Annotated in this window: 47 protein-coding genes, 1 tRNA gene, 4 pseudogenes and 1 riboswitch (1 of these 53 cut by a window edge); of the genes and pseudogenes, 30 read left to right on the top strand and 22 right to left on the bottom strand. The window is 52.4% G+C overall.

Annotated elements, in window-relative coordinates:
* Positions 1-44: 44 nt before the first annotated feature.
* Positions 45-836, bottom strand: a complete 792-nt coding sequence (gene murI / locus DQM29_RS16285; protein WP_111741648.1) for a glutamate racemase — start codon at positions 834-836, stop codon at positions 45-47.
* Positions 837-859: 23 nt separating this feature from the next.
* A complete protein-coding gene (gene btuB / locus DQM29_RS16290; protein ID WP_111742133.1) occupies positions 860-2,707 on the bottom strand; it encodes a TonB-dependent vitamin B12 receptor BtuB in 1,848 nt (615 codons plus the stop codon).
* Between the two features lie 70 nt (positions 2,708-2,777).
* Positions 2,778-2,988: riboswitch (cobalamin riboswitch) on the bottom strand.
* Between the two features lie 123 nt (positions 2,989-3,111).
* Here btuB and trmA point away from each other — a divergent pair.
* Complete coding sequence (gene trmA, locus DQM29_RS16295) at positions 3,112-4,215, top strand: tRNA (uridine(54)-C5)-methyltransferase TrmA (RefSeq protein WP_111741649.1); 1,104 nt, start codon at positions 3,112-3,114, stop codon at positions 4,213-4,215.
* 72 nt (positions 4,216-4,287) lie between these two features.
* Here trmA and DQM29_RS16300 read toward each other — a convergent pair whose 3' ends face one another.
* From DQM29_RS16300 to oxyR, 3 genes are all read right to left on the bottom strand, one after another.
* Positions 4,288-4,656, bottom strand: coding sequence for a YijD family membrane protein (locus tag DQM29_RS16300; RefSeq protein WP_111741650.1), 369 nt, complete (start codon positions 4,654-4,656; stop codon positions 4,288-4,290).
* Positions 4,657-4,676: 20 nt separating this feature from the next.
* Complete coding sequence (gene fabR / locus DQM29_RS16305) at positions 4,677-5,312, bottom strand: HTH-type transcriptional repressor FabR (protein ID WP_111742134.1); 636 nt, start codon at positions 5,310-5,312, stop codon at positions 4,677-4,679.
* 102 nt (positions 5,313-5,414) lie between these two features.
* A complete protein-coding gene (gene oxyR / locus DQM29_RS16310; protein WP_111741651.1) occupies positions 5,415-6,332 on the bottom strand; it encodes a DNA-binding transcriptional regulator OxyR in 918 nt (305 codons plus the stop codon).
* A gap of 160 nt (positions 6,333-6,492) precedes the next feature.
* On the opposite strand from oxyR, the gene DQM29_RS16315 reads away from it, so the two are divergent.
* From DQM29_RS16315 to DQM29_RS16335, 5 genes and pseudogenes are all read left to right on the top strand, one after another.
* Positions 6,493-7,224 (top strand): glutathione peroxidase, encoded by a 732-nt coding sequence (locus tag DQM29_RS16315; protein WP_111741652.1) that lies wholly within the window; start codon positions 6,493-6,495, stop codon positions 7,222-7,224.
* A gap of 149 nt (positions 7,225-7,373) precedes the next feature.
* The gene (locus tag DQM29_RS16320) at positions 7,374-8,822 is read left to right on the top strand and encodes a dihydrolipoyl dehydrogenase (RefSeq protein ID WP_111741653.1); all 1,449 of its coding nucleotides are present in this window, start codon (positions 7,374-7,376) and stop codon (positions 8,820-8,822) included.
* A gap of 149 nt (positions 8,823-8,971) precedes the next feature.
* Positions 8,972-9,879, top strand: a pseudogene (gene eamA, locus DQM29_RS18840) (O-acetylserine/cysteine exporter).
* Positions 9,880-10,032: 153 nt separating this feature from the next.
* Positions 10,033-10,419, top strand: coding sequence for a hypothetical protein (locus tag DQM29_RS16330; RefSeq protein WP_145960383.1), 387 nt, complete (start codon positions 10,033-10,035; stop codon positions 10,417-10,419).
* A gap of 395 nt (positions 10,420-10,814) precedes the next feature.
* On the top strand, positions 10,815-11,654 hold the full coding sequence (locus tag DQM29_RS16335; RefSeq protein ID WP_111741655.1) for a class I SAM-dependent methyltransferase: 840 nt from the start codon (positions 10,815-10,817) through the stop codon (positions 11,652-11,654).
* 73 nt (positions 11,655-11,727) lie between these two features.
* Here DQM29_RS16335 and DQM29_RS16340 read toward each other — a convergent pair whose 3' ends face one another.
* From DQM29_RS16340 to DQM29_RS16355, 4 genes are all read right to left on the bottom strand, one after another.
* Complete coding sequence (locus DQM29_RS16340; RefSeq protein WP_111741656.1) at positions 11,728-12,303, bottom strand: hypothetical protein; 576 nt, start codon at positions 12,301-12,303, stop codon at positions 11,728-11,730.
* A 111-nt stretch (positions 12,304-12,414) separates the two neighbouring features.
* On the bottom strand, positions 12,415-13,059 hold the full coding sequence (locus tag DQM29_RS16345; RefSeq protein ID WP_111742135.1) for a CPBP family intramembrane glutamic endopeptidase: 645 nt from the start codon (positions 13,057-13,059) through the stop codon (positions 12,415-12,417).
* Positions 13,060-13,221: 162 nt separating this feature from the next.
* Complete coding sequence (locus tag DQM29_RS16350; protein WP_111741657.1) at positions 13,222-14,520, bottom strand: anaerobic C4-dicarboxylate transporter; 1,299 nt, start codon at positions 14,518-14,520, stop codon at positions 13,222-13,224.
* Between the two features lie 213 nt (positions 14,521-14,733).
* Positions 14,734-16,131, bottom strand: coding sequence for an aspartate ammonia-lyase (locus DQM29_RS16355; protein WP_197708837.1), 1,398 nt, complete (start codon positions 16,129-16,131; stop codon positions 14,734-14,736).
* A 175-nt stretch (positions 16,132-16,306) separates the two neighbouring features.
* On the opposite strand from DQM29_RS16355, the gene DQM29_RS16360 reads away from it, so the two are divergent.
* From DQM29_RS16360 to DQM29_RS16395, 8 genes are all read left to right on the top strand, one after another.
* Positions 16,307-17,254, top strand: a complete 948-nt coding sequence (locus DQM29_RS16360; RefSeq protein WP_170126562.1) for a LysR family transcriptional regulator — start codon at positions 16,307-16,309, stop codon at positions 17,252-17,254.
* 1,078 nt (positions 17,255-18,332) lie between these two features.
* Complete coding sequence (locus DQM29_RS16365) at positions 18,333-18,917, top strand: fimbrial protein (protein WP_170126563.1); 585 nt, start codon at positions 18,333-18,335, stop codon at positions 18,915-18,917.
* Between the two features lie 113 nt (positions 18,918-19,030).
* Complete coding sequence (locus tag DQM29_RS16370; protein WP_111741661.1) at positions 19,031-21,673, top strand: fimbria/pilus outer membrane usher protein; 2,643 nt, start codon at positions 19,031-19,033, stop codon at positions 21,671-21,673.
* Positions 21,674-21,741: 68 nt separating this feature from the next.
* Positions 21,742-22,494, top strand: a complete 753-nt coding sequence (locus DQM29_RS16375; protein ID WP_232054932.1) for a fimbrial biogenesis chaperone — start codon at positions 21,742-21,744, stop codon at positions 22,492-22,494.
* 100 nt (positions 22,495-22,594) lie between these two features.
* Complete coding sequence (locus DQM29_RS18130; protein ID WP_145960384.1) at positions 22,595-23,905, top strand: hypothetical protein; 1,311 nt, start codon at positions 22,595-22,597, stop codon at positions 23,903-23,905.
* A 9-nt stretch (positions 23,906-23,914) separates the two neighbouring features.
* A complete protein-coding gene (locus DQM29_RS16385) occupies positions 23,915-25,021 on the top strand; it encodes an LPS O-antigen chain length determinant protein WzzB (protein WP_111741663.1) in 1,107 nt (368 codons plus the stop codon).
* A gap of 53 nt (positions 25,022-25,074) precedes the next feature.
* Positions 25,075-25,314: an IS1/IS1595 family N-terminal zinc-binding domain-containing protein gene (locus DQM29_RS18795; RefSeq protein ID WP_111741664.1), complete on the top strand. Its 240-nt coding sequence runs from the start codon at positions 25,075-25,077 to the stop codon at positions 25,312-25,314.
* Between the two features lie 96 nt (positions 25,315-25,410).
* Positions 25,411-25,887: a hypothetical protein gene (locus DQM29_RS16395; protein WP_111741665.1), complete on the top strand. Its 477-nt coding sequence runs from the start codon at positions 25,411-25,413 to the stop codon at positions 25,885-25,887.
* A 19-nt stretch (positions 25,888-25,906) separates the two neighbouring features.
* Here DQM29_RS16395 and DQM29_RS16400 read toward each other — a convergent pair whose 3' ends face one another.
* The gene (locus DQM29_RS16400; RefSeq protein ID WP_111741666.1) at positions 25,907-27,178 is read right to left on the bottom strand and encodes a cytochrome P450; all 1,272 of its coding nucleotides are present in this window, start codon (positions 27,176-27,178) and stop codon (positions 25,907-25,909) included.
* Between the two features lie 325 nt (positions 27,179-27,503).
* Here DQM29_RS16400 and DQM29_RS16405 point away from each other — a divergent pair, with 325 nt between their 5' ends.
* The 5 genes from DQM29_RS16405 (at position 27,504) to DQM29_RS16425 (ending at position 32,325) form a co-directional block, all read left to right on the top strand.
* Positions 27,504-28,472, top strand: a complete 969-nt coding sequence (locus tag DQM29_RS16405; RefSeq protein ID WP_172622646.1) for a 2-keto-3-deoxygluconate permease — start codon at positions 27,504-27,506, stop codon at positions 28,470-28,472.
* Between the two features lie 71 nt (positions 28,473-28,543).
* A complete protein-coding gene (locus DQM29_RS16410; RefSeq protein WP_111741668.1) occupies positions 28,544-29,785 on the top strand; it encodes a four-carbon acid sugar kinase family protein in 1,242 nt (413 codons plus the stop codon).
* Positions 29,786-29,842: 57 nt separating this feature from the next.
* The gene (gene pdxA, locus DQM29_RS16415) at positions 29,843-30,856 is read left to right on the top strand and encodes a 4-hydroxythreonine-4-phosphate dehydrogenase PdxA (RefSeq protein ID WP_111741669.1); all 1,014 of its coding nucleotides are present in this window, start codon (positions 29,843-29,845) and stop codon (positions 30,854-30,856) included.
* Between the two features lie 98 nt (positions 30,857-30,954).
* Positions 30,955-31,710 carry a DeoR/GlpR family DNA-binding transcription regulator gene (locus tag DQM29_RS16420; protein WP_111741670.1) on the top strand — a complete coding sequence of 252 codons (756 nt, stop codon included), beginning with the start codon at positions 30,955-30,957 and terminating at the stop codon, positions 31,708-31,710.
* Positions 31,711-31,866: 156 nt separating this feature from the next.
* Positions 31,867-32,325 carry a helix-turn-helix domain-containing protein gene (locus tag DQM29_RS16425; RefSeq protein ID WP_111741671.1) on the top strand — a complete coding sequence of 153 codons (459 nt, stop codon included), beginning with the start codon at positions 31,867-31,869 and terminating at the stop codon, positions 32,323-32,325.
* A 69-nt stretch (positions 32,326-32,394) separates the two neighbouring features.
* Here DQM29_RS16425 and dcuC read toward each other — a convergent pair whose 3' ends face one another.
* Positions 32,395-33,765, bottom strand: a complete 1,371-nt coding sequence (dcuC, locus tag DQM29_RS16430; RefSeq protein ID WP_111741672.1) for a C4-dicarboxylate transporter DcuC — start codon at positions 33,763-33,765, stop codon at positions 32,395-32,397.
* 290 nt (positions 33,766-34,055) lie between these two features.
* Between dcuC and DQM29_RS16435 the strand changes: the two genes are divergently transcribed.
* The gene (locus tag DQM29_RS16435; RefSeq protein ID WP_111741673.1) at positions 34,056-34,943 is read left to right on the top strand and encodes a MurR/RpiR family transcriptional regulator; all 888 of its coding nucleotides are present in this window, start codon (positions 34,056-34,058) and stop codon (positions 34,941-34,943) included.
* A gap of 63 nt (positions 34,944-35,006) precedes the next feature.
* Here the strand turns inward: DQM29_RS16435 and DQM29_RS16440 are convergent, their stop codons facing one another.
* Both DQM29_RS16440 and argG read right to left on the bottom strand, forming a co-directional pair.
* Entirely contained in the window at positions 35,007-36,377 is a 1,371-nt protein-coding gene (locus DQM29_RS16440) for a class-II fumarase/aspartase family protein (RefSeq protein ID WP_111741674.1), read from the bottom strand.
* A gap of 618 nt (positions 36,378-36,995) precedes the next feature.
* Entirely contained in the window at positions 36,996-38,339 is a 1,344-nt protein-coding gene (gene argG / locus DQM29_RS16445) for an argininosuccinate synthase (RefSeq protein WP_111741675.1), read from the bottom strand.
* Between the two features lie 594 nt (positions 38,340-38,933).
* On the opposite strand from argG, the gene DQM29_RS16450 reads away from it, so the two are divergent.
* The gene (locus DQM29_RS16450) at positions 38,934-40,376 is read left to right on the top strand and encodes an S-type pyocin domain-containing protein (RefSeq protein WP_111741676.1); all 1,443 of its coding nucleotides are present in this window, start codon (positions 38,934-38,936) and stop codon (positions 40,374-40,376) included.
* Entirely contained in the window at positions 40,373-40,840 is a 468-nt protein-coding gene (locus tag DQM29_RS16455) for a DUF6392 family protein (protein ID WP_111741677.1), read from the top strand. Before DQM29_RS16450 ends, DQM29_RS16455 begins: the two co-directional genes overlap by 4 nt.
* A 307-nt stretch (positions 40,841-41,147) precedes the next feature.
* Here DQM29_RS16455 and DQM29_RS16460 read toward each other — a convergent pair whose 3' ends face one another.
* Positions 41,148-41,432 carry a SymE family type I addiction module toxin gene (locus DQM29_RS16460; protein ID WP_111741678.1) on the bottom strand — a complete coding sequence of 95 codons (285 nt, stop codon included), beginning with the start codon at positions 41,430-41,432 and terminating at the stop codon, positions 41,148-41,150.
* A gap of 131 nt (positions 41,433-41,563) precedes the next feature.
* On the opposite strand from DQM29_RS16460, the gene DQM29_RS16465 reads away from it, so the two are divergent.
* A complete protein-coding gene (locus DQM29_RS16465) occupies positions 41,564-41,755 on the top strand; it encodes a toxin-antitoxin system HicB family antitoxin (RefSeq protein ID WP_111741679.1) in 192 nt (63 codons plus the stop codon).
* A gap of 52 nt (positions 41,756-41,807) precedes the next feature.
* Positions 41,808-42,893, top strand: coding sequence for a hypothetical protein (locus tag DQM29_RS16470; RefSeq protein WP_111741680.1), 1,086 nt, complete (start codon positions 41,808-41,810; stop codon positions 42,891-42,893).
* 111 nt (positions 42,894-43,004) lie between these two features.
* Here DQM29_RS16470 and DQM29_RS18245 read toward each other — a convergent pair.
* From DQM29_RS18245 to xylF, 8 genes and pseudogenes are all read right to left on the bottom strand, one after another.
* Positions 43,005-43,099, bottom strand: a tRNA-Sec gene (locus DQM29_RS18245).
* A 370-nt stretch (positions 43,100-43,469) separates the two neighbouring features.
* A complete protein-coding gene (locus DQM29_RS16475) occupies positions 43,470-43,658 on the bottom strand; it encodes a hypothetical protein (RefSeq protein WP_111741681.1) in 189 nt (62 codons plus the stop codon).
* A 1-nt stretch (position 43,659) separates the two neighbouring features.
* Complete coding sequence (locus DQM29_RS16480; protein ID WP_111741682.1) at positions 43,660-45,168, bottom strand: anti-phage dCTP deaminase; 1,509 nt, start codon at positions 45,166-45,168, stop codon at positions 43,660-43,662.
* Positions 45,169-45,297: 129 nt separating this feature from the next.
* Entirely contained in the window at positions 45,298-46,479 is a 1,182-nt protein-coding gene (gene xylR, locus DQM29_RS16485; RefSeq protein WP_111741683.1) for a D-xylose utilization transcriptional activator XylR, read from the bottom strand.
* Between the two features lie 322 nt (positions 46,480-46,801).
* Complete coding sequence (locus DQM29_RS18250) at positions 46,802-46,966, bottom strand: hypothetical protein (protein WP_170126564.1); 165 nt, start codon at positions 46,964-46,966, stop codon at positions 46,802-46,804.
* A 136-nt stretch (positions 46,967-47,102) separates the two neighbouring features.
* Positions 47,103-48,268, bottom strand: a pseudogene (gene xylH / locus DQM29_RS16490) (xylose ABC transporter permease XylH).
* On the bottom strand, positions 48,258-49,787 hold the full coding sequence (locus DQM29_RS16495; RefSeq protein WP_111741684.1) for a xylose ABC transporter ATP-binding protein: 1,530 nt from the start codon (positions 49,785-49,787) through the stop codon (positions 48,258-48,260). The pseudogene xylH and the gene DQM29_RS16495 overlap by 11 nt, the downstream one beginning before the upstream one ends.
* Before the next feature lie 99 nt (positions 49,788-49,886).
* Positions 49,887-50,886: pseudogene (gene xylF, locus DQM29_RS16500) on the bottom strand (D-xylose ABC transporter substrate-binding protein).
* A gap of 571 nt (positions 50,887-51,457) precedes the next feature.
* Between xylF and xylA the strand changes: the two are divergent.
* The 6 genes and pseudogenes from xylA to leuC form a co-directional block, all read left to right on the top strand.
* Positions 51,458-52,777: a xylose isomerase gene (gene xylA, locus DQM29_RS16505; RefSeq protein WP_111741685.1), complete on the top strand. Its 1,320-nt coding sequence runs from the start codon at positions 51,458-51,460 to the stop codon at positions 52,775-52,777.
* A 524-nt stretch (positions 52,778-53,301) separates the two neighbouring features.
* The gene (gene xylB / locus DQM29_RS16510; RefSeq protein WP_111741686.1) at positions 53,302-54,753 is read left to right on the top strand and encodes a xylulokinase; all 1,452 of its coding nucleotides are present in this window, start codon (positions 53,302-53,304) and stop codon (positions 54,751-54,753) included.
* Between the two features lie 304 nt (positions 54,754-55,057).
* On the top strand, positions 55,058-55,345 hold the full coding sequence (locus tag DQM29_RS18800) for a PsiF family protein (RefSeq protein ID WP_415270892.1): 288 nt from the start codon (positions 55,058-55,060) through the stop codon (positions 55,343-55,345).
* 123 nt (positions 55,346-55,468) lie between these two features.
* Entirely contained in the window at positions 55,469-55,603 is a 135-nt protein-coding gene (gene ykgO / locus DQM29_RS16520; protein WP_111741688.1) for a type B 50S ribosomal protein L36, read from the top strand.
* 314 nt (positions 55,604-55,917) lie between these two features.
* A complete protein-coding gene (locus DQM29_RS16525) occupies positions 55,918-56,805 on the top strand; it encodes an alpha/beta fold hydrolase (RefSeq protein ID WP_111741689.1) in 888 nt (295 codons plus the stop codon).
* A 21-nt stretch (positions 56,806-56,826) separates the two neighbouring features.
* Positions 56,827-57,671, top strand: a pseudogene (gene leuC / locus DQM29_RS16530) (3-isopropylmalate dehydratase large subunit) (it continues 579 nt past the right edge of the window).

Raw genomic sequence — 57,671 nt, forward strand, 5'->3', positions numbered from 1 at the left:
TTTTAAAAACTTGCTCAACTGCCGATTGTTTAACCAACCGGCAGCTAAATAGCCTGTTCCTGTAGCGACTCAAAGCCGAATTGACGTAACGCAGGTAAAAGGCGCTCCGTCGCGTCATTCTTTCTTGAACAGTATGCAATTCCCGGCTGGCGTTCACCCCACTGAGCACCAAGCTCTTCCAGCAGCGATTTAACTCTTCGCGCAATGGCCGCGCCGGAGTCCACCATAACGACGCCTTTTGGCAAGACGGCTGCTAATTCCTCTTTTAGTAGAGGAAAGTGGGTACAGCCCAATACGATCGTATCCGGCTGAGTGCTAGACGTGAACCAGGGCGATAAAATAGCCTTTAACTCATCGGTATCTATTGCGCCACCGTGCAGCTTTTCTTCAGCCATTTCGACTAGCCTGCTGGCTCCCATCAGCTCAATGCGGCAGTCTTGTGCAAACTGCGCAATTAAGTCGTGAGTATACGGGCGATTCACCGTTACGTTGGTTGCCAGCAGCCCGACAACGCCGTTACGAGTTAATCTGGCTGCAGGTTTAACCGCGGGCACAACGCCCACTACGGGAATGCTCATCCGTTCACGCAGCGCCGATAGAGCAACTACGCTTGCGGTATTACAGGCAACCACGATGATATCAATGGAATGTCGACGACAAATCGCTTCCACCATCGCCACAACCCGCTGAGCTATAGTGGATTCACTCTTTTCACCGTAGGGAAAGCCCGCGTTGTCAAACGCATAAATGACAGATAAATCCGGCATTAACTGCCGGATTTCCCGGTAGACCGAAAGCCCCCCCACGCCAGAATCAAATACCAGTGCAGTCGGCATAGGGGATGCTCCTTTTTTCATCGCTAGAAGGTATAGCTTGCAGTGAGATAGTACTCTCGCCCTGCGGTTTCATAGTTGCTGGCCGTTTCATACTCTTTATCAAACAGGTTAGCTACCCGGCCACGCACGGTAAACTGCTCAGTAACCGGGTAGGCGACCGAGACATCAACCGTGCTGTAGCTAGACAGCCGCTTCTGCTGACTGGCATAGGCAGACGTGTTGTTATCATATCGCTTACCGTAATACTGATATGATACATCCATATCTAGGCCAAACATATTCCAATCCAGCTGATATTTCGCTTTCTGCTTAGAGCGCCGCGCCAGAACTTCGTCGTCTTTATCGCGACGCGGATCGAGGTACTCTAACGTGATCTTATGCTCAACCGGCCCCGTATTGAATGAACCGTTCCACTCTATTCCTCGGATGGTCGCCGACTCAATGTTGTAGTAACGCCCTTCCCATGTAACAGGATCCGACTCATAGCCAATCAGGTTGGTTATCTTGTTTCGATAGGCCGCCAGGCGCCAGTTCAGCGGTCCGGTATCGCCCTCTAGCCCAATCTCCCACTGGCGAGACTCTTCTGGCTTAAGATCTTTATTGGACGAAATATAGAAGCGATCGGATCCATACTGCTGTCCCAGCGTTGGCGCAAGAAAACCGGTGCCGTAAGACAGCGTCAGGCGATAAGCAGGAATAAATTCCCACGCCGCAGCCGCCTGCCAGGTTTCATGCCAGCCGTACTCTTCGTTATCGTCGGTACGCACTGCGCCTTCAAACAGGAACTGACCGATCCCCTGTTGTCCAGTCAGATAAAAACCGGTGTTGTCACGCTTGTAGCGATCGGAAGTATAGTTATCGGACGACTCCAGCTTCTCCTGTCGCCAGTCCACACCTCCGCTCAGTACCGTGTTGTCAAAGTGGTACGAGTTACCCCACTGCACGTTACGCTGCGTCATGTCGTCAAGGGTTGTCCCGTCTTTATAGCGGCCTTTGATGCTATCGTAGTTGTAGTCTTTGTATCTCTGGTAGCTGGCAATAAGCTGAGAGGAAAAACCTCCCTCAAGGAAACGCAGCCCCAAATCGTAGTTACGGCTATAGAGCTGGCGCTCGTCACCATAACTGCCATCATATTCCGAATTGTTGCCATAGCCGTAAGCGCGCAGGAAACCGGAAAACTGTGAGGAAAACTGCTGGTCGATCCCTGCCCACAGCGACTTGCTTCTAAACCCGTCGCGATCGCTGTCGGGCGCATAGGAAGAAGCTGGCTGAATATTGAATCCGCGCGAATCTTCAAACGCACCGGCTGCCGTAATCGTCGTTTTCTCACCAAAGGTGTGGCGAATGCTGCCGTCATACAGCTGATAGTGGTTTGAACCAACGCCGGTCTCAATCTGGCCGCCGTCTTTATCGCGGGTGGTAATGATGTTAATGACGCCGCCGATGGCCTCAGAACCGTATACCGCCGAGCGAGGCCCGCGAATAAACTCGATGCGCTGCACCAGAGAAATCGGCACTTGGTTAAAGTCTGCCGCTCCCATAATGCCCGATATGGGGAGACGAATACCGTCCACCAGCACCAGAACGTGTCGGGACTCGGTACCGCGCACGTAAAGGCTGGCCGCCTGGCCGCGCCCGCCGTTTTGAGCGATATCGACACCGGGCAGGCGGCGTAAAACGTCAGTCAGGCTTTTTGACTGCCAGAGGTCAATCTGATCGCGATTGATAACATCCACGGGAGCAAGCACGGTTGATACCGGCTGCGGGAAGCGATTTGCCGTCACCACCATCGTTTGTGCGTCGTCATCCGCCCATGCTGAAAAGGCCAGCGCCGGAAGCGAGGCAAGTAACATTCTCTTTTTTATAGACATAAAATAAAGCATCCAACTTCAGTTGCAGGATGCCGCAAAAAGACAGCGCGTAGTACGCGACGGCTGTTTTCCATGCGACAGGATCCCGGCAGGTCTTCGGGCTTAAGAACATTGGTGGTCAACGACTTCCCATCTCAAAGACAGTGTCTGTATCCAGCGTTAGCCGATACGGTTGCCATCGTTCTATTTACCGCTGCGCGTCAGCTCTGGATTTTCACCAGATTCCCTTTTCACGTAGAAGCCGTGAAGGCTTCATTCAGACCGGACCACACATGCTACATTTTGTTAATATAGATGTCTAGACTGCTATTTCCTTAAAATTGACCTAAAGGCTAGACATCGTCGGATCATGTCCTACAATGCCGCCTTAACCCTATTTTCAACCGCATCAATCCGAGACGCCGATGACGCCAGAAACACTCCCGATTGAAAGCTATGACGCCCTACTGGCAGAAAAGACCGATCGCCTGATCGCTATGATGGCGCCCTTCAACGCGCCAAAACCGGAAGTTTTCGCTTCACCGAAAAGCCACTACCGCATGCGGGCAGAGTTTCATATCTGGCACGAAGGGGACGACCTCTATCACGTGATGTTCGACCGTGAGACCAAGCAGCGCATCCGGGTTAACAGTTTTCCCGCCGCCAGCGAGCTGATAAATCGGCTCATGCCTACCCTGCTCAATGAAATCAGGCCCCATCATTCTCTGCGCTACAAGCTGTTTCAAATCGACTACCTGTCAACAGTCAGCGGTGAAGTCATCGTTTCTCTGCTGTACCACCGCAAGCTTGACGAAGAGTGGCAGCAGTACGCCGTAGCTCTTCGCGAAAACCTACAAAAGCAAGGATTCAACCTTCAACTCATTGGCCGGGCGTTAAAGCAAAAGATTTGTCTGGAAAGGGACTACGTTGATGAGTGCCTGACGGTCAGCGGTAAAGAGATCGTTTATCGCCAAACAGAGAACAGCTTCACTCAGCCAAATGCGGCAGTCAACGTACACATGCTGGAGTGGGCACAGCGCATTACCAAAGGCTCTCGCGGCGACCTGCTGGAGCTTTACTGCGGTAACGGCAACTTCTCTCTGGCGCTGGCGGGTAACTTCGAGCGCGTGTTGGCTACCGAAATCGCCAAACCGTCCGTCGCCGCTGCGCAGTACAACATTGCGGTTAACCACATTGATAACATTCAGATTATTCGCATGTCTGCGGAAGAATTCACTCAGGCCATGCGGGGAGTGCGGGAATTTAACCGCCTGCAGGGAATCGATTTAACGGACTATCGCTGTGAAACCATCTTTGTCGATCCCCCTCGCAGCGGGCTTGATACACAAACCGTTAAACTCGTACAGGAATATCCGCGCATTCTCTACGTCTCCTGCAATCCTGAGACACTGTGTGACAACCTGAAAACGCTGAGCGAAACGCATCGCGTTGTTCATCTAGCTCTATTCGATCAGTTCCCGTACACCCATCATATGGAAAGCGGCGTACTGCTGGAAAAAATCGCCTGACGATAAAAACAGAAAAGCCCTGACGCTGTCAGGGCCTTCATCGCCAATCTTTATCACGAATCTAATCAGCGTTTATTCCGTAACCTTCGCCTTTGGTTTCAGCACGCCGAGCTTATGGCCAATCCAGAACACTAACGCCACACAGATAATCGTCAGCAGGAAGTTTGATCCCATGCCTGCATACTGAGCGCGGATCACCGCGCTGTATAGGAATAGCCCAAGCAGGAAACAGCAAACGACAAGAGACGGCATGCCTTCCGGCATCGGCTGAGACACATAGCGCTGATGCAGGAAATAGACCGCAAAACCGAGCGCAATCAGCGGGAAAATGGAAAAAGTAATAACGGAATCAAACAGCGCGTTAAAAGAACCGTTAAGGGAAATACCGGCGATAAACGCCATCAGCAGTGGGCCGAACTCTTTTTTCGTTTTTTCTGTCATAACTGCTCTCCTTCATTGACTCATAGCGAAACGGGCACCGTGCCCTTTTCCTGCTCCCGGCGATACCAGTAGTAAACACCTTTAGAAATCATTCTCAGCTGTAAGACTAACCGTTCTTCCAGCTGGTTACGTTGGGCTACGTCAATATCCAGCGCTTCTGCACCGGCGCTGAATACAATCGTCACCATGGCTTCAGCCTGCGCCTCTGTAAAGCTGCGAGGCATTTGGTTCGCCTGCTCTAAATAGTCCGCCAGTTCAGCAATAAAGTGCTGGATTTCTCGGGCAACGGCGGCACGAAACGCCGCAGACGTGCCAGAGCGCTCCCGCAGCAGCAGGCGAAAGGCGTTGGGGTTATGGTCGATAAATTCCATAAACGTGGACACAGAAGTGCGGATCACACTGCCGCCCTTGGCAATGCGCTGACGCGCCTGCCGCATCAGCTGGCGCAGCATCAGCCCGCTTTCGTCCACCATCGTCAGACCCAGTTCGTCAACGTCGCGAAAGTGGCGATAGAAAGACGTAGGCGCAATGCCCGCCTCTCTCGCCACTTCGCGCAGGCTCAGGCTGGCAAAGCTACGCTCCGCGCTGAGTTGACTAAATGCAGCCTGAATAAGAGAGCGACGCGTCCGCTCTTTTTGTAGTGCTCTGACGCCTATCACGTCTTGATTCCTTACTTATTCCGCTCCGGCAAACGGCTTGCGGATATCAACAAACCTGCGCTCTATTTGACTCAGAAACGACAAGAAATGCTTAGCAACCTATGCCGTTTTTTTCTGTTCTGACTCAATAACGCTAGGCATATGTTTGGCAATACTTTCCGCCAGCTGCTCGTAGCGAGCGCGCAGCGGCGAACCTGGGCGATATACTAGGCCAATCGTACGCTTAGGCTCTGGCTTGTAGCAGGGCAAATAGCAAATGCCATCGCGCTCACGCTCCGACGGCGTAGCCAACAGAGGCAGCAGCGTAATACCACTGGCGGCAGCCACCATGTTGCGCAGCGTCTCAAGGCTGGTTGCCCTAAAGTGAGAATCTTCGTCCGCACCGGCCTGGAAGCAGAACCCCAGCGCCTGATCGCGCAGACAGTGGCCGTCTTCCAGCATCAGTAGCTTCTCGCCGGAGAGCTCTGACATCATAATTTTATCGCGATCTGCCCACTTGTGATCGGAATAAATCGCTAAGCACATCGGCTCGTCGTATAGCGGCATTTCGATAAAGGACTCAGTCTCCTTTACCAGCGCCAAAATTGCACAGTCGAGCTTGCCGCTGTCCAACTGAGACAGCAGATCTTTGGTTTGCGCTTCGTGCAGGTACATTTCCAGCTTGGGAAACGACTTGTGCAGCATCGGAATAATGTGCGGCAGCAGGTAGGGTGCAACAGTGGGAATCAGCCCAATATGCAGTGGCCCGGACATGGTCTCACCCTGCTGGCTGGCCATTTCCTTCAACACTTTCACTTCCCGCAGTACCTTCTTGGCCTGATCTACCAACAGCATGCCCGCCTGTGTAAACAGCACTTTGCGGCTGGTGCGCTCAAGCAGCATAACGCCAAGCTCATCTTCCAGCTTGCGAATCTGACCGCTCAATGTCGGTTGGCTAACGTGACAAGAATCCGCCGCCCGCCGGAAATGACAGTGTTCTGAGAGCGCGACGAGGTATTCTAAGTCTCGAATATTCATAGCCCTGTCCCTTATCTTAAGATAGAAAGTGTCAATAGATAGAATAGTGACTAACGATTATACCTATTAAACTATCAAATGGATAATCCACATCAACGAAAACATGACGTACGGCAGCAAAAAAATGCGCCGCTAAATCAACAGGCTTATGAGGACATCCATGTTTACTTCCCGCGAAGGACAAAGCGTACCGCAAACTACTTTTCATACTCGTCAGGGGGACCGCTGGGTCGATATCACTACAGATGAACTGTTTGCCAACAAAACCGTTATTCTGTTCTCCCTGCCAGGCGCCTTTACGCCGACCTGCTCGTCCAGCCACCTGCCGCGCTATAACGAACTGGCGCCAGTGTTCAAACAGCACGGCGTAGACAGCATTCTGTGCGTTTCTGTTAACGACACCTTCGTCATGAACGCGTGGAAATCCGAACAGAGCGCAGAAAACATCACCTTTATTCCCGACGGCAACGGTGAATTCACTAAAGGTATGGATATGCTGGTCGAGAAGGCAGACTTAGGCTTTGGCCCTCGCTCATGGCGCTATTCCATGCTGGTTCGCAACGGCGTGGTCGAAAAAATGTTTATCGAACCCAATAAGCCGGGCGACCCGTTTGAAGTTTCTGACGCAGACACCATGCTGAAGTACCTAGCACCGGACTGCAAGCTGCAGGAGTCTATCTCCCTGTTTACCAAGCCGGGCTGCCCGTTCTGCTCTAAGGCCAAGCAAATGCTGCAAGATCGCGGCCTGCAGTATGAAGAAATTATCCTCGGCACCGACGCCACCACCGTCAGCCTGCGCGCTGTCAGCGGTCGCTCAACCGTACCGCAGGTTTATATCGGTGGACGCCACATCGGCGGCAGCGACGATTTAGAAAGCTACCTCGCCGCCTAGCAGTACCCAGATCGATGATGTGATATTGACGCCCGCAGGCCTGTTCGGCGGGTTGAAGAGAGTAACTCCTGTCTATTTTTAGTTAGCCAATGGTAAGTTTTGGCGGACTTCGGTCCGCCCTTTTTTTTTATCTCAGGGAGCTCAACAGAATGAAAGAATTACAGGTTGACGTCGCCGTTATCGGCGGAGGGACCGCAGGCCTTGGCGCCTATCGTTCGGCAAAGCGCTTTACCCCCAGCGTCGTGATGATCGAAGGGGGTCCGTTCGGCACCACCTGCGCTCGCGTGGGCTGCATGCCGTCCAAACTGCTCATCGCCGCCGCAGAAGCGGTACACGAGATTGAAAAAGCGCCACAGTTCGGCGTTCACACGACGGGAGAAATCCGAATTGACGGTCGCGAAGTCATGGATCGCGTCAAGCGCGAACGCGATCGTTTCGTTGGTTTTGTGCTAGAGGGAGTTGATGAAATCCCCTCTCAGGACAAAATTTTAGGCTATGCCAAATTCCTTGATAACAACACCCTTCAGGTTGACGACCACACCCGCATCGTTGCCAGACGCATCGTTATCGCCACCGGCTCTCGCCCCAGTTGGCCAGCTCCGTGGAACTCGCTAGGCGATCGCCTGATTATTAATGACGACGTATTTAGCTGGGACGACTTGCCCTCCTCCGTAGCGGTCTTCGGCCCCGGCGTTATCGGCCTTGAGCTTGGCCAAGCGCTGCACCGCCTTGGCGTTAACGTCACCATGTTTGGCGTCGGCGGCGCGGTTGGTCCACTGACAGATGCAGCCATTCGCCAGTATGCAGAAAAGACCATCAACCAAGAGTTTTATCTCGATCCGGATGCAAAGGTTGAAATCATGGAGCGCCGCGGCGACGCCGTATTTATCCGCTACCTGGATAAAGAGGGTCAAACCCGCGAAATCACCGTTGACTATGTGTTGGCCGCAACGGGCCGCCGCCCCAACGTCGACAATATCGGGTTAGAAAATACCACGCTGGAATTGGATGCCCGCGGCGTGCCCGTCGCGTCTTCTCAAACGATGCAAACCAGCGTGGCGCACATCTTTGTGGCCGGCGACGCCAGCAACCAGCTACCGCTGCTGCACGAAGCCAGCGATCAGGCGCGCATCGCCGGTGAAAACGCAGGCTCATATCCAGAAGTATCGCCAGGCCTGCGCCGCAGTGTACTCTCGGTTGTCTTCTCCGATCCGCAAATCGCGATGGTAGGGTCGACCTATCGTGAACTCAGCCAGAAGTTCAGCGCCTGTGGCTGCTTTGAAGTAGGAGAAGTATCCTTTGAAAACCAGGGGCGTTCTCGCGTTATGCTGCGTAATAAAGGCATGCTTCACGTCTATGGCGAACAGGGCACCGGCCGCTTCCTCGGTGCGGAAATGATTGGCCCTGATGCTGAGCATATCGGCCATCTGTTGGCTTGGGCTCACCAGCAGCAGATGACCATCGGTCAAATGCTGGACATGCCGTTTTACCACCCGGTTGTTGAAGAGGGGCTGAGAACTGCTCTACGCGATCTTCACGCCAAGCTACGACTGGGCGATGCCGAGACCGAACGCTGCCAGCGCTGCCCCGGGGACTAACTTCCTCTGCTCCTTCACCTGTGCGCCCAGCGCGTACAGGTGAAGTCCCCCCAAGTCTCAAAGCCTTCGATAATATTGTCTCCGTCAACTATACAAACTCTTTTTACCTCGATACATTTCTTCTTTGCCTATAAAAATTCGAGAAAACAATGACGCGTAAAGACGGACTGCTGGCGCTACTGGTGGTGGTGATATGGGGTATTAACTTCGTCGCTATAAAAATGGGTCTCCAGAACATGCCGCCGCTGCTGCTGGCCGGTCTGCGCTTCCTGCTGGTTGCCGTTCCCGCAATGATTTTATTCCTCGCCCAAAGATCCCGCTATCTCTTCTCTTAGGGTACGGATTAACCATTAGCTTCGGCCAATTTGCGTTTCTGTTTAGCGCTATCAAGTTCGGCATGCCCGCGGGACTAGCCTCTTTGGTGCTTCAGGCTCAGGCTTTTTTTACTATTATTCTCGGTGCGCTGGCGTTTGGAGAGCGTCTACAGGCTAAGCAGTTTATCGGCATTGCGCTGGCGATCGTCGGTATTTTGGTGCTGATTGAAGGCAGCGTCAGCGATGGGCAATCGGTGACCGTTGTCGGCTTTTTACTTACGCTGGGCGGCGCGTTTTGCTGGGCAAGCGGCAACATCTTTAATAAAAAGATCATGCTGCTGCCTGAACGCCCGCCAATCATGTCGCTCGTCGTTTGGAGCGCGCTGGTGCCCATCGTGCCGTTCTTTATTGCCAGCTACCTGTTTGAAGGGATAGATACCATCCAGCAAAGTCTGGCCGCCATTAATATGACAACGGTGCTCTCTCTCGTCTATCTGGCCTTTCTTTCGACTATCGTTGGCTATGGCCTATGGGGAACGCTGCTGGGGCGCTATGAAACCTGGCGAGTGGCGCCGCTGTCGCTGTTAGTTCCCGTTGTGGGTATGGCAAGCGCCGCGCTGTTTTTAGACGAAACGCTTTCCCTGACTCAAATTTCAGGAGCGGCGCTGGTCATGGCGGGCCTGTACATTAACGTGTTTGGCCTAAAGATCCGCTACCGTATGCGAAAGGCCTCTTCAAACTAAAATTCGCCGTTTCACCTTCAAAAATACCGTTTATTCTGCCAGCCGCGCCTCACGTTGAAGCGCGGCAAAATGATTGCTTTTTGTTATTAAAACTATAGAGATATAATCAATGAAAATAGTTTCAATAAAAAATCAATGATACTGGGGATCTCTATGAAGAAAATGGCCATTTTAGCGTTGACCGTGCTGTCTATAGCCGGATGCGCCTCTAAATACTCCATCTTGACGCAATACCACAATCAGTGCGACGCAGCCAATCCCGATCCGGAAGCCTACGTAGGCTACGTTAACTGTATGAACACCATGGTTAGCCTTGATCCAAAAATCAGCCGCGGCAGTGGCACAATCAATATCATGGCTTATGCCAACCAGCTAAGGCTACAGGTACAAGAACACAAAATGACCGGAACAGACGCCCGAAAAGAGCTCCAAAACAAATATTCGCGCATAAAGTTCATTTACAGTCTTCCCCAACAGCAGGATACACCTCTAGCGCCTTCTACTCAGGATGCACCCCTAGCACCTTCTCCTGTTAAATAACTCACCGCATTCAACCTCACCCTTGGGTGGGGTTGAGCGCTATATCACACCTTAAAAAATCTTGCCTCGCCTCTTACAACCCTTTCCATTACATTAGGCTCGCTTTATTTTTCCCTATTAACCTCTATCAAGGCTGGCCTATTGCAGATTTTGTCAAATCAATAAACGTTGCCGCGTAATGCGCCCACGTTAATTCCCTTGCTGAACGCTCAGGCGGATCGGCAGCGGAACTTGATTGCACAAAATTCCGGTACGCCTTGTTCACTCGTGTCTTCTTTTAAGTAATGAACTGCGCACACCGCTTTTCTCCTTCGTATCGGATTTTGTGCTCCCTAAATTTCGGCGACTCACCGAGATAAATAGCAGTACAGAATAGACATACAAGGAATACCTTCATGCCCCTCAGCGATCTGATTTACCGCAGGCCTCTTCTTACCGTCGACTCAGGAAGTGGTAAAATCCCCTGGAACGAACCTGAGTTCAGCGCCCGCATGCTCAAAAACCACCTCAGTCAGGAACACGACTGGGCCAGTCGCCGCGCATCGATTATCGGACAGCACGCTGACTGGATAGCCCGTCACCTTCCGCCGACGTCTCACATTCTCGACCTCGGCTGTGGCCCCGGCCTGTACTTACAGGCGTTGGCTCAACGCGGCTACCGGTGCAGCGGCGTCGACTTTTCCCCAGCGGCTATCGACTACGCGTGCAAAAGAGCGCAGGAAGAGGCTCTGGTTATCGACTATTGCTGCGAAGACGTAAGAAGCTTTTCGCCACAGGGGCGTTACGACTTCATTATGATGACCTTTGGCGAACTGAACGTCTTTCGGCGAAGCGACGCTGTGCAGTTAATCCAAAAGGCTGCCTCTTGGCTCACGCCAAACGGTCAACTACTGATCGAAGTCCACGCATGGGATGAGGTTTATCGTCAGGGCCAGCAGGCTCCTACGTGGGAGACACTGCCAACCGGGCTATTTTCAGAACGCCCTCACCTGCTCCTAACCGAGAGCGCCTGGGATGAACAGCAGTCGATAGCCTCTACCGCCTGGTGGGTTATCGACGCTCATTCTGAAGTGGCTTTTTTTACCAGTCATATGCAGGCTTGGGAAAACAAAGAGTATTTGGAAATGCTAAACAGCTCGGGTTTTAGCGACGTCTTTCAGCTGCAGGATACCGAATGGCCGGTAGGAGAAGGATTCACCAACAGGCTGTTTGCTCTTTGTGGAAGGCTGTCGTAACAACTTCGACAGCAAGGGAATAAAACCGGAGGGGAAGGATGTTCACAGTAGTCATAACGCCTTCCCCTACCTTCTACTCTTCCCGCAATCGAACGATCGTGTCGATAAGAGCTGAGCAGGTTACCGCCAGTCGCTTTTCATATTTCTGCATATGGTCAATCAGGCTGCGCAAATTGGACAGCTCCTGCACCGTGTAGGAGACTGCGCCGGGCGTCTTCAGGATGTTACGATAGTCAGTAGGGTTGGCGTTTAACAGCACGATAGCGTCTCTATTCGGGAGCCGCTTGGCGGCAAAGTGCGCCAGCAGGTTTCTCTGAGGGCGGCAGCGCTTAATCTCGTCCAAATCGGCTCGAAACGCGTTCAGCGCCTTCTCGGTCATATAGGGAGCGCAGTTGTCCTTTATGGCGTCAATCATACGGTGTATAGACAGCTTGCCGCTGATCTTTGGCGCATTAAAAGAGGGCATTGACGAAAGGAACGCGTACAGGCGCTGAATATTAAAGTCCATAAAGTTATAGACTTGCACATACAGCCCGACAAGGATGAAATCATCTTTGCCAAGGTTTTCAAGCTCGCCAATATCCAACTGGCGAAACGCATCATTCAGGGTGATATTTTCCGTTGTGTCTATTTCGTCTGGCGAAGACATATCGTTATCCCGCTATTTCAGCGCAAATATTGATGAATGAATGCGTTAGGGTATATCAAAATAAGGCTGAGTATTCAAACGACATGCCTACACTCGCTGACTAAGAAAAACCTACAGCAGCGTAGCGGCAGCACTCAAACCGTTAAACATCCCGTGAAGGATAATCGGTACAATCAGCCCGCGCGTATGGATCCGAACGACACAGAGCATCGCTGAGAAAATAAATAACCATACGAACGTCGTCGGCATCACATACTGAGAGTGGATGAGAGAAAAAATTAAAGACGTCGAGACAATGCCCGCCGTTTTCGCATGCGGTCCCCAGCCAATGCTGGCGTTTAGCAGCAGCCCCCGAAAGATAATCTCTTCATTGATAGGCGCTAAAACAACGAACGTTATCGCCAGCGCCACTTTTACCATCGGAGAATAGGCCGGCAGTTCACCTATCCAAGGTTCAGCTCGCCCAAACAGAGCATGAACCACCACTAATCCAAACAGCGCCAGTATCGGCATTGGCAGATCGCGCCATGCTAGCCGTCCCAAAGGTAAAAAGAAGTAGCGCTTTGAATACTGATGCCAAAAAATCAGCGCACACGGCAACAGTAGGCAAAGATGCATCACCACCACCGCCAGCCCCGACTGATAAAGCGAGCTATAGCCGGGTATCAGCAGCGCAGCGTAAGAAAGGACATACCAGCAGACGAACGCCGCTAGGCAAAAGAAGGTATGGTGCGCTCTATCCAGTTGATTATTCATATTGCTCGCTGACTGTCCCTGCCAAATACAGGCGAGTTCAAGCCCGCATCCGTTTGACGGCATATTAGTTTCGATGAGCATTATAAATAATCGGCCAATAAACGTCTTATAAAAACGGTAACCCGTCCCTTAAGGACGAGCTACCGCTAATCACTGCAACGGCTACAGAACCAGCTTGGAAAGCACAAAACCAAACGGCACGGCACAAACTATCGAGATACATCCCGGTAAAAAGAACGGGTGATTAACCACTTTTGAGCCGTTCCAGCGCTTGCTTAAAAACGAGCCCGTATCATCCGTGGCAATAGCAAACGCAGTGGTTGGATAAATATTAGTGATATACAGCGCACTCACGGCGACAAACCCAGCCAAAATCGCGTTAGGGCTGATACCAATCGACGCGGCAATCGGCATCAGCAGCGCGCAGGTCGCCCCTTGGCTAAACAGCATTGAGCTGGTAAAGAAAAATACCACCGCCAGCAGCGCCGGATATTCCCTCAGCATCTCCTGTGCCAAATCCTTAATTTCAGGCACGTGTACACCGATAATTGTACTGCTTAACCAAACGATCCCTAACACCACAACCAGTGATTCTGCCCCAGATTTAAATAAAGGCGTTTCTTTAATGTCTTTGAATTCGATTTTACAAACAAATATCGTCACCGTAGACACGATAAACATCGTAATAATAATCAGATCGCGAGAGCTGATTGTGTGGTGAATAATGGGTTTAAACAGCAGCATACAGACAACGAAAAGTACCCCTAGCAGAAAAATACCTACCGAAAGCCGGGCGTTTTTCTTAACCAGTACGTCTTCTGGTTTGCGCACGTTAACCAGATTCGCTTTTAGCCGTTCTTGGTAAATAGGGTCGTCTGCCAAATTACAGCCCTGCTTACTGGCAATAAATGCCGCAACCAGCATGGCAAACAGCGCCGTTGGGAAGATAACTAACAGTGCGGAGCCGAAGCTCACACCCATACCTTCTACCGTTGCGTACATAATCGCCGTTGCGGCCGAAATAGGCGATGCGGTAATAGCAAGCTGTGAAGCCACTACCGCAGAGCTCAGCGGCTGGCTTGGTCGAATACCGTTTTCTTTCGCCACTTCCTGAATAACGTTAAGTACAGACATGGCGGTATATCCCGTTCCCGATAAAACGGTTAATACAAACGTGACGCTTGGAGCAAGAATATTTAAATATCGGGGATGATTGCGTAATAGTCTATCGGTAAAGTTAACTAAGTAATTCATTCCTCCAGCCTGCTGCATGACGGCTAAGGCAATAATAACAGCAAGAATAATCAGCATGACGTCAATAGGCGGATCGCCTGCCGGTATTCCCAGAATAAATACCGCAATACCAAGCCCAACGCCGCCTGCAAAGCCTACGCCAATGCCGCCCCATCGGGCTGCGACCATGATCGTGCCCAATAGCAATACTATATGTAGTATTAACATATTATTCTCCATCTCGTTGTCGTTATATTTCTAGGGTTAAGCGACTATTATTTTTTTCCTTCTGTCTCTCCTGTTGTCTTTCTCTACTATCTTTCTCTACTCTCTTCCCTGCGGTCTCTCCTAAATAGGAAGCAAAGTCTCCCCGCGCCATGGATAGATTGACTATCCATGGCTAAATAAAAATCAGTGTTCTGCTTTTATTTCTACGGTGAGTTAATGTGTTTCGCTTTCATCCTGATAGCGTTTCAGCGCAGCGGCGCTCTTTTTCGGATCGGTCATCACCATCGGATCCAGAAGATAGTCAGCCTGCTCCGGCATCAACAGCTTCTCTTCCAGAACAATCTCTCTGACGCTGCACTTTTTCCCATAGGCCGCCTTGGCGACGCGCGAACCCACCTGATAGCCAAACAGCGATGAGATCACCGTTGCCAGCGCGGTACTTTCCCGCGCATAGCGCTCGCTCACCTCTTCGTTAATCTCAATAGCTGCCAGACACTTATCAATAAACAGCGGAATCACGCGGGTCAGTAAAGTGCAGGATTCAAACAGCGCCTTAATGATAACGGGCTCCCAAACGTTGAGATCCAGCTCCCCTCCTTCCACCGCCATCGTCACGACGACGTCGTTACCGATGACCTGATAGGCCACCTGATTGACCAGCTCTGGCATCACAGGGTTGATTTTCCCCGGCATAATGGAAGAGCCCGGCTGAACAGCAGGCACTCTGATTTCATTAAAGCCCGCGCGCGGCCCTGAGCCCTGAATGCGAAAATCTGTTGCCATTTTTGATAAAAAGGCCGCGATTTTTTTCAACTGTGCTGAAATATCGAGGTAAAAGTCACCGTTTTGTAGGCCGTCAAAGAAGTCGTCTTCCGGGCAGTATTTTTCTCCCGTTACGGCTTCAAGACGCTGATAAACGGCTTCCAAATAGCCCTCATGAGTAGACAGGCCCGTACCTATCGCCGTCGCACCCAGCGGCAAGGACAGCGCGTCCTCATTAGCCAGCGTCAGGCGTTCAACCAGTCTGGCAACCTGTGAACGATAGCCGCCAAACTGCTGACCGAAAGTCATCGGCACCGCGTCCTGCAGGCAGGTACGACCGAGTTTAACCTTGTTTTCAAACGCCTTGCTCTTTTCCGCCAGCGCTGCTTCCAATTTCTGAAGCTCGTCAATCAGCCGTTTCACGTTAACGCGACAGGTCATTTTCATCGCCGCCGGGATCACGTCGTTCGTTGACTGCCCCATATTGACGTGCGTATTAGGATGAACGGCATCGTAGCCTATTTTGCCGGTCATGATTTCATTCGCCCGGTTGGCCACCACCTCATTCATATTCATATTGGTCGAGGTGCCGCCGCCGCCCTGAAAAATATCGATAGGGAAATGTGCGTCAAGCGCACCGTCCATCACTTCAGCAGACGCCTTGACGATAGCATCTGCAATCCCGGCATCCAGCGCACCAATCTGCGTGTTAGCCTGTGCCGCCGCCAGTTTGATGGCGGCGATTGACCATAGAAAGAAGGGAACGTCTACCGCCGTTTGGCCGGAGACCGAAAAGTTCTCCACCGCCCGCTGCGTCTGAATTCCATAGTAGGCATCGTCCGGAATCATTAACGTTCCTAATAAATCTGTGTCCTTTCGCATAAAAAAGCCTCATCAAGTAAATAGTCAACGTTTGCAATGTACGCGTTAACGAATAGAGAAAAGCTGATCCACATCAATGAAAAAAAATTACAAAAAACATAGATATAGTTTATTAAAAATTCTAATAGTTAAAGCCCTCTCTATGAAAGAAATCCTTTTTGACTTTAGGCAAATTCAGGCGTTTCTGGCGGTCGTTGAAACCGGCGCATTCACTTCAGCAGCCAAGAAACTAGGGCTGACCCAGTCCTCTATTTCTCAGCAAATCGCCAATCTGGAAAGCGCGCTGGATACGGAACTGATTAACCGCTCTCAGCGGCCTATTCAAATGACTGTGACCGGGCAAGAGCTCTATCGACTGGGTACTAAGCTGGTCAATGAAGGAAAGTATTTACAGGATCGCCTCAACGCCATTCGCCAAGGGCAAATCTCCCACCTGAGGATCGGCTTTGTTGACTCAATCAGCAAGACAGTCGGTCTGGATATTCTTCAGTTTCTACAGCCGAAAGTTAAACACGTCTACCAAATCACCGGAACGGCTGCCGGCCTGCTGAGTGCGCTGACCAAAGGTGAAATCAATCTTGCGATCACCATGATGCATACAGAAATGCCCAGCAGCGTAAAAATGTACCCGCTGATCGAAGAGGAGTTTCTGTGCATCTGCCCCAAAGACTGGCCGGAAACTTGCCTGGAAGACCTGTGTCAAAATCGGGACTACATTGCCTATACCAGTAACACGCCAACGGGCATGCAGACGCTCAACTGGCTGAAGTGGAACAACCTTCACCCCAACATTCAGTTTGAAATTACCGACGCAGACGACATCCTCAAGCTAATTGCCAAAGGCTACGGCTGGACGCTAACAACCCCGCTGTTTATCTCCATCGAACCGGCGCTATCAGAGAAGCTCAAGCTGGTCAAAATCGATCACAAAAAGGCGAATAGAAAAATCGTGCTGCTGTGCCGAGACGACGAACTGTCCGATTTTTATCAAACGCTGGCGCCAGAAGTGAAAAGTATTTTAGAAAAAATGCTGGAAAACAGGTTCTATCAGATGATGCGGGCAGAAGGGAAGGCGCTGGGGATCTTTTAGAGCATGCAATGCTAAATCGCCACTGAAATGTTGATAAAAACAAGGAAAGCATACCATTAACCATTGCCATGATAATAGTTTCAATTAGTTATCACGTCAGAGCGAGCTACATTTGCCTCTACCCATACCACCGGTAGTATTCCCCGCACATAAACGGACCTTTGAAAATAATGCTGTGATTTTCATAACAGCCTAACAAAAGACTGCGTTTCTGGCTTTCTTCCCCGTTAACCCACCGTCCCCTTCTAATACGCATCGTACGGCATACCCCATAAGGGCGACGGTGGCTGTTATTCATTCATCTTCTCCAGTATCGCTAAAAAGGAAATAAATGAGTCATTCAAACCTGAAACCCGGTGAAAATTAAATAAATAATAACCAACCCGTGGGTTAAGATAGATAGAATCACCCTTAATAAATATTTACCTATCTCATTTTAAAAACAAACCTCACGTTCACCTCACTCTAAAACAAACAACTCTTGTTTATTTTTTGTTTCTAAATACAGTGGGAACAATAACAAAAAGAAACTTTATTTTATTAGAAAATAATAAAATCTATAAAAAAAGTTTTATCAACTAAATAATCAAATGATTATCGTAAATAATATCACCCTAAGATCTTAACGTGATCATTACTTCTGGTTTTTTCAATTTATAAGGATTATTAATCTACATACACTCGATTGTGTGAAATTAAAGATCGTGTTTTAATGATGTTAAGCCGAGGAATACTGATTAAATAAAATAATTTCAAATGTTATTTTAACCTTTGTTATCTGGAAAATAAAATAACAGAAAATGTGTTCAAAGATAGGGAGTCTTAGCACATTAAATAAAAAATTATCAAAAATTAACTTTTTCAAAATTAAACGCGCATGAATCCACATGCGTGTTGTATGAATTATTCTCTCTAAAACATGGATGAGAATGATGACGTGAGCCCATAGTGCCTGTTTATACGGGACCTATACCTGTTGCTCACGCAATAAGTGACATAAGCGTCCAAAAGTAAAGCGAGTGGCAGGACGGCTTATTTCAATTTAAACGACAGTAGTACCAACAACATGGAGTTTGTTATGAAGTTCAATAAATACCTTTTAGCCTCTGCCATCATTGCGTCATTAGGCAGTGCCGCAGTCAACGCCGCTGACGGCACCATCACCTTTAACGGCACCGTGACCGATTCCGCCTGTACCGCTATTGCCTCCGTGACGGCGGATACCGTAGCGACCGGCACACCTATCTCTGCCACCCTGACGCTACCGCCGGTCACCAGCACCGTTCTGAATGCTGCAGCAGGCACCTATGCAGGCCAAACGCCGTTTTCTATCCAGCTGACGGGCTGTGAAGCCGCCACCGGGCTGAACAACGTGCGCGCACTGTTCACCACCTCCAGCGCCACCAGTGACGGCTACGTCATGGCGAACACCGCAGGAACAACGCCTGCTGGAAACGTAGGCATTGCCATCATGCGTCAGAACGGCACCACACAAATCGATCTGAACGGCGGTCCTGCCAAGGATCCGGGTGCAGCTCTCCCAGCTGCTGCTTCTCCGGGCCCTATCACCCTGAACTATCAGGCCGCCTACAAGTCACTGACCACGGGCGTTACCGCGGGTAACGTCACTGCGGCCGCCGACTTCGTTATCTCCTATTTCTAATCACCACCGGAAATAGCGAGAGCGCGTCGCGTTCATCATCGCAATAACCACCGGGTCGTCGCCAGACGCCCCGGTGTTCAAGGACAGCAGCAGGGAACGAGAGAGCGTCAGACATGACAACACGACACGGACGCACAGCGGCCAGAACAAAAAAAACAACAGTCACCGCCGTAGGCACACTGTCCCTGATGGCGTCGTCTATTCTTCCGGCCTTTTCCTCCACCGCATGGGCACAGGAGAGCGGCGGCGACAGCGAGTTTGAAAGCATCTTTCTGCGTCAGGATAAAAACGGCGCCACGCCGGACATCTTTCTCTACAAGAACGCCATTGCCCCCGGCGTTAAACGCGTCGAAGTGGTGGTCAACGACCGCGTTGCCGACGTCTACGACGTCAACTTTGTCGCTCAGCAGGGCGACGTTATCCCCTGCCTTAACCGTCGTCTGCTCAAAGAGGTCGGCATCAAAACCGAACTGTACGACGACTGGCAAACGTCTTTTAAAGATTCAGATGTATCCCCGGACTCAGATTCGGAGCCCGTTACCGCCGTCTGCGACGACCTCGGCGAACGCATTCCCGCCGCCCGGGTGTTTTATGACGACGCGCACCAGCGCCTGCGACTGACCGTGCCCCAAGAGGCGGTCAACAGCCTGCGCTTTCAGATGATTTCCCCCAAGGAGTGGGACGACGGCACGCCTACATTGCGCACCAGCTACAGCGGCTACTTCTACCACTCGCGCCAGAAAAACAGCGGCAATAACGGCAATAGCGGCGGCCGGGACGTCAACAACAGCGCCTTCGTCAGCCTGAACAGCACCGCCAGCGTCGGTGCCTGGCGGCTCTACAGCTTCGATACTTTCAACAAGAATGCCAATCAGGGTTGGAAGACTAACCACGACCGGCTGTACGCCGAACGAAACATTGCCGCCCTGTATTCAAAAGTCTCGGCGGGGGATATCTATACCTACACGCCGAGCAATATCATGGGGGTTATTCCCCTGCGGGGCTTTACCCTTCGCACCAACGAACGCATGCTGCTGGAATCCCAGTTTACCTATGCGCCAGTGATACGCGGCACTGCCCGCACCAACGCCCGCCTTATCGTGCGCCAGCGGGGAAATATCATTTACAGCCGCACCCTGACGCCGGGGCCGTTCGCCATTGACGACGTCTATACCGGGCAGGTAGGTGCCGACCTCGATGTCACCGTAGAGGAAACCGACGGCACCGAACAGACCTTCTCGGTGCCCTATACCTCACTGCCCAACATGATTCGCCCGGGCGCATTTCGCTACAGCATGTCCGTGGGGGAGTACCGCGACGACCAGGCGGACAAGCCTATTATGGGGGCACTGAGCGTTGAGCGGGGTTTTGAGGCCTTTACCCTGAACGTCTCGGGATTAGGGTCGGACAACTACCAGTCTCTGGCGGCCGGCGCTGCCTGGAACATTGGCAATATCGGCGCCTTCTCTCTGGATGTCGCTCAGGCGAGATACGTCTATGACAAGGTCGATGGCCTGTACGATAAAGAGACTAAAAACGGCACCGCCGTGCGCCTGCTGTACGCCAAGCAGTTTGATACCACCGATACCGGCCTGCGTATCCTTGGCTACCAGTACCGCTCCGAGCACTTTCTGTCGTTCTCCGAGTTCAACAGCCGCAACTACCACCGGGGCGAACGCTATGACAGCGACTACGAAGACGGTGACAGCCTGTGGAACAAGCGCCGCCGCAGCCGCCTTGAGGTTAACGTCAATCAGGGCATGCAGGAGTACGGCAATCTCTACCTGACCCTGAGCCAGGACCGCTACTACGGCACGTCGGAGAAAACCACCTCGGCCTCCGGCGGCTACGGTTTCTTGGTTGGGCCTGCCAATGTCAGCCTGTCCTACACCTACAACAAGAACGGCAAGGGCGACAACGACAACTCGCTCAACCTTGGCGTGAGCATTCCCCTGCGCTGGGGTGAGCGGGAGCGCAACTACAACTCGGTCAACTACAACCTGACGCGCAATAAAGACAACCGCTACAGCCAGTCGGTCGGCCTCTCCGGCAGCCAGCAGGACAGCCCGCTGTCCTACAGCCTGAATGTGCAGAAGGACTACAAGGACAAGTTCAGTGAATCCGCTTCACTGGGCTACAACGCCAACCTGGCCACCCTGAACACCTCGGTGAGCCACAGCCAGCATTCAGACCAGTTCTCTGCCGGGATGGCCGGCGGCCTGGTGCTGTACAAGGGCGGCGTCATTCTGGCACCGAGAATGGGCGACACCATCGCCATTATTGAGACACCGGGCGCGTCGGATATCGGCGTATCGGGTAGTCAAAACAAGACCGACTACTTTGGTCGGGCGGTGGTCAACTACCTGAGCCCGTACCGCTACAACACCGTGAGTTTAGACACCACCAACGCCCCCACCACGGAGCTGAAGGAGTCCAGCCGCAAAGTGGTGCCGACGGAAGGTGCCGCTGTGTTGCTGCGCTTTGCCACCCGCGTCGGGCGCAGAGCCATGGTGATTGTGCAGGGGCCTAACAGCGTGCCGGTGGGCGCCATCGTCACGGTGGACGGACAGGACGAAGAGGCGGGTATTGTCGGCAACGGCGGTCTGGCCTACCTGACAGGGCTGGATGCGCGTCGGGACGAGACGCTGACCGTCTCCTGGGGCCGTGACCAGCAGTGCCGGTTTACGCTGCCGAAACTGCCTGAAGGGGATAGTGAATCCCAATGGCACACCAAAATCCCGGTGGACTGTCGGTAATCAAACAGCGCACGCACAGACGGGCACGGATAAATCTGAATACAAGAACACGTAAAGGAAACGCGAACATGACGCTTTTGACCAATCTGAAAACCTTCAAGCGCGGTGTGCTGATAGCTTCTGCAATGGGTGCCTTTCTCCTTTCAGCCGAGGCCTACAGTGCCGTACGCCCGCAGCTGACGCGTATTGTGGCCTACGCCGAAGACAAGGAAACCCCGATAGAGGTGGTGAACGAAAGTCAGGAGACCTACCTGATTCAGTCGTGGCTGGAAGACCTAAAGGGCAACGAGAACGGTCTGCCGCTGGTGCTGACCCCGCCGGTGATGAAAATCGGCGGCAAGCAGGAGGGCAAGCTGCGTCTGGTGGTGCTGCCGGGAGAAATCCCGCAGGACAGAGAGTCGGTGTACTGGCTGTCGATACAGGAAATCCCGCCCAAGGCCAAGGACGGGGGCGACAACAAGCTGGTGCTGGCCATTCGCAGTCGGCTGAAAGTGTTTGTGCGTCCAAAAGGATTGGACGGCACCAAAGCGTCGGACGCGGTGAAGTCTCTAAGCTGGTCGGTGGAGCGTGAAGGGGGAGACGTCTGGCTAAAGGCCACTAACCCCACGCCGTACCACGTGAGCTTCGGCAAGCTGGAGCTTAAGGCCGGTGGAGCCAAAGGTATAACGCTGGAAGACAAAATCCAGATGCCGCCGCCGATGGGCAGCCAGCGCTATGCGGTGCCGAAGAGCCTCAAGGGGAAATCGGTGACGATTACCTATAGCGGGGTCAACGACTACGGTGGTGAGACTGAGGTGTTGAGTACGGGGGTGAAGCTGTGAGGAATAAGGTAATAGCTACCGTTCTAAGTCACTTCGGGAGACTGAGTGCAATGAATAATTGGAATAGTGAGGCTGATGAGTGGAAGGCAGAGAGAATATTATGAAAAAAAAATACTTATTCAGTCATTTTTTCTGGTTGGCAGCCAGCATTTGTATTTCTAGTACCATAATTCCTACAAGCGTATCATCGGCAACTTTTTCCTATTCTTATTTATGGAGTACTGGTGATAAGGCTGGGAATAATGCAGGAATTTGTTCCTTTTTTATTCCTGACAATCGCCCTTTCCAGACGTCTCGCACACTAATTGTTGATAATTCACTTCCTAATGGAAGCATTATTCATTCTTGGGGTTACAGTGAATTTCTTCCTAATCTAGGTACTAGCTGTATAGGAAGCGGCATTGATAACAACACTAATTACGTTAAATATAATGGCAATCAAGCTGGGGTTCCTATTGTATTAGATCTTAATTTGCCACATCAAGGTGGCGATATAAGTAATGGCGTGCGAAAGACTAGTATCGAAGGCATTGGTATTAAGTTTTATGTTAAGGCTGACACTGACTCTATTGGTGGAGATATGAATAATGGTAGTGAACGTCAAATAGTTTCAATATATTACACTCTCTCAGGTACGATGTATCAGCCGCCCAAGGATGTTGAATATACAGTAATCTATCCCAAAGCTTATATGCGAGGTGGTTATGTAAAAACATCATCCAATCGATTTTCACTTAATTCAGAATCTAAGATTTCAATTAGAGCAGAATTAATCAAGACGGGTGATGTAAGCAGCTATGGCCGACTAAGCCTTATATCACCGACTGAGACATATAGTACAACGGCAGTTTTATCGCCAAATCTACCTTCTGGCCTGTTAGCGGGTGATGCTATCACTGTACTGCCCCCTGCATGTCAGCTACGCGGAGCAACAGATTATCAAGTAAGTATGGGTCGTTGGGTAAATATGGCCTCAAGCTCAGTTCAGCCCAATGTTAGTTTACCTTTCAGTGGAAATATTAAACCCGTTGAACTCAATCTTGAATGCACTGGTAGGCTAAACAATATTGAATTCAGTTTTCAGGATGCTGGCGCTTCTCCTCTTACCAACCGCAATATTAGCGTTTATGACAGCATCGGCGGTCAACTCATCGAAGGGTTGGAGATCGAGATGTCTTATAGTGGTGCTCGCCTAAACGTTCATAAAATGGGCGAAGCCGTCACCACCTACAAAACCAATACCGGCGCTCACGGCAGTACAAAAACCAATCCGTCAGACCTAACCTACAACAGCCAAAGCCAAGCCCAGTTCGGTGCCCGCTTTATCCAGCGCAGCGCCATTAAGCGCAACGGCGTAGCCTATACCGGGCCCGTGACCGGCAAGGTCAATATGTTCGTGACCTACCATTAGGTAATACGCATGGCTATGGACAACAGCAACATTCTGCCGCACGAGCGCTATTTAATTCATCGCGGTGATGATATCGACCTGATTGAGCTGGCGCTGCTGCTGTGGCGCGAGCGGTGGTGGATATTCACCAGCATCGCTCTGTCGCTAACTCTAGCCTTGGGCTATCTGTTCATTACTCCTGCGCAGTGGGTCGCCACGTCGTACGTGACGGCTCCTCGCCTCGCGGGATTCAGCGAATATCTGGCGCAGCGGCGCGCCGTCTCGCTGGTGCTGGGTCTTAACGTCACGCCTGACGACGTTTCCAATCAGCTTTTCGGCCACTTTACCGCCATGGCGCGTCGCCCTAACGAGAAGCACGCCTATCTTGCCACCACGGACTACTTTCAAGCACAGACGCAGGGTATGGACGAAAAGGACATTCGCCGCCGTCTGGAACAGATGGCCGAGCGCGAACTGCTCGTCATCACGCCGGATGAAAAGAGGCTCATTCCATACTTTGTCATTGAAGCCAAAGCCGATTCGCCCGATGTCGCCAGAGCGCTAATGGCGGGCTATATCGACCACATTAACCGTCAGGTGCTACAGCAGGACGAAAACGAATTTCAAAACCGCGTCGAGGCTCTGGTGGCCGCTCGCCAGAAGGAACTGGCGGATATCGAGTTCAGCCTGCAAACCCAGCACGATAATCAGCTTAAGGAGCTCAACCGAGCGCTGGACGTCGCTCGTCAGGCCGGGATCACCGACTACTACACCCGCGGCTCTGAGCAGGCCGGCACCAAGATCGAACTGGCCAACAGCATTCATAAATACATGCTGGGGGAAAACTACCTGAACGCGGAAATTAACGCGCTAAAAAACAGCCCGCGCGTCTATCCGGTTCGCTATTACGACATTCAGCGCGAACTGCGCATTCTGGCCCCGTTATTAAAACAAAACGCAACCGATAGCGCCCACTGTTACCAGTTTACGCTGGATGCCTCAGTCAAAAAGTCACATCCCAAAAGCCTGTTGATTCTAATGCTAGCAGCACTTCTGGGGGAATTGCAGGCTCAGGAATCACTCTGCTACGCCACTCCGTTACCCAGCACCATAGCCAAAAAAACGCCCTTGAATTAACTGAACGATAAATCGCGAAACACGTAACGAAAAAACATAAAAAGGAACTCGCTATGTTGAAAGAAAAAGTCCCCTGTCGCTACTGCCATCAGGCTGATTCAGTCAAAAAGCACGGCACAGCCCGTTCGGGCTATCAGCGCTATTTGTGTAATACCTGTGGGCGCACGTTTCAGATAAAATATATTTACCACGCTTATAAACCCTATGTGAAAAAAGTAGTGCCAAGTGAAGCCCGAGTAACCGAGGCACTTCCAGCCGCTAGCGTGGAGAAAAAACACGCTTTTATAAGTTAATCGTGCAGATATTGATTATATTAGTCAGACAAAGTTTCGATAGGCCACGTTTGGTCAGTCGATTCACCACAGACAGTGACAACAGGGAAGTCTCACGTGGCCAAAAGTACTTTCAATATCTTTATTGCCGTTGGTTCAGTAATTTTCGCCCTCGGGCTTGTTCTTTCAAGCGCTGCTGGATATGCAGTATGGCGGAGTTTCGAAAGCATCGGCGTTTATCCATTCACGTCGACCGGAGAACTTCTGGTCAAAGAAGAAAGAGAGAAAACCGGTCGACGAAGCAGTAAAACCGTCCGTCGAAATTATGCGATCTTTGCCTCTCAGGACGGTAAGTACCTCTCTGAGGAAAAAATATCAACAATGCAAAAAAACTACATTGCGCGCGGCAGTCGATATACTGTCGAGCGAGAGGTGTTTGTCGACCGAGTCGGCGACTATAAGGTCACGTCCCCTCAGGGAGAGGCGGCGCAGAATCAAAGGAGCTGGAATAATCTGATCGCCTTTCTCTGCATTACTGCTGTAGGGGCAGGAACAGCCATTTTTTCATACCGCCTCAGAAAAACCCGAACTTAACGATACCTATTTAGACGCCTCATCGTTCGCGGTGCGCCACTCTCACAGGCTGACTACCGCGACACAGCATTTGCGATCGCCAAAGAAACTCGGGCGCAGCCTCGGACGTCAGTGAAAACGTGGCGTGCTTAATAAATGTGTGAACAAACCCCGCCATCTCCACTAGCGCAAAGTCCTTTCCGCCGCACAGCCTAGGGCCTCTGCTAAAAGCGATATGCAAAGCGCTCTCTTTATCCGCTAAGGGGGAATAAGGCGGTTCTCTCAGATTCATTTCCCAAGGATTAGGATACCGCCGTTCGTCGTGCAGGATGCCGATAAACGAAACCAGAATATTCTCTTTCTCAGAAATCGCCTCAGAACCGATGCGATCCGCATTCAAAGACTGTCGAATAATCACAGGGATCGGCGGGTATAAACGCATCACTTCGGAAATAAAGGCCATCAGCCCCGGCATTTGGCTCAAATCCTCCCAACGGCTCGGAGTGGTACAGGCCGAGACTTCCCGATACAGCTTTTCCTGCACTTCAGGGTGGCGAGCAAGCGAGTAGCAAACCCAGCCCATCGCCGCCGCTGTCGATTCCGAGCCCGCAGCCAAAAACGTCATCAGCTCGTCTTCCAACACGATTTGGCTGCCCGGCTCTGATTCAGCGCGAAGCATACGCGCCAACATGGGAGAGGTTACGCCGGTCTGCCGAAAAACGGCCAGCGAATCGCGAACGTGGTAGCGCAGCGCTCGCAGCTGCACCAGCTTCCTTCTCTTGGCTAAACCGCTCTCCCCTGCGGGAATAAAAGAAAACTCCGAGCTGTAGGCCATCAGCTGCGCGATAGGTTCCACATCAAGCGCAACGTCCTCCAAAGATAGAGAGAAAAAGCTTTCGATTAAAACCGCCATCGCCATTTCGCGAAAGGTTCTGTCATCTAGCGTCTCTCCATCAGCCTGCAAAAACTGTTTTAACGCTCGCTGCCCGTACTGAATGGAATACTTCACTACGTCAGCGTCGTTAAAGTTATTTAAGAAGGGCTGCGTCAGGTTTTTGTGCTTTTTCCACGCATCGCCGTTTTCAAAAAAGCGCGAAGCGCCCAGCGCCTGTCTGAACCAGGCCATGTTCTTTTCATAGTTAACGTAGTTGCGCCGCAAAACGTAGTCAGCATCGGCCGCATTTTGAACGATCAGCGTCGGAACGTCGTTAAGCTCAAGCCAGACGTTCTGCCCGTTTCTTTCACGAGCAAGGGAATAAAGAAGATGGCAAATATCTTCACTTGAGCACTGCACGCTGACGCTTTCTTTCATAATCAGTAGAACCCCAACATATTCGATAACACACCAGCACGCATTGATGCTCTTCCACCAGCATAGCAGACTGCTGACAACCTTAGCGAACACCGCGTTTTATCAAGGTTTCTACGCTTATAAAAAAGTGAAGAGAAAGATTAATGTCTCAAAAAATCGTAAAATTGAGGACTTTTTTAAGAAACGGTTTTTATCAATTTTTTTGCGCAGATCACGCATTTGAATAAATTATTTGCGCATTTCATTTAAAAAAACTAGAGTCAAACTGCTAGAACGCATTCAATGCGCTCAAATCACGCAACTCAAGGAGATATAAATGGCCCAAATCCGCATTAAACGCGCCATAGAAGCCGTACCGGGAGGCATGATGGTCGTCCCGCTTTTCGCCGGAGCGTTCATTTCAACTTTCTTTCCCCAAACGGCAACCTATTTCGGTTCCTTTACGGGCGCACTGTTCAACGGCGCGCTAAGCATTCTCGCCGTCTTTTATGTCTGTATGGGCGCCAGCATCGACGTGAAGGCGACGCCCTATATCCTGAAAAAAGGCGGTACGCTGTTCGGCATTAAAGTCGGTACCGCTGCCGTTATCGGCATCGTGATGGGCCAGTTCCTCGGTGAATCCCCCATCGACAGCGGCCTGTTCTACGGCCTGTCAACGCTGGCGGTGGTCGCTGCTCTTAACGATACCAACGGCGGCCTCTATATGGCGCTGATGGGTCAGTACGGCAAACCTCGCGACGTCGGCGCCTACTCGCTGATGTGCCTGGAGTCCGGTCCGTTCTTGACCATGGTGACTCTCGGCATCGCTGGCCTCTCCGCCTTCCCGTGGCAAACCATGGTGGGTGCGATCCTGCCTCTCGTTATCGGTATGATCATCGGTAACCTTGACCATGAAATGCGCAACTTCCTGAAAGTGGCCAGCCCGGTCATGATCCCGTTCTTCGCGCTGTCTCTGGGCTTCGGTCTGGATCTGACCAAAATCTGGCAGGCGGGTCTGATGGGTATTCTGCTGGGCGTTGGCGTTGTTGTTGTCACCGGCTTCACGCTGTTTATTGGCGATCGCCTGACGGGCGGCACGGGGGTAGCAGGGCTCGCCGCGGCATCGACGGCGGGTAACGCAGCGGCCGTACCGGCCATTGTCGCTGCGTCAAACCCGGCCTATGCGGAAGCCGCCAAGCACGCAACGGCGCTGGTAGCCGCCTGCGTGGTGGTAACGGCTATCCTGACTCCGCTGGTCACAGCCTGGGGCGCTAAGAAGTTCGGCGCGCCGAAAGACCTGCCGGATACGGAATAAGGCCGTCACGCCGATCGAAAAAGCACAATAAAAAAAGATATCGACACAAGCGCGTATTGAGGAGAAACGCTATGCAATCCAACTGGTTCATCGCCGCCGACGACCTGACCGGCGCAGCCGACTGCGCTATCGCCTTCACTAAGGCGGGAACGCCTGCCGCAGTGATCTGGGGAGACGGCACCTCGAGCGCGCCCGTCGTATCAGCAAATATCGAAAGCAGGGCCATGACAGCGGCGCAGGCCGCTGTCGCCCACCGAGAAGCTCTTGAGCGTTTCTGGTCACCCAGTACGCGACTGTACAAAAAGGTCGATTCGACCCTGCGCGGACAGCCAGCCGCCGAGCTGGCGGAAACCGTCGCGTTTCTGAAAGAAAAAGGCGCTGGCGCTTTTGTTATTGTCACCCCAGCCTTCCCCGGCACCGGACGCACCACTGAAGGCGGTGCCGTTCTGGTTCAAGGACAGCCGCTGGAATCAACACCGCTGTGGGCACGGGATCACACCTATGAGAGCGCCCACATCCCGACAATTTTAACCGAGGCGGGCCTGCCCGCTGACGCAATTTCTCTCGCCAATGTGCGCCAGGGCGCACAGGCGCTGGGTCAGCTTATTGACGAAGCCCAACGCAAAGGGCTGGCGGCGCTGGTATGCGACGCCGCCACTGAAGACGATCTCGATATTATCGCTGCGGCAACGCTGCCGCGCGCAGAAAGCCTGTTTTGGGTAGGATCAGGCGGCCTCGCCGCTTCTCTCGCTCAGCAGGAAAACAGGGCCACGCATAGCCCTTCTCTAAACTTGCCGTCAAAACGAGGCGGCGTGCTTATTGCCGTCGGCAGCCTTGCCGAAGCCTCGCGCGCCTCCGCGCAGCAGCTGGTGCTATCCGGCAAAGTGCGCCACGCCCTCATCGGCCCAGACATTATTCTGGCTGATGACAAAACCCGCCTTGATGCTGCGTCAGCCTCTATATTGGCAGACCTCGCCAGCGGGCAGGACGTTCTGGTAGAGGTTGAGCTGACCGAATCCCCCGATCTCACCCTCGGCACGCGCCTGATGGACAGCTTGGCCGCCTCGATGCGCCCGGCGGCTGGCGCGATCGGCGGTCTGATCGCCACCGGCGGAGATACCGCCGTCGCGCTGCTCAACCACTTCGGCGTCAACGGCCTTGAACTGGTTGAAGAGGTGGAAAGCGGCATTCCACTTGGCCTGTCGATTGGGCAGGTTCGCACACCGGTCGTCACCAAAGCCGGCGCGTTTGGCGGAGAAAATACGCTTCCCCGCTGCCTTGAGCGCATTCATGCGCTGTATGAGAGCCGGTAAAAAGCAAGTTTTGGTAAAATATGCCCAGTTTCATATTATTAAGAGGAAATGTTCACTATGCCTAACGCATCAGCAGTTCGCCCCGTTATTGCTATCACCATGGGAGACGCAGCCGGCATTGGCCCCGAAATTATCGTAAAGAGCTTAAGTCACCGCTCTGTTTACGAAACGGCCCGGCCGCTGGTGATTGGCGACGCAAAAAGGCTTCAAAAAGCCGCAGCGCTGCTTAAGTCCGATCTCGTTATCAACGCGCTGAAAACGCCGGAAGGCGCAGCCTACTCTTTTGGCACCATCGACTGCATCGATCTGGACATCATCCCTACCGAGCTGCCGTTTGGCGAAGTCTCCAAAGAGGCCGGTGAAGGCTCCTATCGCTTTATTGAGAAAGCGGTCGAACTGGTTGAGTCCGGTCAGGCGCAGGCTATCTGTACTGCACCGCTCAGCAAAGAAGCCATGTACCTTGCGGGTCACAAGTTCCCCGGCCATACCGAGACGCTGGCCTACCTTACCCATACGCCGGAAGTCTCTATGATGCTGAGCGCGCCGAACCTGCGCGTGGTGCACGTCACCACTCACATCGGCCTGATTGACGCCATCGCCAAGATCGAACCCGGTCTGGTTGAGCGCACCATCGGGCGCGCCCACGAGACGCTAATCCGCGCCGGTATCGAAAACCCGCGCATCGGCGTCTGCGCCATTAACCCGCACGCGGGCGAAAACGGCCTGTTCGGCTACGGCGAAGAAGAGAGCAAAATCATCCCTGCTATCACTGCCTGTCAGGCCAAAGGCTGGAGCGTTGAGGGACCTCTGCCTGCGGATACGCTGTTCTTTAGAGCCACCCGCGGCGACTTCGACGTGGTAATCGCCATGTACCACGACCAGGGCCACGGCCCGATCAAGGTGATGGGCATTGCCGACGGCGTTAACATCACTATCGGCCTGCCGGTGATCCGCACCTCTGTCGACCACGGCACCGCCTTCGACATCGCGGGTAAGGGTATTGCCGACGAGGCCAGCCTGATCGAAGCGCTTCGTCAGGCGGTGATGCTCGCGCCGAAGGCCGACGCCTAGTCGATCTGGGGAAACTCAAATTCTCCCTTTGTCACAGACAATTGGACTCTTTTCTGCCAAAATAGAGCCCAATTCAGCAAAGGGAGGTTTGGGCTACCATGCGCCATAGCAGAGAACGTCGAGAACAAATTCTGATTGCGCTCGCAGAGGGCGAAGCCGACGTCGACGTGCTGGCACAGCGCTTCGGCGTCTCCCCTTCTACCGTGCGGCGCGACCTGCAGCGCCTCTCCAAAGAAAAGGCGGTGATGCGCACCTACGGTGGCGCCATTCTCGCCCCCAGCGCGGTTGAAGAAACGCTGGCCGAGCGCGAAGTGCGCAACATCGAGGCCAAGCAGGCCATTGCCCGCGCCGCCGCCGCCTATATTCAAGACGGGGAGACCTTAATCCTCGACGGCGGCTCAACGGTCACCGCCCTCGCCCAGCTGCTGCGGGAACGCACCCTTCGCGTTATTACCAACAATATGAAAGTTGCCTGGATGCTGACAGACGCGCCGGGAATTTCCCTGATTCTGCTCGGCGGCACCATTCGCCCCATCAGCATGACCAGCTACGGCCCGCTGGCGGAAGAGGCCATGCGCACCCTCACCGCCGCTCGCCTGTTCACCAGCGCCGACGGCGTAGTGGCCGAGCGGGGGCTATGTGAAGCCACGCTCGAACAGGCTTCCCTCAAGCGCCTGATGATGCGCCAGGCGGCAGAGACCTTCATTCTGGCGGACAGCACCAAGCTCGGCGCCGCCTCCCAGTCCGCTTGGGCGTCGTTTCCGGAGCGCTGGCAGCTGATTACCGACAGGCATGCGCCTGTTGAAGCCATCGCGCCGTTTATCGACGCGGGGGGAAAAGTGACGCAGGCGTAGAAAATACGCGCTGTTCCACTTTTCTCTTTTTAGCGCCTTCCGGCTCGCTATCGTTCGAGGCGATCCTACCTCTCCTGCTTTTCGTTTATTTCGAATATTGTAATTTTCGTTTATTTCGATTATTCTCTTGAAAACGACAAAGGGAGGATAATCACCATGACGACAGCGTTAACCCATCTTAGCCTTCCCGCCCCCCATGAAGTTGAGTTAGCCCAGCGGGGAAAACGGGAACTTATCGCGCATCTTTCCACGAAATTGGACACCCAGCGCATTTCAATTCTGGATGCGGATAGCAAAACTCACACTATCGAGTTGCCGACCAGCGCGCTAACGATGTTAATAGACATTCTTGGAGAGCTGGCCGCCGGCAACGCCGTGCAGATCGTGCCGATTCACGCAGAGTTAACGACGCAGGAAGCCGCCAACATGCTCAACGTTTCGCGCCCCCACATGGTGAAACTGCTGGAAGAAGGCCGACTGCCGTTCCACAGGGCCGGGCGGCACCGTAGGGTGCTGTTTTCTGACCTGATGACGTATAAGAAAGCGCGCGAACGTGAAAGCCTCGACGCCATGCAGGCGCTGGCAGAGCAGGCGCAGGATTTAGGGATACAGTAAAAAACGCACCGCCCGGCAAACTTCACGTTCACCGGGCGGCGCGTTGATGGCGTCAGAAAGCCTTTAGCGTCAGAACACCAGAAAGTTCACTACAAACATCGTCACGATACCTCCCAGAGCGGGAATAAGCGTGCGTTTTACGATGGCGAACGGCGAGCATTCACCGGCTTTGCTGACCGCAATGATAATGCCCGCCACCGGCGAAATAGAGCGCCCCATTCCCGCCATCAGCTGCATCGGCAGGATCATACTGACCGCGCTGGCGCCAAACTTGGTCGCAATAGCCGGCGCCATCCCCGCGAAGGAGAAAAAGGCCGCCACGCCAGACCCGGTTAGCACCGCCGTCACGCCTACCAGCAGCGTCATGACAATCGTCATGCTGGTAAAGCCAAATCCGGCGTTTTGGACTGAGACCAGCAGGTAGTCGATAGCGCCGATCTTCTGCATCCCCTGCGCATAGATATCCGCACACACCAGTAAAGAAACAATACTGGTAAACATGCCGCCCATGCCCTTAAAGAACACCTGGACGCCTTTACAGCAGGCGAGGAAGTCGCGCTTCACAATCAGCTCGCAGATAAAGGCCGTCAGCGTGCCGATAATCATGGCGGTCACAACGTCAATCTTAATGCTGTCAATCACCAGCGGGCTGAAGACCAGCACCAGCACAACCGGGAAAATAGGCAGCAGCGCATAGAGCGTCGGCGCGCGATCTTCCTCGGGCGCGCTAACGTCCACGGCGCTTTGCACCACAACAACGTGCCCCTCTTTTTTATCGTAGTACTTCGCCGTAAAGAAAATCAGCACGGAGACCACCAGCATCACCGCCACCGCCACCGGCATCTGGTAGTGGGCAAAGTAGACCGCCGTTTCCATACCCGCGTGCTTAGCCGCCAGGTTGGCGGTTCCGACCGCCGGGCCGAGATCCATAAACGCACACAGGCCGATCATCGCGGCGGCAGCGGCTTTACTCACGCCCAGGCGTACCAGTACAGGGAAGAAGGTCACCAGCAAAAGCATCGCCAGCCCGGCCGCGCTGGAAATCGCCACGTGCAGCAGTTGAGCGCAGATATAGCCCAGCGCCAGGATCAGGTACGGCGCTTTGATAATCTGTAAGGGACGAATACACACGTTAACCATCGCGCTGGAGGCCTTGATGTGATCCATATAGCTGGCAAAGCCGCCCGCCGCCATAATGATCAGGCCAATGCCCGCAATCTGCGTTGACAGCGAATTTTTGGCAAAGGCAAAGATATCCAGCCAGACTGACCCTGTTGTCTTCGCTTTACCGTAGAGAATGCTGTTTTCAGGATAAAAAATCACAGTGATCGTCAGCAGCGCAATCCCCGCCAGCAGTAACACTGTCTGCGGCTGGTAATTTTTGATAATTAGCCAAGCAGCAATAACGGTAATCACTATTGCGATGATAAATGCAGCCATGTGGTGTGTCCTTCTCTTTATTTTTCCGGATGGAAAGATGCGCTTTTAAATTTTTGACGTCGATTTTTACGAAGTAATAGTAGGAGCTGCCAACCACAGCCTGAATGAGAAAGTTTTTTTCTCACAATAAACTGTGCGCAGGATCGCAGTTCATAATGGGTTCGACCCGTGTGTAAAAACGGTCTCGATGCGCCTTTTAAAAAGGGTGAACAAGCTATTTTTTCACGAAACGCTTATTATGAACCGTGCTGGTGAACTGAGCTGGCGTAAATACCGAGGGGCTGCCATCAATGAAACATAGCGTTCCGCTGACGTTAAAAGACTATATTTCACAAACGGCAGCGCTGAATTCGCTGACCGAGTCCGAATATCGGCTGGACGACTATATTCGAAAGCACTTTAGCGAACTGCCCTTTCACGGCATTGTAGACCTCGCCCGCAATGCCGCCGTCAGTAAAGCCACCGTTGGGCGCTTTCTAAACAAGCTCGGTTTTACCGGCTATGCTGCCTTTCGGCGCGCGCTGGAAGACACGCTGGCGCAGCAGAAGCTGGTGCCGCCGTTCGAGCTGGCCTCCCGCGCGCAGGAAAAGCCCACGGCCTCTACCTCAGAGATCGTCGCCGAATTTAATAAAAACGTGTCCACCCTGTTTGAAAGCTTCAAAGACAATATCGATATTGAAAGCCTCGACGAGTTTATTCAGCTGATTTTGGACACTGAGCGGCGCATCTATGTGATCGGCCCTGCGTCTTCCCACGCTATGGCCGAGCATTTCACCACGCTGATTAAATACTTCAGAGATAAGGTGACGCTGCTTTCCATAGACGCCGGCGATTTACCGAAATCCTTACTGAATATCTCAAACCGAGACGTACTGATCGCCTTTTCGTATTATCGGTTTAACCGCGTGGTGATCCGAGTTACCGAGTGGTTTCGCAAAAAAGGCGCCGTCGTCGTGCTCGTGACCAACTCTGAGTCCAATCCTTACGGCAAATTCTGCGACTTGCAGTTTGTTCTGCCGAGCGACGCGCAGTCGGTGTTTAAAAGCCGAATTATCGGCTTCTTCTTCGTTGAGCTGGTGCTGCATCTAGCCTATGAACAGGGTGAAGGCGAAGGGAACTTTGACCAGCTTGAAGAGCTGTTTGTCTTCTTCGAGACGTTTTCGCCGCTGCCAAAATAGGCAAGCTTCAAAAAATTAAGCCCGAGAGATCGTTCTTACGGGGCTTGGTTCTGACCGTTTCCGCTACGCCTTCAGCGTTTTATCAATCGAGTCGAAAAACGCGACGGTTTCATCAATCAGCGCGTCGTTACAGCCGAGGTAGGACGAGGGATCGCAGGCGGCGATAATCTCTTCTTCCGTCAGCGTTTCGCGAATGCGCTCACAGCCAAGCGCCAGCTGCTGTAAGTCCTGCGAGCCGTCTGCGCCTTTCAGCAGTGCCTTCATGATGTGGTAGCCTTCGTCCCGACCGATTTTGTCGGCCAGCGCCATCGATACGGATTCGGACATAATGAAGTTTTTCGACGCGCTAAAGTTGTCTCTCATTCTCTGCCTGTCGACCACCAAATGCTCCACCAGACGGCAGGCGCGGTCGAGGCTGGCGGACAGCGCCAGCGCCGCTTCCGGCAGCACGGTCCAGTTGAGTACGCGCATAGAGGCAGCCCGCACGTCCTGCTGATCGAGCAGGTTGGCAGAGCCGGACGCGTACATCCAGCCCATGCGGGACAGGGTCTGGATCATATTGCTGGCGCGGGGGTTGGTCTTGTGCGGCATAGTGCTGGAGCCGCCGCCGCCCTCGCCTTCTCTGACTTCAGCCACAGAAGCGCGCCCCATGTTTTCCACGTCGTTAGCCATCCGGCACAGCGTGCCGTGCACCAGCGCGAAGAACTGAACCACCTGCACGACGTTGTCCTGACTGGCGTTCATCATGCCGACGGGGGTAGAAAGCCCCAGAGCCTGCATCAGGTTTCTGCGCGTCTCCATGCCGTGCTGCCCGACAGACGACAGGTTGCCCACCGCGCCGCCGAACAGGCCGGTGATAGCGGAGGGATAGAGCGCGTCGAGGCGTTGAATGTGGCGGGCGACTTCTCCCAGATAGCTGCTGACCTGTAGCCCCCAGGTGGTGGCGGACGCATCCATCGAGTTGGTTCTGGCGACCATCACCGTCGCTTTATGCGCCAGCGCCATAGTTCTCAAACTCTCGCCGAGCGCCACCAGCTGGCTGCGCAGCAGGATAAGGGACTGTTTCACCCGCATGGCCAGCGCGGTGTCCAGCAGGTCCTGCGTGGTGCATCCCCAGTGCAGATACCTTTTCACCAGCGGCGTGCCGGCATCGGTGATTTGATCGACCAGCGGCTTAATCGCCATGCCGACTGACCGGGTGTCGGCGGCCAGCCGAGGCCAGTCAATTTCCAGCGCGTTACAGGTGTCGGCGATCTCGTCCGCTGCCTGCATAGGAATAATGTTCAATTCCGCCTGCACGCGGGCAATCGTCGTTTCAAACGACAGCCAGCAGCGGATCAGGTTTTCATCAGACCAGATCTGCTTCATTTCCGGCTGCGTGAACAGGGAAGAATACAGCTCTGAATCGAAGACTGAACTAAGGCTACCGCGCATGAGGGACTCCCGTTTTGGTGAATAAGCGCCGTTAGTTAGGGTATAGACCCATCGCGCCTATTGCTGCATGAATAGTCGAAATTCTCGGCCAATTGCTTTTTAAGAAAAATGAGAATGTGAGTTTCCCATGGGTGGGGGGCGGTTAGTGGGGGGAAATGTGATGGGGTTAACATAAATGAGAGGGTGACTTTTAGGTGGTGGATGAAATACCGGTGGCCTCCATTTAGGCATCTAAAGCCTCATTAAATTGGCTTCCGAGGATATTTCGGCCGAAAGTACAACCCACTTATATCACCGTTGTGCTCGGCCGGGAGGGCGCCTGTATTAGTATTGGAGTGCGGCGGGCCTAGCCTTCCTACGGGCAGTTATGAAGCCCTTCGGGCTTCACCCTAAAGGGCCAGCGCAAGCGCTGTTCAAACCGGCAAAGCCGGTTTGTCGTTGGCTATCGCCAAGTCGACCCCAACGGACAACGCCTTTAGGCGTTGAACAATACGTAGTGTTGGCCCGCAGGGCGAGCGAAGCGAGTAGCGCTCTCCCTCCGTTTGACCCCGTTAACAATTTCAGATAACGACTAATAATTTAAGGCCGCCTGACGGCGGCCTTTGGCATATAGAGGGATTATTCCGCCTTGTTTTCCAGATTCTCGACCTGCGGCAGGCCGATGGCAGAAGATGAGGACAGCAGGCCAACCTGGGTGTAGCCGAACAGCTTGGCGCGCGTATCAGTGATATCCAGATTGCGCATGGTCAGTTGACCGATGCGGTCGTCCGGCGAGAACACCGAGTCGCCCTTTTCCATCGTCAGCCGCTCTGGGCTGTAGGTCAGGTTGTCGGAGACGGTGTTGAGGATTGAGTAGTCGTTGCCGCGGCGCAGCTCCAGCGTGACTTCGCCGGTAATGGCGCTGGCGACCCAGCGCTGTAGGGCGTCGCGCAGCATCAGCGCTTGGGAATCGAACCAGCGTCCTTGATACAGCAGGCGGCCCAGTTGGCGACCGTGCGCGTGGTACTGTTCGATGGTGTCTTCGTTGTGGATGCCGGTCAGCAGGCGCTCGTAGGCGATGTGCAGTAGCGCCATTCCCGGGGCTTCGTAGATGCCGCGGCTTTTCGCTTCGATGATGCGGTTTTCAATCTGGTCGCTCATGCCCAGGCCGTGGCGACCGCCGATGCGGTTGGCTTCCAGCATCATCTCGACGTCGTCGCTAAAGGTTTTGCCGTTCAGCGCTACCGGATGGCCCTGTTCGAAGCGAACGGTGACTTCTTCGGCGGCGATCTTGACGCTTTCATCCCAAAACTTCACGCCCATGATCGGGTTGACGATCTTGACGCTGGAGTTGAGGAACTCCAGATCTTTGGCTTCGTGGGTCGCGCCAAGCATGTTGGAATCGGTGGAGTAGGCCTTCTCGGCGGACATTTTGTAGCCGAAGCCGCAGGCGGTCATAAACTCGGACATCTCCTGACGCCCGCCCAGCTCGTCGATAAAGTCGGTGTCCAGCCACGGCTTGTAGATTTTCAGCTCGGCGTTGGTCAGCAGGCCGTAGCGGTAGAAGCGCTCGATGTCGTTGCCCTTATAGGTGCTGCCGTCGCCCCAGATGTGGACGCCGTCTTCCTTCATGGCGCTGACCAGCATGGTGCCGGTGACCGCACGCCCCAGCGGGGTGGTGTTGAAGTAGGTCAGGCCGCCGGTGGTGTTATGGAACGCGCCGCACTGGATGGCGGCAATGCCTTCCGCCACCAGCTGCTTGCGGCAGTCGATCAGGCGGGCGTTTTCCGCGCCGTATTCCATCGCGCGGCGAGGGATTTCCTCGTAGTCGTCTTCATCCGGCTGGCCCAGATTCGCCGTGTAGGCGTAGGGAACCGCCCCTTTCTTGCGCATCCACAGCAGCGCGGCGCTGGTGTCCAAACCGCCGGAGAAGGCAATACCGATACGTTGACCTACGGGAAGATGCTTGAGAATCGTTGTCATAAGAGAGAACCCTGCTTGATGTCCTGATGGCAAAATTGGTAGTTTTTTTACTTAATCAATAAATGCATTTTTATGCATAAAAAATGATTTTAAATTTAACCGCGTTTTACAACAAAAGGGAAGCGCTTTGTTTAACTTTTTGCTCTGATGGAGAAAGCATGTTTGGGATAGTAGGGCGTTTTTTGTGCGCTATCAAGCGGCTATTTCCCATAGAACAGGGGCGCCATCTGTATTCATATTCTGTCTTATCACTGGCAACAGCAATTTCATATCGACCATTCTCAGCAACCCTGCTTGGATGAAAAGAAAGTCTGGATCCGCAATCTGCTAAAAATTACCTGCTGTAAGCAAAAATGCCCCTCACTATTACTTATCAAATTATAAATAATTTCCAATTGAATTTATTTTATTAAAAATAATATTATTTAATTATGAAATTGTTTCTCATGTGTGAAATATGATGTTAGATACCAAATGACAAGGATGAACTATGGCAACGAAGCGCATAGCCGTTGTTGGTGACAGAACGACGACGGGAGGCACGATTATTACCGGTCAGCCATATTTTATCGGTGATGTAGACCCGTAGCCTGTATGGGAGACAAAGCCACCTGTCCCAAATGTGGTAAGGTCGGTACTATCATTGAAGGTCTACCCTCGTTCATTATTCACGGAAAGCCCGCGGCTCTGGACGGTTACATTATCGCCTGCGGCTGCCCAGCAAAAAGTAACCGTATTATCGCTGCCAACAGCCGACTTTTTGCGGACGATACCCGCGGTAGCTCTAGAGCTTCTTCTTCAGCATCCCATTCTTTTTCGGCTGAAGAACCACAAGCTGACGCTGCATCACCCTCTTCACCAATGGCTAATTCTCTCAATTCTTCTGAAACCATGGGGGTTATTCCCGTCTTTGCCAAATCCTGCCTTAGGGGAAGCGGCTGTACCGATGCGGGAAGCGATACTGAGTCCGTCAGTAATTTTGGCAAGGTGGGATTTTACCAAATCGCCGCAGGCGCCGCCGTCGCGAAGGTAGGAGCCGCTGCAACGGAAAGCTTGGGTACTACCGCATTCCGCACAGTCGGCGGTGCGGCTACGCGTATGATTTCCGGACGATGGATGACACCCAGCCCGTGGACTGTAGGCCTATTTGGCACTTTTTATTCAGAAAAGCTCAACAGCGACGAACAGGATTTTATTGATAACTCGCGGCTAGCAGAAATAGCCACACAGAGGGGAACGGCCACGACCCGACTGCGCTTTCAGTGGGTAACAAACGGCATCACGGGCAAGCCTGAAGTGAAGGGATACCATACTGGCAATGGCTCTATTTCCGATCAGGTACCGGTTCGGTCAATGACTAAGAATCTAGGAACTGGTGGGTATGAATTCTGGGAAGACGGAGCCAAAGGCCCTTCTCTACTCTGGACGCCAGGTAGCCCAGATTTTGAACTGCCAAAGGATACCGGTAATAGCGAGGTTTTTGTCCCGCCGCCAACGATCCTCATCATACCGGAACCGACGGAAACCGGTGGCTACACCGAAACCTTACCGATGCCGGATGAGAAGAATTTCAGGGACTATATTCTGGTTCATCCAGATGGGGCGTTTGAGCCGATATATATTTATCTGAGTAAGCCACCGGTGGAGCTGTTGGAGGTGGATTTGTATGGCAATTTTGATGGACGATCAAGAGAGGGAAAGTACCATGCGGATCATATGCCTTCAAGTGCTGCTGTTGAAGCATATTTAATACGACTCAATCCTGAAACGTCACCAAGGCAAATATCCGAAGCTGTATCAAATGTAGCCTCGATCATCATACCGAAAGAAATCCATCAAAGGATTAGTGAAACATTTGGTGGACGAAATCAGCCATATGTAATAGATAGGGATTCTCGCGATTTACGGGCTGCTCTTGATCGCAATCTTGATGCAATAAAATCAGCACTATTAGAACATGGAATAACAAAACAGCAAATTGAAAGCGCCAGAGCCAAAATGCATAAACTAAATTCAGAACAAGGATTATACAAATGACCGTTAATGTGGAAGCCTTAATACGTAGTCTAGGTAAAAGTTATCATGAAATTATGGAGGCAAGGCTGATACCTTATCAAACGGAGCCGAAAGGATTTTCAGGCTCTCCTAACCTAAGTATAGACATGAAGAAAGAAGGCGTATTTTTATCTTTTAAACGTGAAGGAAGAGTTTTACAAGGAATTGAATTAATAATCATATATGAAAAAGTTAAAAATTGGGTATTTCCTAACGAGCTACCGTCACCATTAAAAACTAATATGTCCCGCTCATGGGTCCATGACACATTCGGCCCCCCTGATGGTAATGTTCCACCAAAAACTATTCTGAAGAAACAGTATGGCTGGACTGACAAATTCACTGTGGAAGGTTTCCATATTCCGATAACAATGCAGATGCACTACGATTTAAACGATCAAGTTGAACGGATTTATTTTTTACCCACTTCAGAGTTACGTTGGTAACGAAGTATGGCGGTTAACGTAGAAGCCCTAATTCGAAATCAGAACAAACAACAAACTGAAATATTGACCCCGATAGCTTTTTTCTCCACTGACAGTTGTTCGGTTTTACCGAACAACTGAATTATCCAACCGGCTCAAGGCGAGGCTTAGCGCCGCTTCGCGATTACCGAACCTGTAAGTAAGGCTTACAGGTTGTATTTTGTTCAGGCTCGCCTTCTTTATAAAGGGATTTAAAAATTAGGAAGGCTTCTCGCATTTATCTGTTTAAACGGGGCTAACGAAGACTGCCTATCAGCCCCGCTTTACGTCAAACCGCGATGGCCGTTTTTACGCTGTTCACTGCGCACTGAACCTGCTCAAGCTTGGCGTGTAATTCTGCTTCGCGATCGGTATCGGCCAGCAGTACCAGACAGCCGTCCGAGACCTTGACGGTAAATCCTTTACCGATGTCGAACCCTATCTCTTTCAGCCAAAGGCCGGAAACCGTCAGCATCGGAACGTCGCCTCGATAGCCTAACGGGCGATATCTTACGTGGTAGCGACGTTCGGTTCGGGAAATGGGGGATTTTGGGGTAGAATGGGGGTTAGCCATGATCAGCTCCGTGATAGTTGATGTGGTTAGACGCTCCGGTTGTGTTGCAGCACGCCGGGGCGTTGTTTCTTTAGGTGACGACGTGATAAAGTAGCCACCTATCGGAATGACTTTATATAATAGGTAGCCACTTGTCAATTATATCCCGAGATAAAAAGCCAAAAGGCGGCGGGCAATCACCACAGTTCAAAATGCGAATAGATCCGGCTTTGCGTGAGCAGTTGGATGCAGCTGCTGCGGAAGAAGGGGTTAGTTTAGCGAATTGGTTTAAGAATTTGGCAAGGGAAGAACTACGTAGAAAAAGAATTGAGCCGAAGGGGTAACTCATCTATTGTCAATTGATGGAAACGGTTAAATAAGCAAAAGGAAATGTTTATGAAAAGAATTGTCTTAGCTCATAAGGAAAAAAATCTCTCAATTTTTAATCTATTAAAATCCTTCATTAAACATATAGCACCAATTAGTATGCTTTTTATATCTATTGGGTTTATTAATCTATGGTTTTATCTGAAAACAATTGAACAATTACCTCTATTGCCATCAGCAATTTCTAGCCCGTCCGCATTATTTTCTATTTTTGCATCCATGAGTATAGTAATTACTGCATGTCTATTTATAATCATACTACCCGCGGTATTTTTCTTTATGCTTTATCTAATAAATAAAAATAATTTACGAGATAAAGAAATAATTATTAATGGGACTATTATTAGTTTTATACTTGTAGTCTTAGGTTCTATAAATGATGGAAATATCATATTAGGGTTAATTACTTTTTTAGCATCATTCTATTTTTGCTATTTTATTTATATTTTTTATCACAATAACATTGTGATATTCCTAAAAATATTATTACAAGGCGCGGTAATAAACATCCCTATATTAATTACCTTACTCACTATAAATTCCAATATAGTTTCATCATACCAAACAATTCCAATCCGATTGTTAATATTACTTATATATGCTATGATTTCATACATTCCCATTTTCACTTTGAATTATATAATAAATCAAAGAAATATATATTCACGTCAGTCAATAAAAGCAATTTCTCTTGGATTATTATTTATATTTTACTTTATCATCGCGGCCACACCGGGTATATTTACTAAATTAAACTATAATATAATAACCTACTCAGGGTTTAACAACAATACAAAGCAATTATATAAGGTATTAAAAGAAAATTATCCGACTGGGTGGATTGAAGAAAATTTTGATAATTCAATACTAGAGAAAAATTTTATTTGGGTTGAAGGCTATGCTATTTTTCAGAACAATGCAATTGCATTAATATGCCCCGAAAAAACATACAAAAATGTTCAAAAATACATTATGGAGAACATTACTAGATTTAATAATTCAAGAAATTCTAATTTATCAGACACAACCAAATGTATTCTAATAGAAAATAAACCAGGTTACAAGGCAGCCATTAAAAACTCATCCAACGAATAATTAATGATCCAATATCAATTAATAAGATAATTTAAAAAATATAATAACTACCCATTTGTCACATATTTCTTTAAAACAACAGAGCAATCTGGAGAAGAAAATATTAACCTTTGGCGGAAAGCCACAGGAGTCGAACCTGCCAAGGACCGCTGGCGGCCCCATCTGGATTTGAAGTCCAGCCGCCCCACCGGGGACGATGACTTTCCGTTGGCTCAGAGGCGCTGGCGCGAAAAAACGCCGTACGGAGAGGGGTAAAGCCCTTTGATTATACCGTTAAACGCTCAAGATGGTAGCCCTACATAGATTTACGCCAGTGCGTAGCGCTCAATAACAATGCTGTAAAATACATTCATTGTACCTACACGCCCGCAGTCGTAGTCACACAACTTGAACCCTTATCACACCCACGCTTAACGTAACTGAATGATTTTCTAAAAAATCATTAGAAAACCTGAGAGGGAAGATAAAGTAAATAATTCGAATTTGAAATCTGGTGGGGACTAAGACAGTAACGATAAGTCATCAATTTTTTAGCAATAAGGTAGAAACCATATCTACCTTATTGTCTGGCAGGATCTATTTTACGCCACTTGGTTGAGCAGCATATCCATAGCAAGGATACCTTAGCCCAACTTTGTGCAGGTTTTGCACAGGCCTTGCTACTGTAGCAGGCGCATTTAATCCACTTTTTTTCCACGCAGGCCATTTTTCAACCATCTCACTAACCTGTTTAAGATAGGCTAAAAATTCTTCTCTATCATTCATTTTACAATTTCTCCGTCAGCTTAGCTACAATACCCGCTGAAAAAGACTCCCTATCAATATAGGATGATGGTAGCATCTGCACTCTTAACTTTCCATTTTTTCTTGACCAATTTAATATATTACCCTCTTTATCTTTTCGCTTAACTTTATAACCTATACCTAATCTGATAGAAAATAGATTAAAAAAGCATCTTGGCCCAACGCCTACAAACGGCTCAAATATTACGCTATTATCTTTATCACTAGCGCCAGGTATAGATATAGAATCGGGATGAAATTCAAACGCTTTACTCTTAGGATATGGCTCTATATAGATAACTCGCCTTATTCCGCTTGCGATTATATGTTTAGCACAGTTATGGCATGGAAATGTCGTGCAATATAAAACACCATCATTAGTACTTATATTACTCCTTGCACATGCTAATATTGCCTCCATTTCAGCATGTACAACCCTTCCATATTCTGTAATATATTTCAGTTTGCTTCCCTTGAGCACTTCCATAACAGATACTTGCTGTTCTTCCGGGATGCCTAATAAAATATCATCAATAATCGCGTTTCTTTCCTTAACATTTGAGTCATGGCCTAACTTATAATCTCTTCCATTATCACGATCCTTAATCCCACTATCCGTATACTCAGGCCAATATAAACCACCGCCAAAGGCCGGAACATCATTAGCGCCTGTAGAAACGATATTCCTATTCTTAGTCAGCACAGCGCCAACTTGGCGAGAAAGATCGGCAGATCGCAATGACGCGGAAAATGCCATAAACATTGCATACTCATCAAACGTGGGCGTTATATAGGGATTTCCGAACATAAGGTCCAGAATTCTCCACAAGTCCTGATTTATCTTATCGACACTTCCCTTATAGTTTATAAAGAAATCTGAAAGCTCATAAGTATCGCGAGTATGCTGCCCCCACTCGTCTTTCTCTTCAGAATCTCGTTCGATTAATTTCTTTGCGTTCTCATATTCTATAAGCTTATTATTAGTGAGATAGTCCAACCTTCTGCTTTCATCAGCATATATACCTATAAGATAAAACCCATTTGTATAAATATCCCTAAGCATTTTCACTTCATCGGGGTGTTTTAATGAATTCACTATATACGCTTTTCTAAATGAGGGTTTCGATACAATCCCTTCTTGAGATTCGTATTTATTTCTTTTTTGATTTATTCTAGCGGCAACAAAACGTGCTAATATCGCATTATCTTCACAGATCCTTCTGATATTATTCCCCTCCGTCATTAGATGACTTATATTTTCATAGACACTATGGCTTTCAGGTATATTTCTAACAACTGAGATTATATCTGACGATATCCTTATTTCTTCTGTAGTATATTGAAATGCCTTTAGTCTATCCTGAATTGCACTCTTTATATTATCCATATCGGTACCCACAGCACCGACTAAACCAATCACCAATTCAGAGTTGCCATCATGAGCATGAATAGCATCTTCAATTCGTTCAAGTATTTTTAGTGGTGGTGGCATTTTCTTCCCTTCTTATCGCTTTCCGCACAACAGCAGTCGATATATTGGAAGAATCAATTTATTACATACAATCTCTAAGATGTTAGTCCCATTTAATACCTTCGCGGCATATCTCACAAATAAATAAACTTAATAAACCAGCTCCCCATACCTATCCCGATACTCCTTCGGCGTAATGCCGTGCGCCTTCTTAAACACCGAGTAGAAATACTGTAGCGACGGGTAGCCGCACATCTGCGAAATCTCGTTAATCGACAGCGTGCTGGCCGCCAGAAACTCGCAGGCGCGGTTGAGCTTTTCCTGATGGATAAGGTTATGGATGGTGCTGCCGGTTTCGTCGCGGCAGCGCTTCTCCAGATTGGAGCGGGAGAGGCCGACTTCGTCCAGCACCTGCTCGACCTTGATGCCCTTGCAGGCGTGGTTGCGGATAAAGTGCATCGCCTGGATCACCGCCGGATCGTGCAGCGAACGGTAGTCCGTCGAGCGGCGCTCCACCACCTTCATCGGCGGCACCAGAACGCGCTGGACGGGAAGTGTGCCCTGCCCGCCCAGCAGGCGATGCAGCAGCTTGGCGGCCTGATAGCCCATCTGCCGCGAGCCCTGCGCCACGGAGGACAGCGCCACGCGGGACAGGTAGCGCGTCAGCTCTTCGTTGTCGATGCCAATCACGCACAGCTTTTCCGGCACTGCGATGCCTAAATGCTCGCACACCTGTAACAGGTGACGAGCGCGGGCGTCGGTCACGGCGATAATGCCGGTGTGGGCCGGCAGGTTTTGCAGCCAGTCGGAAAGGCGATTCTGGGCGTGCTTCCAGTTCTCCGGCGCGGTCTCCATGCCCTGATAGACCGAGCTGCGGTAGTTGCCCTCCGCCGCCAGCTGGCGAAACGCGTGCTCACGCTCCTGCGCCCAGCGGTGAGTGTCATCATGGGGAAGGCCGTAAAAGGCGAAGTGGTTAAGCCCCTTCTCCTTCAGGTGTTCAAACGCCAGCTTGACCAGCGCGTGGTTATCGGTGGCGATATAGTGCGCCTTGGGGTAGTCCTCATCGCGGTGATAGGAGCCGCCAACGCCGACGACGGGAATGTCCGCCCCGCTGAGCGCCTGTTCGATAGCCGGATCGTCAAAGTCCGCTATCACGCCGTCGCCCAGCCACGCCTTGACGCTGTCTATCCGACAGCGGAAGTCTTCATCAATGAAAATATCCCAGTCGCACTGAGATGCCTGCAAATACTCGCCAACGCCCTCAATCACCTGGCGATCGTAGACCTTGTTGGCGTTAAACAGCAGCGTAATGCGAAAGCGTTTTTCAAACATAGGGCGTTAATCCTGACGGACTGTTATAGAGTTACTTGCATAGTACTAAAATGCAATGTTACTTCAATAAGATAGCTCACATTTACCCAAGCACCACAATTAAGGAATGACACAACATAAGTTAACCGACGGGAGAGCGTTCCGTGGGGGTCGACTTGGCGCAAGCGCTGGCCCTTTAGGGTGAAGCCCGAAGGGCTTCATAACTGCCCGTAGGAACGGTAGGCCCGTCGCTCTCCCAGGCCAAATACAGGCGCACTTCCGACCGAGCACAATGGCGATATACGCATGCTGCATTTTCGGTCGGAATATCCACCGAAACCGATTAGGACTCTTTAACGCTCGGTTTTCTCAAACTCTCCACCCACGCCAAAACCTCCCCATGTGAGATAACCTGACCGCTATCTGCCTGCTTAAGCGCCTCACGCGTCATCCCTTCGGCACGCTCAGCATCAGAGATGACATTAACCTCGACGTTGTTTTGCAACATGCTGATTCTCCTTCCTCTTGGCTAAACAAAGCCAGTGTGCCGTATAGATTAAAACCCCGCACGCTCTCCGATTCCACCCTGCGGCGCAGATCGAAAAAAACGTGCGGGGCGAACTGCCTAGGGCAGGAATAACCTATCAGGCCCGCTTCTTGGTCGCCGAATCCATCCACACCGCCAGCAGCAGGATCGAGCCCTTGACGATGTACTGCCAGAAGGTCGGCACGTCGAGCATGCTCATGCCGTTGTCCAGCGAGGCCATGATGAATGCCCCATCACCGCGCCCGCCACGCTGCCGACGCCGCCGGAGAGGCTGGTGCCGCCGATCACGCAGGCGGCGATGGCGTCCAGCTCGGCGATGTTGCCCGCCGACGGCGAGCCTGCGCCCAGGCGGGAGCTTAAAATCAGCCCGGCGATGGCTACCATCAGGCCGTTGATAGCGAACACCGCCAGCTTAGTGCGCTCAACGTTGATGCCCGACAGCCTTGCCGCGTCGATATTGCCGCCAATGGCGTAAATTCGGCGACCGAAGGCGGTGCGGGTTGCCATAAAGATGCCGACCATCATCAGCGCGGCGAGGATAAGCACTGGCGTCGGTACGCCGCGGTAGTCGTTCAACAGCCAAATCGCACCGAGCAGAATAACGGCCATCAGGCTCTGGCGGCCTACGTCGTTCACCGCCCCAGCCACCGGCAGCCCCAGCGCGACGCGATGAGCCCGCTGGCGCCACTGCCAGATAATGAACAGCGTCATCACCGCGATGCCTATGCCAAAGCCGATGCCGTTCGGCAGGTAGCTCTGACCAATCTGCGACATTGCCGCGCTGGTCGGCGATACGGTGGTACCGTTGGTGATACCCACCAGAATGCCGCGAAACGCCAGCATCCCCGCGAGGGTGACGATAAACGACGGCACCTTGCGGTAGGCCACCCACCAGCCGTTCCACGCGCCCAGCAGCAGCCCGGCCGCCAGCGTCACGACGATGGTCAGCGGCAAAGGCCAGCCGAGCCAGACGTCAAAAATCGCCGCCGCGCCGCCCAAAAGCCCCATCATCGAGCCGACGGAAAGGTCGATCTCCGCCGAAATAATAACAAACACCATCCCGACCGCCAGAATGCCGGTGATCGCCGTCTGGCGCAGCAGGTTGGAGATATTGCGCGGGCTGATGTAGGCGCCGTCTGTCGCGACGCTGAAAAACAGGACAATCACGACGATGGCCGCCAGCATCACGAAAACCTGCAGGTTGACGCGCTTAGGGCGCGCGGCGGCGGCCTTCGGCGTATCGGTCACTACGTTATTTACCATGGTGTTCACTCCTGAGTGCTGCTTCCATAATCTGTTCTTGCGTCAATCCCCGGTTTTGCAGGTCGGCCTTGATGCGCCCTTCGTGCATCACCAGCACCCGATCGCTTAAGCCCAGCACTTCCGGCAGTTCGGACGAAATGACGATAAGCGCGATGCCCTGCTCCACCAGCTGGTTAATCAGCTTGTAGATTTCATACTTGGCGCCGATGTCGATGCCCCGCGTCGGCTCGTCGAGGATCAGAATTTTCGGATTGAGCAGCAGGCACTTGGCGAGGATCGCCTTCTGCTGGTTGCCGCCGCTCAGGCGGGCTATCGCCAGCTCCACCGACGAGGTTTTCACCTTAAGGCGCGCGATGGATTCATTGATGGTCGCCTGCTCTTTGGCGTCGTTAAGCACCCCGAGCGGGCCGCTGAAGTCGTCCAGCGCCGCCAGCGTGATGTTAGCGCCGACGCCCATAATCGGCACGATGCCGTCTTTTTTGCGGTCTTCCGGCACCATGGCGATGCCGTGGGCGATGGCGTCCTGACAGCGGCGGATTTTCACCGGCTCGCCGTTGATAAAAATCTCCCCCTGCCAGCGGCCGCGATAGGCGCCGAACAGGCACTGCACGGTTTCGGTTCTGCCCGCGCCCACCAGCCCGGCGATGCCGAGGATTTCCCCTTTATGCAGGGCAAAGGAGACGTCGTTGACCCGCTTGATGTGGGTATTGATCGGGTGCCAGGCGGTCAGGTTTTCCACCCGCAGCACCTCTTCGCCGATGGCGTGCTCGGACTGCGGATACAGTTCCTTCAGCTCGCGCCCCACCATCATGGCGATAATGTCGTCTTCGCTCATCTCGGTAGCCGAACGCGTGCCGATGTGCTTACCGTCGCGGATCACGCAAATCCAGTCGGAGATGGCCTTCACTTCGTTCAGCTTGTGGGAAATGTAGATGCAGGCGATGCCGTGGCTTTGCAGGTCGCGGATAATGTCGAGCAGGATGTCCGTTTCGCTCTCGGTCAGCGAGGCGGTCGGCTCGTCCAACACCAGCAGCCGCACCTGCTTGTTCAGCGCCTTAGCGATCTCTACCAGCTGCTGCTGTCCCAGCCCCAGCTCGCCCACTTTGGCGTTCGGGCTGACGTTAAGCTTCACCTGCCCCAGCAGGCGCTGGCAGCGCAGAAACATGGCGTCGTAGTCCATCACGCCGAAGCGGCAGCGCTCAGAGCCGAGGAAAATGTTTTCCAGCACCGTCATCTCCTTCACCAGCGCCAGTTCCTGGTGAATGATGGCAATGCCCTTTTGTTCAGTGTCGCGAATGGTCTTGGCGGCAATCAAATCGCCGGAAAACACGATATCCCCCTGATACTGGCCGTGCGGGTAAATGCCGCACAGCACCTTCATCAGCGTCGACTTGCCGGAGCCGTTCTCCCCGCACAGGGAGAGTACCTGCCCCGCGTCGAGCGTCAGGGAAATATCGTCGACGGCTTTAACATCACCAAAGGTTTTGGTGATGTGCCGCATTTCTAACAGATGTGGCATCAGATGTACTCCACACTACGGGCAACGTGACGGTAAGCCGCGTATTGCCTACCGTCGTCCATGAGATCCGGGCGCGAGAAACAGCGCCCGGCGCGTCCGTTAGTTATAGATACTCTCTTTGCTGTGGAAGCCGTCGGCCACCACGGTGGCGTCGATGTTGGACTTCTCGACTTCAACCGGGGTCAGCAGGTAGGCAGGCACGTCTTTCTTGCCGTTGTTCAGGGTGGCGTTGGACTTGGGCGCTTTACCGTTGCCCAAATCGACGGCGATTTCCGCCGCTTCATTCGCCAGCAGCTTGATGGGCTTGTAGACCGTCATGGTCTGAGTGCCCGCCACGATGCGCTTGATGCCCGCAAGGTCTGCGTCCTGCCCGGAGATGGCGACTTTGCCCCGCCAGCCCCTGAGCGACCAGCGCCTGTACCGCGCCGCCTGCGGTGGCGTCGTTAGAGGCAACCACGGCGTCGATCTTGTTGTTGTTGGCCGTCAGGGCGTTTTCCATGATTTTCAGCGCGTTCTCCGGCAGCCAGGCGTCAACCCACTGGTCGCCGACGATCTTGATTTTGCCTTCTTTAATCAGCGGATTAAGCACGTTCATCTGCCCCTGACGGAACAGCTTGGCGTTGTTGTCCACCGGCGAGCCGCCCATCAGGAAGTAGTTGCCCTGCGGCACGCGGTCTACCAGGCTCTTGGCCTGTAGCTCACCCACTTTTTCGTTGTTAAACGAGATGTAGAAATCGATATCGGCGTCGTTAATCAGCCGGTCGTAGGCCAGCACCTTGATGCCTTCGCGCTTGGCTTCCGCAATCACGTTGCTCAGCACCTGACCGTTGTAGGGAATGATCACCAGCACGTCGACGCCGCGGTTGATCATGTTCTCAATCTGCGACATCTGGGTTTCTTCGTTGCCGTTGGCGGACTGCACAAACACCTTGGCGCCCAGCGATTCCGCTTTAGCAACGAAGATGTCGCGGTCTTTCTGCCAGCGCTCCAGGCGCAGGTCATCAATCGCCATGCCGATTTTTACGTCTTTGGCGTTAGCCATATGTCCTGATAGCGCCAGTGATGCACAAACGGCAAGTAATACATGCTTTAGTCTCATTTGTTTACATCCTATTTTGGTAAAGCTATTTCAGTCTTTACGCCCGTCGCCTATTCATTTGCAACGCGCGCAGCGGATAAAGGATAAATAATCACAACCATAGTGTTATCAGTTATTCCCACCGTATCAATTACAGATTCTTACCACCGTATTACGTTTTTTGGTTTATTTTCATTTTTTTGAGAAGAGTCATATTTTGCATATAAAAAATGAAAAAAGGCCAACGTCGATAAAAATAAAAAAGACGTATAAATCATACCAATAAATAAAAACAACCCTGTGAAAAGAAAGAATAATCAGGCACCTATTGTGAAGTCGATCACAGTAGCTAAATTTCATAACCCACAATTCAAATCTGGGAATAACCTCGCAGAAATTTACTCTTTATGATTCTTTTCAATATAAATATCCATCGTGAAAAAAGCGTTGAAAACCCTATTTTCAGCAGCAGGAAAATAGCCCGATGGGAAAGGTAACGCTAAAGAAAATATTTTTAGCCTACGCCCTTTCTGAAAAACGCCCTATTTCACAAATAAACCCGGCATCACTCTATTGCTGAAAGGAAACCGTTATGACCCAGTACTTCGACAAGTTAGACAAGGTCCGCTATGAAGGCACTGCCAGCAAAAATCCTCTGGCCTTTCGTCACTACAACCCGGACGAGCTGATTCTGGGTAAGAGAATGGAAGACCACCTGCGCTTTGCGGCCTGCTACTGGCACACGTTCTGCTGGAACGGCGCCGACATGTTCGGCACCGGGTCGTTCAATCGCCCCTGGCAGAGCAACGGCGACGCGCTGGAGCGCGCCAAGGCCAAGGCCGACGTGGCGTTTGAGTTTTTCGGCAAGCTGAACGTGCCGTTCTACTGCTTCCACGACATCGACGTGTCTCCTGAAGGCGGCTCGGTAAAAGAGTATTTGAACAATCTGACCGTCATGACCGACGTGCTGGCGAAAAAGCAGCAAGAGAGCGGCGTGCGCCTGCTGTGGGGCACCGCCAACTGCTTCACCAACCCGCGCTACGCGGCGGGCGCGGCCACCAACCCGAATCCGGACGTCTTTGCCTACGCGGCAACCCAGGTGGTCAGCGCCATGAAGGCCACTCAAACCCTCGGCGGTGAAAACTACGTGCTGTGGGGAGGCCGAGAAGGCTACGAAACCCTGCTCAACACCGACCTGCGTCAGGAGCGCGAGCAGTTGGGCCGCTTTATGCAGATGGTGGTCGAGCACAAGCACAAGATCGGCTTTAACGGCACCCTGCTGATCGAACCCAAGCCGCAGGAGCCGACCAAGCACCAGTACGACTACGACGTCGCTACCGTGTACGGCTTCCTCAAGCAGTTCGGTCTGGAAAAAGAGGTGAAGGTCAACATCGAGGCTAACCACGCCACCCTCGCCGGCCACAGCTTCCACCACGAAATCGCCTCCGCCATCGCGCTGGGTATTTTCGGCTCCGTCGACGCCAACCGCGGCGACGCGCAGCTCGGCTGGGACACCGACCAGTTCCCGAACAGCGTGGAAGAAAACGCGCTGATCATGTACGAAATCATCAAGGCGGGCGGCTTCACCACCGGCGGCCTGAACTATGACGCCAAAGTGCGCCGCCAGAGCGTTGACAAGTACGACCTATTCTACGGCCACATCGGCGCGATGGACGTTATGGCGCTGTCGCTGAAAATCGCCGCCAAGATGGTGGAAGACGGCGCGCTGGATCAGAAAATCGCTGAACGCTACGCAGGCTGGAACGGCAAGCTCGGTCAGCAAATTCTGGCTGGTGAAAGCTCGCTGGAGTCGCTGGCTAAATATGCCGAAAGCGGCCAGATTAACCCGCAGCACCCGAGCGGCCAGCAGGAGCTGCTTGAGAATCTGGTGAATCGTTATATTTTTGGTTAGGTTGGTTGGGGACTCGAAAGAGTCCCCTTTTTTAATGGGTTAAATGAGCTGTTGTGTATATTCCGGCCGTAAATACGCTGTGCCTATATCACCATGGTGCTCGGCCGGGAAACAGACCATATTAAGTTCAGGTATACGGCGGGCTACGCCCGCCGTTCAAAGTAATTATTTTTCTTTTTGAATAAATTAGAGAAGCTAAACGGAGGGAGAGCGCTACTCGCTCCGCTCGCCCTTCGGGCCAACACTTCGTGTTGTTCAACGCCTAAAGGCGTTGTCCGTGGGGGTCGACTTGGCGTAAGCCAACGACAAACCGGCAAAGCCGGTTTGAACAGCGCTTGCGCTGGCCCTTTAGGGTGAAGCCCGAAGGGCTTCATAACTGCCCGTAGGAAGGCTAGGCCCGACGCTCTTCAGGCTAAAAAGAGGCGCCCTTCCGGCCGAGCACAGCGACAATATAGGCACAGAGTATTTACGGCCGGAATATACACCAGAGCTAATTTAAAAAATAATATTCTGAAGGACCCACTATGTACATCGGTATCGATCTCGGCACCTCCGGCGTAAAGGTTATTCTGCTCGACGAGCAGCAGCGGGTGGTGGCTACTCATACGGAGGCGCTGTCGGTTTCGCGTCCTCATCCCCTGTGGTCTGAACAAAATCCTCAGGACTGGTGGCAGGCCACTGACCAGGCGATGCTGGCGCTGGGCGCGCAGCGCGGCCTTAAAGGAGTCAAAGCGCTAGGGCTAAGCGGGCAGATGCACGGCGCTACGCTGCTGGACAAGCGGGGAGAGCCGCTTCGCCCCGCCATTCTCTGGAACGACGGGCGCTGTGCCGCGCAGTGTGAAGCGCTGGAACGCCGGGTTCCCAACTCTCGGCAAATCACCGGTAACTTGATGATGCCCGGCTTTACCGCGCCTAAGCTGAAGTGGGTGGCGGAGCACGAACCGGAGATCTTCCGCGCCGTCGACAAGGTTCTGCTGCCGAAGGACTATCTGCGCCTGCTCATCACCGGCGAGTTCGCCAGCGACATGTCCGACGCGGCGGGCACGATGTGGATGGATGTCGGCCAACGAGACTGGAGTGACGAACTGCTGGCCGCCTGCGAACTCAACCGCTCGCATATGCCGACGCTGTTTGAAGGTTCACAGGTCACGGGCACGGTCAGAAGCGACATCGCCGAGCGCTGGGGCATCGGCCAAGTGCCGGTTGCCGGCGGCGGTGGGGACAACGCGGCGGGCGCGGTCGGCGTCGGGCTGTATAAATCAGGGCAGGCGATGCTGTCCCTCGGCACGTCCGGCGTCTATTTTGCCGTCAGCGACGGATTCCTAAGCAACCCGGAAAGCGCGGTTCACAGTTTCTGCCACGCCCTGCCGAACGCCTGGCACCTGATGTCGGTGATGCTGAGCGCCGCCTCCTGCCTCGACTGGGCCTGTCGGCTGACCAACACCGCCAGCGTACCGGAATTGCTGACGCAGGTAGAGCAGAGTAAGCCTGCCGCCACGCCGGTGTGGTTCCTGCCCTACCTTTCCGGCGAGCGCACGCCGCACAATAACCCGAACGCCAAAGGCGCTTTCTGGGGGCTGACCCACGAGCACGGCTCCGCCGACTTAGGCCGCGCTGTGCTGGAGGGCGTCAGCTTCGCGCTGGCGGACGGCATGGACGTGCTGCACGCCACTGGCCTTAGGCCTGAAAGCGTCACGCTGATCGGCGGCGGCGCGCGCAGCCCCTACTGGCGGCAGATGCTGGCGGACGTCAGCGGGCAGGCGCTGGAGTACCGCACCGGCGGCGACGTCGGCCCGGCGCTGGGCGCGGCGCGGCTGGCGCAGATTGCCGTTAATCCCGGCGTGCCGCTGGCAGAGTTTTGCCCACCGCTGCCGCTGGAGCAGCGCCACGAGCCAAATGCCACTCTTCATGCAGGGTACAGGGAAAAGCGCGAGACGTTTCGCAGGCTTTACCAGCAGCTGCTTCCTCTGTGTTAACCGGCCTTAACCCGCCCGGCGTCCATACGCCGGGCTACTCAAACAAACTCTGTGAGTAAGCGCTCTCTTCGCGAACTACACGTTTATCCCCACAGCGGCTATGCTTATAGCGTTTTCAACTCCACTTTTTCACTAAGGAATCGCTATGCGTTTACTTTCCGTACTTTCGCTGGTTTTAGGGCTGTGCGCCTTTGCCGGAACGGCCAACGCCGCCGAAGCGCAAACCGCGCAGCAGAATAAAATGACCGTTTGTAACAAAGAGGCGACGGACAAGGCCCTGAAGGGTGATGAGCGTAAGGCCTATATGAGCGACTGCCTGAAGGCCAAACCCGCCGCTGCCGAAAAGGCGCTGACCCCGCAGCAGCAGAAAATGGCCGACTGCAACAAGCAGGCCGGCGATAAGAGCCTAAAGGGCGACGAGCGTAAGGCCTTTATGAGCAACTGCCTGAAAGCCAAACCCGCCGAGAGCGAGAAGGCGCTGACTCCGCAGCAGCAAAAAATGGCCGACTGCAACAAGCAGGCTGCGGACAAAGGCGCTAAGGGCGACGAGCGTAAAACCTTTATGGCGAGCTGCCTGAAGCAGTCCAGCTAGTCTTCGCTTTACCCGCTTCTAAAGGCTCCGCTTTGGGGCCTTTTCTTTTTTATCCTTTCTGGATTGACTTTTCGCCTTCCCTTTTTCATAATTGTTATATTATAACATCACAAAGGAATCGCCATGAAGGTTCTTAGTTCGCTGCGTTCGGCCAAGCAGCGCCATCCGGACTGTAAGATCGTCCGTCGTCACGGAAGAGTTTTCGTTATCTGTAAGTCAAATCCCCGCTTTAAGGCGGTTCAAGGGAGGAAAAAGTAGGCTGATAAACTCATCTCATCGCGCACTCCTGTAAGCGCTCACTCACAAACTGTTTTCCCGATCGTTGCTTTTCCATAGCGGTATTTTTCATCCTGTCCGGAAAATATCGCTACTAATCAGTTACCCACTCGCCTATTTCACCGTTCAGCTTATTCAAGTTAGTATCTACTAACTTTTTTACTCCTCTTCATCCTTTTGCCTCCTCTCATTGAACACGCCTCGTGTTCAATAGCTTCACGCTTGGCCATATTGTTAATCCAATTGACCCTCCTACAATGAGGGTTAATCGTTAAAACTGCGGGAGGAACCTCACCATGTTAGCGACACTCGAAAAACAAATGCGTCGCGTGAACCAGATAGATATCTGTTTTCGCACTGTCGGCCAAGGGCCAGCGCTGCTGATGCTCCACGGCCATCCGCAAAACCATATGATGTGGCATAAAGTTGTGCCGGAGCTGGCCAAGCGCTTTACGCTGGTTATCGCTGACCTGCGCGGCTACGGCGACAGCGACAAGCCCCGCTCTCCGGAGGGTCAAAGCGCCTATTCCAAGCGCATCATGGCGCAGGACATGTATGAGCTGATGGTGCAGTTGGGGCATTCACGCTTTTCCGTGCTGGCGCACGATCGCGGCGCCCGCGTAGCCCACAGGCTGGCGCTGGATCACGCGGATGCCGTGCAAAAAATGGTGCTGCTGGACATCGCCCCTACCCTCGCTATGTATCGGCAAACCAACGAGGCCTTCGCTCGCGCCTACTGGCACTGGTTTATGTTGATACGGCCAACGCCGTTCCCTGAAATCCTTATTGAGCACGATCCCGCACTCTATCTGCGCAGCGTCATGGGCGTGCGCAGCGCGGGAATGGCGCCGTTTACCGAAGAGGCGCTGGCTGAATATGAACGCTGCTTAGGGCTGCCCGGCACCGCCTACGGCATCTGTGAAGACTACCGCGCCAGCGCCGGTATTGACCTCGAGCACGACGCACAGGACATCGAGCGCAGCAACCCTGTGGACTGCCCACTGATGGTGCTGTGGGGTAAAAACGGCGCTATCGAGCAGTGCTTTGATCCCATTACGGAGTGGAAAAAAGTAGCCACTCACCTACAGGGCGAGGCGCTGCCGTGCGGCCACTATATTGCAGAAGAGGCTCCGGATCTGCTGCTTGGCAAAGTCGTACCCTTTCTTTCATCGGTTAGCGTTTAAACTTTCGGGAGAATTCTTACCATGACGTCAGCAAAAACTCTTTACCGCAAGCTGATTGACACCCACACCGTCCGCGAGCTAGACGCGCAGGGCAACGTGCTGCTGTACATCGACCGCACGGTACTCAATGAATACACCAGTCCGCAGGCCTTCAGCGGCCTGAGGGAAAAGCACCGCAGCGCCTGGCGGCCGGAAAGCGTGCTGCTTAACGTAGACCACGTTAACCCCACCCGCCCGGTGCGCGACGACAAAATGACTGACCCCGGCGGCCAGCTGCAGGTGGACTACTTCAGAGAGAACAGCCGCGACTTTGATATCGAGCTGTTTGACGTGCTGGACGAACGCCAGGGCATCGAGCACGTTGTCGCCCCTGAGCAGGGCTTTATCCTGCCGGGCATGGTCATTGCCGCCGGCGACAGCCACACCACCACCTACGGCGCGCTGGGCGCTTTCGGCTTCGGCATCGGCACCTCAGAAATCGAACACTTCCTCGCCACCCAAACGCTGGTGTACAAACGCCTGAAAACCATGCGGGTGACGGTTAACGGCAGTCTAGGCCCTTGGGTGACGGCAAAAGACATCATCATGCATCTGGTCGAACACATCGGCGCTGACGGCGCAACCGGCTACGCCATTGAGTTTACCGGCCCGGCCATCGACGAGATCAGCGTCGAAGGGCGCATGACCATCTGTAATATGGCCGTTGAAGCAGGCGCTCGCGGCGCGTTTATGGCGCCGGATGAAAAGGTCTTTGAATACCTGAAAGACAAGCCCCGCTCTCCGAAAGGCGCGCTGTGGGAACAGGCCGTTAGCAGCTGGCGTACGCTGAAAACCGATCCGGGCGCGCAGTTCGATCGGGAAGTGGT

This window comes from Leminorella richardii, from assembly GCF_900478135.1.
Lineage (GTDB): Bacteria > Pseudomonadota > Gammaproteobacteria > Enterobacterales > Enterobacteriaceae > Leminorella > Leminorella richardii.

Coding starts and splice junctions, on each gene's coding strand:
- DQM29_RS16410 (WP_111741668.1), top strand. CDS start 28,544: ATGCAATCCAACTGGTTCATCGCCGCCGACGACCTGACCGGCGCAGCC.
- DQM29_RS16460 (WP_111741678.1), bottom strand. CDS start 41,432: ATGGCTAACCCCCATTCTACCCCAAAATCCCCCATTTCCCGAACCGAA.
- DQM29_RS16320 (WP_111741653.1), top strand. CDS start 7,374: ATGAAAGAATTACAGGTTGACGTCGCCGTTATCGGCGGAGGGACCGCA.
- murI (WP_111741648.1), bottom strand. CDS start 836: ATGCCGACTGCACTGGTATTTGATTCTGGCGTGGGGGGGCTTTCGGTC.
- DQM29_RS16495 (WP_111741684.1), bottom strand. CDS start 49,787: ATGCCACATCTGTTAGAAATGCGGCACATCACCAAAACCTTTGGTGAT.
- DQM29_RS16330 (WP_145960383.1), top strand. CDS start 10,033: ATGAAGAAAATGGCCATTTTAGCGTTGACCGTGCTGTCTATAGCCGGA.
- ykgO (WP_111741688.1), top strand. CDS start 55,469: ATGAAGGTTCTTAGTTCGCTGCGTTCGGCCAAGCAGCGCCATCCGGAC.
- DQM29_RS16300 (WP_111741650.1), bottom strand. CDS start 4,656: ATGACAGAAAAAACGAAAAAAGAGTTCGGCCCACTGCTGATGGCGTTT.
- DQM29_RS16375 (WP_232054932.1), top strand. CDS start 21,742: ATGACGCTTTTGACCAATCTGAAAACCTTCAAGCGCGGTGTGCTGATA.
- DQM29_RS16360 (WP_170126562.1), top strand. CDS start 16,307: ATGAAAGAAATCCTTTTTGACTTTAGGCAAATTCAGGCGTTTCTGGCG.
- DQM29_RS16470 (WP_111741680.1), top strand. CDS start 41,808: ATGAAAAGAATTGTCTTAGCTCATAAGGAAAAAAATCTCTCAATTTTT.
- DQM29_RS18130 (WP_145960384.1), top strand. CDS start 22,595: ATGAAAAAAAAATACTTATTCAGTCATTTTTTCTGGTTGGCAGCCAGC.
- pdxA (WP_111741669.1), top strand. CDS start 29,843: ATGCCTAACGCATCAGCAGTTCGCCCCGTTATTGCTATCACCATGGGA.
- DQM29_RS16480 (WP_111741682.1), bottom strand. CDS start 45,168: ATGCCACCACCACTAAAAATACTTGAACGAATTGAAGATGCTATTCAT.
- DQM29_RS16315 (WP_111741652.1), top strand. CDS start 6,493: ATGTTTACTTCCCGCGAAGGACAAAGCGTACCGCAAACTACTTTTCAT.
- DQM29_RS16525 (WP_111741689.1), top strand. CDS start 55,918: ATGTTAGCGACACTCGAAAAACAAATGCGTCGCGTGAACCAGATAGAT.
- DQM29_RS16425 (WP_111741671.1), top strand. CDS start 31,867: ATGACGACAGCGTTAACCCATCTTAGCCTTCCCGCCCCCCATGAAGTT.
- xylA (WP_111741685.1), top strand. CDS start 51,458: ATGACCCAGTACTTCGACAAGTTAGACAAGGTCCGCTATGAAGGCACT.
- DQM29_RS16340 (WP_111741656.1), bottom strand. CDS start 12,303: ATGTCTTCGCCAGACGAAATAGACACAACGGAAAATATCACCCTGAAT.
- DQM29_RS18795 (WP_111741664.1), top strand. CDS start 25,075: ATGTTGAAAGAAAAAGTCCCCTGTCGCTACTGCCATCAGGCTGATTCA.
- DQM29_RS16455 (WP_111741677.1), top strand. CDS start 40,373: ATGACCGTTAATGTGGAAGCCTTAATACGTAGTCTAGGTAAAAGTTAT.
- DQM29_RS16355 (WP_197708837.1), bottom strand. CDS start 16,131: ATGATTCCGGACGATGCCTACTATGGAATTCAGACGCAGCGGGCGGTG.
- DQM29_RS16475 (WP_111741681.1), bottom strand. CDS start 43,658: ATGAATGATAGAGAAGAATTTTTAGCCTATCTTAAACAGGTTAGTGAG.
- DQM29_RS18800 (WP_415270892.1), top strand. CDS start 55,058: ATGAGCGACTGCCTGAAGGCCAAACCCGCCGCTGCCGAAAAGGCGCTG.
- btuB (WP_111742133.1), bottom strand. CDS start 2,707: ATGTCTATAAAAAAGAGAATGTTACTTGCCTCGCTTCCGGCGCTGGCC.
- trmA (WP_111741649.1), top strand. CDS start 3,112: ATGACGCCAGAAACACTCCCGATTGAAAGCTATGACGCCCTACTGGCA.
- DQM29_RS16400 (WP_111741666.1), bottom strand. CDS start 27,178: ATGAAAGAAAGCGTCAGCGTGCAGTGCTCAAGTGAAGATATTTGCCAT.
- DQM29_RS18250 (WP_170126564.1), bottom strand. CDS start 46,966: ATGTTGCAAAACAACGTCGAGGTTAATGTCATCTCTGATGCTGAGCGT.
- DQM29_RS16435 (WP_111741673.1), top strand. CDS start 34,056: ATGAAACATAGCGTTCCGCTGACGTTAAAAGACTATATTTCACAAACG.
- DQM29_RS16365 (WP_170126563.1), top strand. CDS start 18,333: ATGAAGTTCAATAAATACCTTTTAGCCTCTGCCATCATTGCGTCATTA.
- xylB (WP_111741686.1), top strand. CDS start 53,302: ATGTACATCGGTATCGATCTCGGCACCTCCGGCGTAAAGGTTATTCTG.
- DQM29_RS16370 (WP_111741661.1), top strand. CDS start 19,031: ATGACAACACGACACGGACGCACAGCGGCCAGAACAAAAAAAACAACA.
- argG (WP_111741675.1), bottom strand. CDS start 38,339: ATGACAACGATTCTCAAGCATCTTCCCGTAGGTCAACGTATCGGTATT.
- DQM29_RS16440 (WP_111741674.1), bottom strand. CDS start 36,377: ATGCGCGGTAGCCTTAGTTCAGTCTTCGATTCAGAGCTGTATTCTTCC.
- DQM29_RS16345 (WP_111742135.1), bottom strand. CDS start 13,059: ATGAATAATCAACTGGATAGAGCGCACCATACCTTCTTTTGCCTAGCG.
- oxyR (WP_111741651.1), bottom strand. CDS start 6,332: ATGAATATTCGAGACTTAGAATACCTCGTCGCGCTCTCAGAACACTGT.
- DQM29_RS16385 (WP_111741663.1), top strand. CDS start 23,915: ATGGCTATGGACAACAGCAACATTCTGCCGCACGAGCGCTATTTAATT.
- DQM29_RS16450 (WP_111741676.1), top strand. CDS start 38,934: ATGGGAGACAAAGCCACCTGTCCCAAATGTGGTAAGGTCGGTACTATC.
- DQM29_RS16350 (WP_111741657.1), bottom strand. CDS start 14,520: ATGTTAATACTACATATAGTATTGCTATTGGGCACGATCATGGTCGCA.
- dcuC (WP_111741672.1), bottom strand. CDS start 33,765: ATGGCTGCATTTATCATCGCAATAGTGATTACCGTTATTGCTGCTTGG.
- DQM29_RS16335 (WP_111741655.1), top strand. CDS start 10,815: ATGCCCCTCAGCGATCTGATTTACCGCAGGCCTCTTCTTACCGTCGAC.
- DQM29_RS16420 (WP_111741670.1), top strand. CDS start 30,955: ATGCGCCATAGCAGAGAACGTCGAGAACAAATTCTGATTGCGCTCGCA.
- xylR (WP_111741683.1), bottom strand. CDS start 46,479: ATGTTTGAAAAACGCTTTCGCATTACGCTGCTGTTTAACGCCAACAAG.